Origin of the sequence: Oceanobacillus sp. FSL W8-0428, from assembly GCF_038004405.1 — a bacterium.
Lineage (GTDB): Bacteria > Bacillota > Bacilli > Bacillales > Amphibacillaceae > Oceanobacillus > Oceanobacillus sojae.
Genome location: NZ_JBBORB010000001.1, coordinates 3344942 through 3400988 on the forward strand (window position 1 = coordinate 3344942; position 56047 = coordinate 3400988).

Genomic DNA, 56047 nt, shown 5'->3' on the forward strand with positions numbered 1-56047 from the left:
AATTTCCAGTTCTTTCTTAACTGTTTTAAATGCAATTCTATAATCATCGTGAATAATTTTAAAAGTTGAGCTTTCTTTTTTTATTTTATCTTCTATATTTGGATAAATAGCAGTCGGAAGATAAGCATAATCCATACTTAAAATTTGATCGTTACGATATACTTTGCGGATAAGCTCAATAAACTCAGTATATTTATTCTCAAATATACTGTTTACTTTTTTATTGTTACTTATTTTTTTCATAGAAACAATCTCTTTTGATATCTTATCATTATCTGACGTCAGACCTTCAGAGAACCCTTGCAAATGCAGCAGATGTATTTCTTTACGCTTCTTGTTTACAAAGGTTCCTCTCCCATGAATAATCTTCAATACACCTTCATCTACAAGCTCTTTGATTGCTCGTCTAATAGAAATGCGACTGGCTTTAAATAACTTGCCTAATTCTTTTTCAGTAGGGATACGATCTCCGGGCTGGAGTTGATTTTCATTAATATATTCCTTAATTCCTGTCATAATTTCTTCGTACAAATAGTTTTGCCCGCCGTTCAAATTATCTTCCTTCATAAAATTAGCTCCTATAATGTAAGTATTCTCTTACATTATACATCAAACTAGGGTATTCGTTAACTAATCAATCAAAGGTTGAGGATAACCAAAGCCACCATAGACTTGACACGTATTTTCAGCTGATTTCGTACCTTGTTCGATTGCTGATAAGATATTTTTATTCTCTATATATGACGTTAAAAAACCCGCTATAAAACTATCTCCTGCTCCCATTGTATCAATCACATTAATTTTATTCAGCTTTTGATAGAACCGACCCTGCTTGGAAATAACGATAGCTGGATTGCCGCCTCTGGTAATAACAATCACTTCAAACTGAAATGCTTGTATAGAAGAAATGAAAGTTTCCAAATTATCTTCTGACAACTCTGCAGCTGAAAAGAATGCATAGGAAATATATGGAGCAATAGATTTAATATAATCTAACGCTTTATTATCAGAGAAGTCATAAGCAATTTTAATCACTTCAGCTAATTTTGGAAGCTCGCTTTCCATTGATGAATAACAGCTCACATGGCATAAATCAAATTGCCGAATATAATCCAATTCCTCTAGGGTGAGCTGAATTTTAAAACGATGCTGTACTGTGTTTTTTGGACCGCCTACAATAATACGATCTCCATCAGGAGACAGATTTACTTTTGGTTGCCCTGTAATACCAGCAGCAATTCGGGAATAATGATAATCAATTCCTTCTTGCTTTAACGCAAATTGCAGATGCTTGGCAGGAGCATCATTTGCAAAAATACCGATATAGGCAACTTCTTCAGCCCTATTGCGTTTGGCATTTACGGCTACATTGACACAATTTCCGCCCGGGAAGTACTCTTTTCGGTCTAAATAACAGTCCACTACATTATCTCCAATAGTAATTAATTTCATTTTTCACTATCCTTTCACAGAACCTTCTGCAAGCCCTCTTACTAAGTATTTTTGTAAAAAAATTAATAGAATAATCATTGGTATGGAAGCAATAACCATACCTGACAACAGCACACCCCAGTCGGTTCTTAATGCGTCACGAAAAACCATTAAGCCGGATGGAATTGTTTTTAAATCACTGGAGTTGATAAATACTGTAGCAAATAAAAACTCATTCCAGGCAAAGAATGCATTTAAAATAACTGTTGTAACAACTACAGGAATGGATAAAGGCAGATAAATTCTCCGATAGATACCAAATTCACTGCATCCATCCAATAAAGCTGACTCAGAAAGTTCTTTTGGAACAGTTAAGAAAAACGCCCGAATAAGAATGATAGTTAAAGGTAATCGATATGCGACATAAGTTAAAATTAATGCCCAGCGTGTATCGATTAAATTAAAAAATGTTAATATCTCAAACAATGGAATTAACGCTACTTGCGGATTCATCATTAGACCACCGATGATAAACAACAGTGCTATGTCAATCCAGCGATTGTGGTAACGGGATAAAGTAAATGCTGCCATCGAACCGATTGTGACGGTAATTAGGATAGCAAAACCTGTTACATAAAGACTATTTATAAAGTAATTTTGTATACCTTGCTCCCAGGCTAATGTGTAGTTTGAAAAATTCCAGGTGCCTGGCAGATTCCATACATCAGAGTAAATTTCTTCATAGCTCTTAAATGAAGAAATCAACATCCAAAACAGCGGGTAAAGAATGATTAATGCAAAAATCCCGAGGCCAATTAATGTACTGTATTTAAATATTCTTGTTTGGATTTTTGCAGATTTAGGCTCTTTCTGACGGGAATTGGAATATTGCTTTGAATTTATATTCTCTTTCATTATCAATCTTCCTTTCCGGTCTTAGACACTTTAATTTGAATTAATGCAAAAATGGCAGATAAAAGAAAGGTAAGTGTTGCGATTGTTGACGCGTACCCCATATTGTCTCTGGAGAATCCTGTTTGATACATATGCACTGCGAGTGTCATGGAGCTGTTTCCAGGACCGCCATTTGTTAAAATAAATGGTTCATTGAAAACTAGTATGGATCCAGTAACGGTAATTAATAAATTTACAAACATCGTTTCTTTTACCTGGGGAAGTGTAACACTGAAAAATTTTCGAATCCGTCCGGCACCGTCTATATCAGCAGCTTCATATAATTCGTTAGGAATCTTTTGGATAGCTACAATAAAAAGCATGGTGATCAGACCGATGCTTTGCCATTGAGACATCGCAATAACACTATAAATAGCTGAAGTCGAGTCACCAAGCCACGGACGCGCCCATGTATCCAAACCCACCAGCTCAAGAAAACTATTTAATAATCCCATTTGCGGATTATAAATAAAACTGAATAGCAGAGCAATTACGGAAATAGATATCATTACCGGAATAAAATAGATTACTCTTAGCGTAGGAGCGACTTTCCGAAATAGTTTATCTTCTAAAATACTTGCTAAAATTAATGCAAAGAAAATTTGGAAAATCACTGATATAATCGCATACTTAAAGTTATTCATGATAGAAACCATAACTATGTCATCTTGAAAGAGCTTTTTTATTTGTGCTAGCCCAACGAATTCCTTCGAATTGGAAAATACATTAAAATCAAAAAAGCTGTTATAAAAATTTTGTACTAATGGTATATAAATGAAAACAGCTAAAAAGAAAACAGAAGGTAGTAAAAATAAAATAGGTGTTAAAGGAAATTTTTTCTTCATAAATTAAACCTACTTTCCTTTTCAAAATAAGTGGAAAGCCCCGACATTCAGATGTCAGGGCAAGCTATTTAATTGTTGTTTCCTTTTAATTTGCAACTTGACTTTGAACTTCTTCTATTATTTGCTCTGGTGTTGTTTGACCAATCGCTAAATCTTGTCCTCCGCGCATAAAGATATCAGCGGTGGTAATATCGACAGCATTATCAAACCAAGGGGCTGTTTCGGAGGAATCTAAAACAATTTGGTATGCCTCGTAGCTCGTTGGGTTTGCATTTTCTTCCGTTACCCCGCCTTCAATCGCATTTAACTGTCCGTCTACTTCTGTAAATTCAGCAGCTGTTTCTTCAGAAGTTAAGAATTTTAAAAATTCCTCAGCTTCTTTTGGAGCATTTTCGCTTAACATCCAGCCTTCTGGAGCACCAGTTAAGGAATCAGCACTGCCATTTCCATCGGTTACTTCTGGAAAATTAAAGAACCCAAAATCCACATCTCCTGCATCTTCTACCATTAAAATTTCTGCAAATTGCATGTAAAGGACAGGTACTTCACCGGCGGAAAACATATTACGTGCAGCTTCATGATCGATCGCTGTGGAAACTTCGCCCATATAGGTAGTCAGTTCTTGAAAGATTTCCAACCCTTTAATATAACTTTCATCTGTAAATGCCGCAGTTTCTGGATTATAGTCTTGTGCTAAGATTTCCGGTTCTACTACACGGTGAAAAATAGTTCCCATATAATGTGAGATTGCCCAAGCATCTGTTAAACCTTCCACAAGCGGTGTCTCATAGCCTGCTGCTTGCAGTTCATCAAGAACTTCAATGAATTCATCATAGGTTTCAGGCGCATCGACGCCTACTTCTTCAAAAATTTCCTTATTGTAGAAAAAGGCTTTTCCATCAATGGTAAATGGTATACCATACGTTGTGTCATCAAAGGTGAACCCTTCGTATTGCGATTCAATAATTTTACCGCTCCAATCCGAGTCACTTTCAATCAGGTCAGTTAATGGTTTGATTCTGCCCGAACTAACAAGGTTTTCAGCAAAAGTATCAGACCAGGAAGAAAAGATGTCTGGCAGGTCATCGTTTGAAACAAGAACACGTACTTTCTCTTTGTAGGAATCGTTCAGAACTGAATCAACGTTAATTTTTACGTTTGGATTGGCTTCTTCAAATTCTTTAATTTTTTGATCATAGAAAGATTTTCTTGGTTCATTTGGCCAACGATGAAAGAAGTCAATAACTACTTCATCCCCACTTGATTCCGCCTCATTGGAAGAGTTAGAACCACAAGCAGCCAGGATGCCAGTGAGTAGCAATACGACTATTAGACAACCAATTCTTTTTTTCATTCTCTCGCCCCATTTTTATACTAGATTTTTAATAGATAGTGTTTAGAGAAAAGATAAAAATAATATATTTTTATCTTTTCTCAAACATTTTATTCTTAATAATCCATTTTCCACATATAACGTCTCACAGATAGAGGGTGACCGGTGTGTTCAGCTAATCCGTCTGCATAAAGGCGTAGAACAGAGCCTGATAAAGCGCTTCCAAAATACTCTTTTAAGTCCGGATCAATACCATCGTAATCTAACTCACGAATATCAACAACTTCTACTTTATCACTGAACTTCTCAGCAAAATCTAATGCCCTTAAATCAAGTGGAGTACTTGGCCCTTCACCAACAACCAGCAAGAAAGGAACATCATAGTCTGTTACTTCAAATGGACCATGGAAGAATTCTCCAGCATGTATTGCATTTGAATTAATCCAAAGCATTTCCATTAGTAGACAACTAGTGAATGAATATGCCTGATGATAGTAAACCCCGCTCGCCATTGTATAAATTAATTTCTCACGTTTATTCTTTCTTCCAAATTGATCAGCAGCTTTTTTGAATTTTTCCTGATTTTTTTCAATTAAAGAGCCAAGGTTTTCAAGCTGCTTTTCTGCCCGCTTATATTTTTCATTATCTGTAATTAATTTAAGTATTCTGAAAAGTAAAGTGTAAAAAATACCAAGTTCGCCATCAATCGCATCTGAGCCATCTTTATAATTGTAATGAAGGATGTACTCTGCATTCTGGCAAAGTGGGGATTCTACTTCCATAGAAATCGCAATGGTTAATGCACCTTTTTTACGGGCGAATGATGAAGCTTCAACAGTTTCGGGAGTTTCCCCGGAATGTGAACGTAAGATAACTAAGCTATTTTCACCCAATGCACTTGGTGAACGATGAATAAATTCGTTTGATGTATAGACAAATGCCGGTACAGCAGTATCTTTGGAAATAAAGTATTCACCAGTTGATAATGATGCCATCGATCCGCCACATGCTACAAAGAATATATTGTCGATTTGTCGTTCTTCAATTGCTTTAATTGCTTTTTGAATCTGTTCCACATGTTCTTTTTTCATAAATAAAATTCCTCCTCTTTTTTTACACACCTATAATGTAACCGTTTACCAAAAACCGTAAATTACACCTCCTTAATTTTATGATGTAATATAACATCATGTTATTTGTATATTACATCATATGACGTTATATGTAAATAGATAAATTTAAATTTTCTTAAAAATTATTTTTTGAGAGTAATAAAAGTAAAAAATATTCATTGAAAGCTGCTATATAGGAGATGATGCCAGTCAAAAAATACAAAAGGAATTGAAGTTAAACCAAATAAAGCTTTAGCAGTTATTTTTATAATATAGAAGAGAAAATGCTATAATTTAAAAGAGGATCAAAAGCTGAAATGTAGAAAAGAAACAGGAGGAAATAGAAATGACACAAGCATGGCATCAGCATAAAATGCGCGTACAATACAAGGACACCGATCAAATGGGAGTAGTTCATCACGGAAATTATATTACCTGGTTTGAGGTTGGGCGAACAGAGTGGATGAGACACTTTGAAATGTCCTATCACGCTCTTGAAGAAAAGGGCCTGCTTTTACCGGTATTGGATGCAAGTGCTGTTTATAAAAGTTCTGCAAGATTTGATGATTTGGTTGTATTGTTTACACGTATTGAGCAGTATTCACCAATTCGTCTTGCTTTTGAATATGAGGCCAGAAGAATTACGGAAGAGGATTGGAAAGCAAATGGAGCAATGAGCGCTACAGCAGATGACCCTTACGGTGAGTTGCTGACAACAGGAAAAACAACGCATATGTGGGTGAATGAAGCATGGAAGCCTGTAAAGCTTCGCAAGAATCATCCAGAGATTTACGAACAAATTAAAAGAATTGCTGAGTAGAAAAAACCGCAGAGATGAGTGAAGGGAGATGGTAAAGATGATATATGACGTTATTATTATTGGTGCCGGATCCATGGGGATGTCAGCCGGCTGTTATTTAACGGAATCCGGTCAGACGGTGGCATTGATTGATTCTTATGAACCTCCTCATAATGAAGGTTCGCATCATGGAGGAACAAGACTGATTCGGCATGCCTATGGAGAAGGCGGTAATTATGTTCCTTTGGCTTTATATTCACAAAAACTATGGGAAGAGTTGGAAGAAAAAACGGAAGAAAGGATATTTTCAAAGACAGGCATTCTTAACTTTGGCTCAAAAGGAAATGAATTTTTAGAAACAGTACGAAAATCAGCAGAGGAATATAATCTTTCTTTAGAAGTGATGACAGCAGAAGAAATTAATAGACGCTGGCCGGGGTTCCAATTAAAGGATGGAATGATTGGTTATTTTGAGGAAAATTCTGGTGTACTGTTCAGTGAAAATATTGTTCGGGCTTATCGGGTATTGGCAGAAAAAAATGGTGCAGATTTATATACAAACAGTTATGTACAAGGTGTCGAAATGACAGCTGATCAAGTTACAGTGAAATTAACAAATAGTGAAGTCAAAGGGAAGAAGCTGCTTATCTCCGCCGGTAAGGGTACTAATCAAGTAACGCGTATGCTCGGTATTAATTTGCCTCTTACTCCAGTTCGTAAGACGTTTTCCTGGTTCAAGGCAGAGGAATCAAATTATAAAGAAGGATTGTTTCCCGGCTGGGGATATATTGATGAGGAAAGTACATATTATGGTTTTCCAAGTATTGATGGAGCTGGTATAAAAATCGGCAGGCATGACGGGGGTCATCTCTTAAAGAATCATGAAGAACTGGAGCCATTTAGCACATTTCCAGAAGATGAACAAGAAACACTTTCTTTTGCACATAAGTATTTTTCTGAGGATATCGAGCTGAAGGAGGGAAGAGTGTGTACGTATACACTTACTCCAGATGAAGATTTTATTATTGATTATTTACCAGGATATGATAATGTTCTTGTTGCTTGCGGGTTCTCCGGTCATGGTTTTAAATTCAGCAGCGGTATTGGGGAAAGCTTAGCAAAAATGCTGATGGATAAAGAGCCTGCTGTAAGTTTAGAGAGCTTTCGTTTAAATCGATTTGATTATCAATAATAGCATAGTAGAAAAGGTATAGCCTCATAGATTGTGTGTATACCTTTTCTGTGTGTTTATATATGTTCATAGAATTAATCCCTTTTTATTATTTGTTAAATAGATAGGATTGAGACGGGAATAATAGAATTTAAAGGAGAAGAAAGATGCTAGAGCTCGAATTACTGGATTGGCTGATAATCGGTTTATGTGCTTTACTGATTGGTTTCTCAAAATCCGGGCTGCCAAACATGATTATTTTAGTTGTTACGTTAATTATGTTTGTTCTTCCGGCAAGAGAATCAGTCGGGTTTTTACTGCCGATGCTTTTGATTGGTGATTTATTTGCAGTTACATACTACAGAAGAAATGTTGTATGGAAATATTTAATAAGTCTCATTCCATGGGTGCTAATAGGAATTATCAGCGGCTTTTTCGTTTTGCAAAATATTGGAGATGGATGGTTGAAGCCGATGATTGGTGTGATTGTATTAGTGATGATTGCACTAAATTTAATTCGGCAAAAGCTTGGAGCCCGTTTTAACGAGATACTGCCAAATTCGTTTCTATTTATTGTTTTTATTGGGGTGCTTGGCGGTTTTACGACGATGGTCGGAAATGCTGCTGGTGCAATTATGACCATTTATTTGTTAGTAAAAGGGCTGCCGAAGAAAGAGCTGATTGGAACAGGAGCCTGGTTCTTTTTAACAGTGAATTTGATTAAGTTTCCTTTTTATGTTCACTTGGAAATTATTACACTGAATACACTTTCTGTTAATATGATGCTGATACCAATTATATTAATTGGAGCGTTTACAGGAGCAAGAGTACTGAAATATATTCCACAGCGCGTATTTACTATTTTAATTTTGGTTCTCGCCACTCTTGGTGGGTTGAATCTTATTTTTAATTAAAAAAATTTTAACAGCTGTTTTCAAGCATTTTTAACATAAATAGACTGTTGGATAATATTATATAAATGTAAAAATATTTCAATTTAATATAGACATAATTATCAGAGTTTTGGTATGATATAGAACATCTCTTATTTTTAAAAGGATAGAAATTAAAAGCGAATTCTATTGATTTCGTCCTTCTGTAATATTAGATTGAATTGTTTTGATTTTTCTGACAATAAAGCTGTCAGAAAAATTACTTTAGGAGGATTTGGAAGTGAAGGTTTTAGAAAGAATCAGTAGTATTGCAGGAAATACATTTGCTGCTTGGGTAATTCTATTTGCGGTTGTCAGTTTCCTGTTTCCAGGCGGGTTTACCTGGATTGCACCACATGTAAGTATTTTATTAGGAATTATTATGTTTGGAATGGGGTTAACGCTTACGCCCAAAGATTTTAAGGAAGTATTAAAAGCTCCCAAAAGTGTATTTATCACTGTGCTTGCGCAATATATTATTATGCCGCTGTTGGCATATGGATTATCTATTGCTTTTCAATTGCCCCCGGAGGTCGCAGTAGGTGTGATTCTGGTAGGGTGTGCACCAGGCGGAACGGCATCTAATGTAATTACTTACTTAGCAAAAGGGAATACAGCTTTGTCTGTATCAGCAACAACCGTTTCTACGTTACTTGCGCCAGTTTTAACGCCTGCTTTAACACTTTTATTAGCGAATCAATGGATGCCGGTTTCTTTTAAGGAAATGTTTATTCAGATATTGCAGGTTGTACTTCTTCCAATTATTTTAGGTTTTGTCATCCGCTTATTATTCAGCAAACAGGTAGAAAAAAGTATTTCTGTACTTCCGCTTGTTTCCGTTATTGGTATTGTTGCAGTTGCCGCAGCAGTAGTATCCGTAAATAAGGGTGCAGTTGCAACATCAGGGTTACTCATTTTTGGTGTTGTTGTGCTGCATAATATACTAGGCTTGTTACTTGGGTTTGTTACAGCAAGACTCTTTAAACTAAACTTTTCAGATCAAAAGGCGGTATCCATCGAGGTTGGTATGCAGAACTCTGGACTGGCCTCTACATTGGCTTTGACATTCTTTTCAGCTACACCAATTGCTGCCGTACCAAGTGTTATCTTCAGCATATGGCATAATATTTCAGGGCCAATCCTTGCAACGTACTGGTCAAAATATGACGAGAAAAAGAATAATACTTAACAAGAAAGTCTCTGGAGATAGAAAAAGCTATCTGCCAGAGACTTTTTTAATGTATTGATTGATTTAATTCATCTATTTCCTGGTTGGATAAACTTTTCCCATAAAGCGTTACATTCCCATCTGATATAGCTTTTACAGGGATTTGTCCATCTATTAATGCGCTGCCAGGAATAATAGAGGGGATTGGATCCGTTATTTGCTCACCCTCTATATCATAAAAAAGAAAACCTTCCTTTTCATCAATTATAAAAGAATTGACCTTGATATTTGGAGAGATAATCAATGTTAATTTATCTGTATCACTCCAGATTAATTTCACTAACATTTTCTTCTTACGTTTCTTTTCAACAAATACTTTCCATTCCAGAATAGAGATATTATCCTGCATATTGATACAACGCCCCCTGTAATCTTGATTTATCTGTAATTGAAATCCATAGAAACAGTTTAACAGATTTCATTTATTTTTACTTTAAAACCTAACTTTTGCCATAACTATGTGAAAAGGAAAGAATTTTTGAAGATTTCCGAGTTTAAAGACAGTAAGTGATGGGTAAAGACTTAAAATCACAGAATTCCCCTATATTTTCAGAAATATGGGTTAAAAGTGAATTTTTAATAAAAATGGAATTTTGTTATACTTAGAGTTATCCACAGAATTAAAATCAAATAACAGGGGGTAATTTTTGATGTTTAGAAAAAAGAAAAGTTGGATTTTTATGCTGGCACTTATTTCATTATTAGTTTTAGCTGCATGTGGCAGTAGTGATGATTCTGCAGGGGATGACGCAGATTCAGACAATGGTGATTATGATTTAAATGATGCGTACACTGTTGTAAGCGATAACTCTTTCGTACCATTTGAATTTATGGAGGATGGAGAGCTGGTAGGCTTTGATATTGAATTAATTACTGCAATCGCAGAAGAGGCTGGATTTGAAATTGATGGCGAGATTCAAACAACGAATTTTGATGGTATTATTCCAGGTTTGCAGACTGGCCAATTTGAAATTGCGGTTGCTGGAATAAGTATTACGGAAGAAAGAAAAGGTACAGTTGATTTTAGTGATCCTTATTATGAATCAGGGATTACTATAGCTGTACCAGAGGATAATGAGGATATTAATAGTTTGGAAGATTTAGAAGGTAAAACGATTGCAACCAGGTTAGGATCTACCAGTGCACAATTTTTGGAGGAAAATTTAGAGGAGAAGCAAATTGACCCTTATGAACAGCTGGATCAGGTATATATGTCTGTTGAAAATGGTAATGCCGATGCGGCAGTATATGACCTGCCTAATGTAGAGTACTATATTGCCACAACGGGTGATGGGCTAAAAGCAGTTGGTGAAACATATCAGGCAGAAGATTATGGGATTGCAATTGCAAAAGGGAATGAAGATTTAGTAGCTGCGATTAATGATGCTTTAGCTACATTACATGAAAATGGGACATATGATGAGATTTATGATAAGTGGTTTGGTTCTTCAGAGTAATATCAAAGATAACTATCTGGTTATTAAAAGAATGAAAGGTAGCTTTTCTATAGGAGTTAATTGCTTCTTCACACATAATAAAAAATTTAATTTAAAATTGTGATGTGATGACAGTTAAATAAAATTTTTTTAGAAATATTTTCTAACCGAAAATTATTGATACATTTGACTTTGCAGGATGGGATAAGGAGCTGGCAATCCATGCACGGCTCCTTATTTTATTGACTAGAGAGGTGAGAGAATGTTTGATTTTGGTCAAGTAATTGATTTTTTACCGCAGTTAGGTAAAGGTTTATATTATACTTTATTAATTTCAATTGTTGGTTTGTTAATTGGATTTATATTGGGGGCTATATTTGGTCTGGGAAGAATATCTAAAAATAAATTCTTTTTTATTATCGCATCTATTTATGTAGAAGTTATTCGAGGCACACCAGTACTTGTTCAGGCTATTTGGCTTTACTTCGCACTACCAATTATTCTGCAATTCCAAATGGCTTCGATTACTGCGGGGATTGTTGTTATCGCAATAAACTCTGGAGCGTATATTGCGGAGATTGTACGCGGATCTGTTGATTCCATTAATAAGGGCCAGATGGAGGCGGGACGTTCTCTGGGATTGAATAAGCACCAGACTATGCGCTATATTATTTGGCCGCAGGCTTTTAAGCGGATGATACCGCCGCTTGGTAACCAATTTATTATTAGTATTAAGGATACCTCCTTATTGTCCGTTATTTTAGTTCCAGAATTAATGTTCCAGGGCAGATATATTGCATCGAATCATTTTAATGCAGTCGAGATTTATACAACAGTAGCTTTGTTTTACTTAGTAATTAATTTTAGCCTGTCCTTATTACTGCGTTATATAGAAAGAAGGTTGAATTACTAATGATAACTGTACAGGATTTACACAAAAGCTTTGGAGATAATGAAGTTTTAAAGGGAATTAACTGTGAGGTAGAAGAAAAAGAAGTAGTATGTGTTATTGGTCCAAGTGGATCAGGTAAAAGTACTTTTTTACGTTGTTTAAATTTATTAGAGGATATTACAAGCGGAAATGTTATTGTTGATGGCTATAATTTAAAGGATAAGACAACAGATATTAATATGATTCGCACCGAAGTGGGGATGGTATTCCAGCAATTTAATTTATTTCCACATAAAACTGTGATTGAAAATGTAATGCTTGCTCCTCGGAAAGTCCGTAAGATTTCTGTACAAGAGGCAAGGGAGCGTGGAGAAGCGTTGCTGAAAAAGGTAGGTCTCGCAGAGAAGGCGGATCAGTATCCGGCACAATTATCAGGGGGACAGCAGCAGCGTGTAGCAATAGCGCGTGCACTTGCGATGGAACCGAAACTGATGCTTTTCGATGAACCGACTTCAGCACTTGACCCGGAGCTTGTTGGAGAAGTTCTGGAGGTAATGAAACAATTGGCAAAAGAGGGAATGACCATGGTTGTGGTGACACACGAAATGGGATTTGCCAGAGAGGTTGCTGACAGGGTAATGTTTATGGATGAGGGTATTATTATGGAAGAAGATACACCGGAAATTATCTTTACAAATCCAGCTTCGGAACGGACGAAGAACTTTTTAAATAAAGTTTTATAATATAGGGTAAGGCAGGTTTATGGAATAGATAGATTCTATAAGCCTGCTTTTATCATTGGAATATACTTTTTTAAAGATAAGGGGAGCCCTCTTTTTATTTGCTGTGAAAAAGCGTATAATTGAATCAGTTTCCATAAGGTTGTCTCATTGTGGGGAGAAGATTATAAATTTTATCATAGAAATATTTCGACATAGTGAAAATTTTAAGTACTAAATATAAGTGTAACTAAGGTAATCCAAGCCTGGAAATGGCCTGAATTACAAAGTTTTCTATAGAAAGAAGGTTCTTGGCTTTGGCTAAATCATTTCGATGGTTATTTTTTTTGCTCGGATTATTGGTTTTTAGCGCTGGAATATCACTGACCATTAATATGCAGCATTTAGGTGTGCATCCATGGGACGTTTTAAATGTTGCTATGTTTGATAAAATTGGATTTACGGTTGGAACATGGAATATTATTATTTCTTTTATACTGATTGGTGTATGCTTAATTTTAGACCGAAGATACATAAAAATAGGTACTTTTTTTAATGCTGTGCTTATAGGATCTTTTGTTGATTTCTATCATTGGACAGGAATCCTTCCGACAGCAACGAATACATGGCTGGATGTTATTTTCATGTTAATTGGTATTTGTATTATGGGTTTTGGCGGGGGAATGTACAATGCCGCCGGTGTCGGTTCTGGGCCACGTGACGGCTTTATGCTTTCTATTGCAGATAAATTAGGAGCACCTATTGGCAGAGTGAGAATTATAACAGAATGCAGCGTACTGGTGTTAGGATTAATTATTGGCGGGCCGGTATTTATCTTTACATTTGTGTTTACCTTCATTCAAAGTCCTATATTTCAGGCTACATATCTAAAACTGGGGGATTTTGTATTAAAGATAGAATATAAACAAAATGAGAATAGAAAGAAAAGGGATGTCTCATAAAAGCTGAGATAAACATAAGCAAATTAAATGCAGTAGACAGTATGAAAATTTAACCTGGATAAGAAAAAGGGCCGATTCTCAGGAGTATGAGTGAACCGGCCCTTTTTCTGCAGGATAAACCAAACTATTGAATAATGCAGCTATACTTTCTTGGTTGCCTTCAAAACCCTGTAGCCATAACCAGACAAAGAAGGCAGTCAGGATAATTAGAAGAAGGATGATGATAACGATATATGATCCCTTCATATGGGATTCACCTCTTTTCATCATTTATCATAATGTTAAGCTTCGTTTGTTATTAATGCAGATGTTACATCATAATGATTTAAATCGATATCAAGTTTTTCATTTAAGGCTAATTTTGCAAGCTGCTGTCCAAGATATGGTCCCATGGTCAGCCCGGATGAACCAAGTCCGTTCGCAAGCAGTACATCTTGATACCCGGGCAGTTCTCCGATAACGGGTAAGAACCCGGGGGTGTATGGTCGGAAACCTACACGAGTCTCTAAAATTGTTGCTTCTGCTAAATCTGGCGCAATCGCAAGTCCCTGATCTAAAATTTCATGTACAGCAGCAGCGGTAACACGGTAATCAAAATCGATTTTGTCTTCATGGGTTGAACCAATCACAAAGCGGTTGTCATCCTGTGAAAGTAAGTATTTGCTTCCAGGCGGCATTACAACGGGCCAATCTGCTGTTTGCAAAGCTGGGATTTCCAGGTGCATAATTTGTGCACGTTGAAAGGAGACATCCAATCTGATTCCCAAAGGCTCAATGGTTTCCTTCATCCAGGCACCACTTGCTAAAATAACCTTTTCAGCATCTATTATTTCACCATTATATTTCACACCTGTTATGGTATTTTCTGATGCGTACAGCTCTGCATTGCCGGATAAAAGAACAGCTCCGTTAGCCTCGGCTGCGTTCTTTAGGGCTTTTAATAATTTTCTTCCATCAACCCGTGCGGCACCGCTGATAAAGACAGCTTGATAATCCTTGTCCAGAATAGGGAAACGGCTGTGTGTTTCTTCAGCGTTAAGCCTGGTAATATCACCAATTTCTGGAGCGTCTTCCCGTCTTTTATGTGCTCTTTCCTCCATACCATCTAACTTTTTAGAATCAGTATGTAAGCTTAATGCTCCAACTTGCCGATAACCGGTATCTTTCTCGCCTAGACTCTCTAAATCAGCTATCAGAGATGGATATATTGCTGCACCATTTTTGGCAATGTGATACCATTTTTTATTACGGCGCTGAGAAATCCATGGACAGATAATTCCAGCAGCAGCATCCGTTGCCTGACCTTTATCATGCCGGTCAATAAGAATGACCTCTGTACCTTGTTTAGAAAGGTAAAAGGCGGTACTGGCACCTAAAATGCCACCGCCAATAATAACATAGGGTTTACTCATTTTTATCCTTTGCAACAACCTGATGCATTGCTTTGATTTTACCAAGATGCTCTGCTTCATGGAAGGAAAGCATAATCAGCAGATCGCCTTGTGTTTCGACACTGCCGAATGGGACTTTAAATTGCACATTTGATTTCCAGAATAACTCATTAAATTCATTAATGCGCTGTTGCTGTACTTCTAACGCTTCTAATAACACTTCTAAGCTTGGCGGTTCCTCCTGCCAATCCTTAGGGCTTGTTCCAGAACTGAACAGCTGGGCATAGCTCGCAGGTATATTTTCTGATTTCTTAGGATAGCGGAATAAGAATTTTTCCATTGTTACAAGCGCATGACCTAAATGCCAGCGGATTGTATTATTAAAATAATCTGCTTGTACATCAATAACAGAATCGTCCAATTCTGAAGCGTAGGTGAGTAAAGCAGTACGCGTTAAGTTAAATTGTTTTCTTGTCATTTCATAAATCCCTCCAATGAGATTAATTATAATCTAATAATGATTACTTTTACAGTATTTTGAGGCAGAATGAAAATATTTCCGGTATTTTTTAAAGAAAAAAGATTAGGGCTGGAGCATTAGAGGTTAAATATGATAATCTATATATATGCGTTCAAAAAGTACGATGAAAAGGATCAAGAAGTTCAAGGCGACGAGCTTTTTTCGAACGGACTATCATAGGATGTGATGACTTCAGTGTTGCCCACACGACGTGGGCGTTCTTAGTAGAAGTTCCTTTTATCGCCATGTCATTTTTATTGGACTTTATGAACATCTTCTATATGGAAAGTTTGTCGAGGGAGGAAATAAAAGATGTCAAAAACACTCATTTTCGGACATAAAAATCCAGATACGGATACAATTTGTTCCGCTTTAGCTTATGCTGATTTAAAAACAAAACTTGGGGCAGAGGTAAGCCCGGCCCGTTTAGGTGAAGTAAATGGAGAAACACAATTTGCTTTAGACCAATTTGATGTAGAGGCGCCCCCGCTTGTTCAAGGACTTGAAGATGGTGTCGAGGTTATTTTAGTAGATCATAATGAATTCCAGCAAAGTGCTGATAACATTGAGAATGCTGTTATCCGTGAAGTCATTGACCATCATCGCGTATCTAATTTTCAAACAAAGGAGCCGCTGTATTTCCGTGCAGAGCCAGTCGGCTGTACAGCAACCATCCTGAACAAGATGTACAAAGAAAATAATGTTGCATTAGACAAAAATATTGCTGGGTTATTATTATCCGCCATTATTTCTGATTCTCTATTATTAAAATCACCAACCTGTACAGAGGAAGATGTGAAAGCAGCACATGAACTAGCTGAAAAAGCGGGTGTGGATTTAAAAGAGTACGGTTTAGAAATGCTGAAAGCCGGCGCAGATATCAGTGATAAAACTGTGAAAGATTTGATTACAATGGATGCCAAGGAATTTGCGATGGGTGATGCAAAGGTGGAAATTGCTCAAGTAAATGCAGTGGATGTCAGCGAAATCTATCAGCTTCATGATGAGCTAGTAAGTGAAATTACAGCAACAGTTAATGAAAAAGGATTAGACTTATTCCTGTTTGTTGCAACAGATATCCTGAATAATGATTCAGAGGTTCTGGCAGTCGGCCCTGCGAAGGATAAAGTAGAAACAGCCTTTCGTGCTGCTTTAGATGGAAATGACCGTGCTTTATTAAAAGGTGTTGTTTCCCGTAAAAAACAAATTGTTACAGCCTTAACAGAGCAGTTTTAAGGAAGATATAATGCTTAAGTAAAACATACAGAGAAACCCTTCTATATCACATGAGTAGAAGGGTTTTTTATACCCTGTAGAAATAGAATAGAAGCATTAATTTTTACAGATAGAAACATCTGCTTGTCTGACTCGTGAGAGAATTTTGCTTGGTTTGTCATCAATAGAATTATTTTTGCGCAATTGAGAAGAAGTTTATTGCATTCCTGTTTGTTAAACTTTAAAAAGGAAGGGGGGTCTCTATCATGGCAAAGGAATCAAGTAACAGAAGGATAGATTCTGCATCAAGGTTGATTATGGCATCACCGCAAACCATATATCAGGCATTCGTAAGTCCGAAAGCATTAATTTCATGGCTGCCGCCAAGTGGAATGTCGGGTCATATTGAAAACTTTGATCCTAAAAAAGGCGGAGAGTACAGGATAATTCTAATGTACGAAATGGATAACTTACATCAGGGCAAAACTACAGAAAACACAGATGTAACACAAGGAAGGTTCCTGGAGTTGGTTCCAAATGAACGAATTGTACAAACCGTAAACTTCGATTCTGAGGATCCGGCATTCTCGGGAGAAATGATACAAAAATGGTTTTTTGAAGCTGTTTCAGAAGGGACAAAGGTTACTATCGTCTGTGAGAATGTGCCTGAAGGGATACGAAAAGAGGATCATGATACAGGGTTAAGGTCTACACTAAAGAACCTTGCTATCTTTACGGAATAAAGAAAGGTAAAAATCCATATTGATTTTTTAGTGTTATTTCATGATGAAAGAGAATAGCAATCCTGTTTGCCTGAGAAGTCTGTGAAGTCCAAATATAGGTTCACTGGTATTGGAGAGCAGTTGTTGGAGGATAATGAAGTTTTAATTCTAAAGCGATAAAAACAGGTTCTATGTCAAATGTGGTGGTGGAATATCATTCCTCCACCTCTTTATTTATAAGCTTGCTTTAAGACAAGCTTTACCTCTTGTTGCCATAGAATTTTCTTTCTCATTCGATCAAACTGTTTAATCCCATAAGATAATCTTTTTAATACTTTAATCGTATTATTAACGCCTTCTATGTAGCCATTATTAAAGGGATACATAAAAGAATGCAGAATTTCTTGTTGCCATCTTTTAAATGTACGTGCGACACGATGAAATCCCTCTAACGCGGATGCATTCAACTTCTCCAGGCACGCTTCTAATCCAGCAGTTGCGTTGTGCGCATCACTTTCCTTAAACCACGTATCCAATTCATGCTTTAAACCATAAGCTTCCTTTAAGCGGGGATCTATCCTTAATAATTGCTCGACTTTCTTCTTCTGATCATCTGAACAGGTTGTCCATGATTTCCACAGAAGTTTTTTGGAACGTTTCATTCGAATTCGATCTTTCTTGGGCAGCTCCTTTTGAACTTCACGGCGGACCTCATCTAGAGCCCAATAGGCCTGACGCATAAAGTGAAAACGGTCAGCGATAATCAGAGGATTTCCCAGTGCTTTTCGAATTGCTTGTTTAAACGCTTGAGATAAATCCATTACTACCATTTCTACTTTACCTGTATCACAGGACTTTAAGTACGCTTCAATGGTTTCCACTTTTCGATTTGGCAAGATATCGATAATTCTTCGGTTCTCCACATCGACCACATTCAATTGAAACCTCTCTCCATCCGCGTCACCTTTAAACTCATCGATCGCAATGACTCGCGGCAACACTTTGCTGGTAGTTAACTCCTTCTGATCAAACCACCGTAAGACACGATTCACTGTTACTCCGGTTACTAGCGCCGCTGTACGAAAGGAACTCACCGCTGCATGCATCATCGCTGTCGTTTGCACACTCGCCATACAACGTTGATACCGATGAATCATTTGTAGACGCTCATAAAATGTGTGATGACACGACGTGCAAATATAACGTCGTTTTCGCAGGGAAAGATGAACTTCCTTGGTTGTAAACGCTGGTCCTTGAATGCTTTGCCAACGATAGCCATGTATCCGCTTGGTTCTTTTACGGCAAAAAGGACATTTCTGCATACGCTGTTTCGTGAATAATTCTGCAATAAAATAACTTTCTTCTTCTCTGATATCCCACACATCTACATGCGTATCTTTAATTCCTAACAACTCTGTGATAAAATGATGATGCACTCTTTTCCTCTCCCATTCCTTTTGTCTCGACAACTCAAGGTTACCAGAGAGAGGAAATAGAGTGTATTTTTTTGTCTCCGTTCCATCTGGCGATGGAACGGAGGGCACCACCACATTCAGTATAGAGCCTAAAAACACGAGTTTTAAATCAATTTAATATAAATAAAAAAGCTGACCAATATTGATCAGCTTTTTTTCTATCTGCTTATTAGCCTTTTACAACGTTAGCAGCTTGTGGTCCACGGTTTCCTTCTTCGATGTCGAAAGTAACTGTTTGACCTTCTTCTAAAGTTTTGAAACCATCGCCTTGGATTGCTGAGAAATGTACGAATACATCGTCTCCACCTTCTACTTCGATGAAACCGAAGCCTTTTTCAGCGTTAAACCATTTTACAGAACCTGTGTTCATTCTTTTACCTCCACGTGCAATTGTTGCACTGTTTATTACTATTTAGTTCAAAGTTGAATCTCAAGACGAAAGATCAATTCTTTTATTGTATCTCATCCTGTGTTTCTAACGAACTTAAATAATTATCTATAGTATATCACACACCTATAATAAAATGCCAACTTTTTTCGAAAAAAAGTTGCTAAAAGATTATTTTAATGTGTTTTTGGAACTATTTCGCTATTTGTTATTGATCTTAAAAAACCGTAGAAACAGGTTTCTACTGCTGATTTAAAATTATAAAAGAAATTGGGTATCTGTCTTATTCGACCTGTACGTTTATAACATACATTGAAAGAGAGAAGAAAAAGGAGGCAGAGCGTATGCAAGGTAGAGGACAATTTAATCAGCAGCGTCCTAATGAAAAGACCATTGTTCATCCGACAAAGCATCAATATGTTCATACGTCATCAGAAGCCGTTGTTAATCATATTCATCCCATGCACACAACCTATGTGAATCATCATTCTATAAAAAATCAATATCGCCAGCCGTATGGGAAAGAAGTATTTATGGGCAGGCAGCATTCAGGACCGCGACCGCCATTCCTCTCTCCGCCAATGGGGTTACCGGGACAAATACCCCCTGGACTCAATGGAGAAATGGGAAGGCATCCGGGTGCTCCTCCATGGAGAAGACCGGGAATGTGGTAACAATAAGGCAGCAAAGGACTGCCTTATTGTGATGGGGTGGACTGGCTTTCAAAACAAGTATTCCTGCGTTAGAATGGTATGTAGCATATAATACTAATAAATGAATAAAGAATTAAAACCATATAAGAGCTATAATGTTTTATCAGGAAAGGATAGTAAAGTGAAAATATTACATGTAACAGGCTATAAACCAACAGAATTGGGTATCTTCAAAGAAAATGATCCAAGGATTGTTTTTATTAAGGCGGCTTTGGAAAAAAGACTGCGTACATTTATAGAAGAAGGATTAGAATGGGTTATTATTTCTGGACAAATGGGTATTGAGCAATGGACAGCGGATGTAATTATGGATTTAAAAGAGGAGTATGATGTGCAAATAGGTGTTTTCCCTCCATTTGAAAACCAGGATCAGCGTTGGCCTGATCCTATCAAGGAAAAATACGAAGAGTTAATGATGACTGCCGATTTTTTTAAGCCTCTCTATAAAGGGGAGTATCAGGGAGCTTATCAATTTCGGGCGAAGGATCTGTGGCTGATTGATAAAAGTGATGCCGCCTTGCTTCTTGTCGATGATGAATATCCCGGCAGCGTCAAATTTTTTTATGATGCTACCAAGCGGACATCTAAAGAGTACCCCATTTTTACGATTACTCCTCAGGATTTAGATGATATTGTGCAGGAGCTGCAAATGCAGGATCCGAATTATTGGGATTAGCCGGAGAATTCTTGAATGGTACGACCCTTATACAACATAGGATGGTATGAGGGGAGGGACGTTTGCAATGTATTATACTTATGGACCGCCTAATTATGGGCATAGAATGCCGGAGCGCCAGAATAATCAGCAGCAAGGTACGATTACAGTGACTGGTGTCGGTACCGTTATTGTTTCACCAAGTATTGCTCGTATTCAATTAGCTGTTTCAACAACCAATATTTCTTTGCAGGAAGCGCAGGAAGAAAATGCAAGACGAATGAACCAGGTTCTGGAGGTTTTGCAGCAAATCGGTATTCCAAGAGAGCGAATCCAGACAACCAGCTTTTCCGCAAGACCTGTTTATAGTTATCAAGATGGTAATCAGACATTGCAGGGGTATGAGGTACGGAATGAAATAACGGTTGTTACAGAAGATATGGACCGGATAGGAGAGATTATTGATCGTGTTACTGAGAATGGAGTGAATGAGGTTGTTTCGATTGAATTTTCCGTAGACAATCCGGAAAACTTTTATATGGAAGCATTAAGCTTTGCACTTTCAGATGCAAAAAAGAAGGCGGAAAGCTTAGCAGAACAGTTGGGTGCAAATTTAAGCCCAGTTCCATTAAAGATAAACGAACAGACCTCATCACCTGGTGTCGGACCGGCACAGGTATTTAAAATGGTATCTACACCAATTGAGCCGGGAAATCAATCGGTAGAAGCAAGATTGGAAGTGGTTTATCAGGTGCAGTAGAGAGAATGTTTCATCTGTTTATCGCAGTGTAACGGACTTTATGACGCCCGCTCCAAGGATGGAGAAAAATCAAGACTTCTAAGTGGGAGATCAAACAGCCAGTAATAGCCTGACTGGCCCAGGGATCTTAAGGAAGGTCGCTTTTTGTTCATACCTTAAGGTGCATGCCTTTTGGTACTAACAATCAGTGAGGAAAAGAGAACACCTCCTGATTGAAATTTCACTTTATATAAAAAGAAATACAAATCAAGTCAGCTAAAATGCTTGGTTTGTATTTCTTTTATAAATGGACTGGCCCTGCTTACATATAAAAATAAGAGTAAACAATGTATAAAATAATTGCAGCAATAATCAGCAGCCCGTTAACATTAAAAATAAGCCGTAATATTTTAAAATCCCTTCCTTATTTTGTCACTGAAATACCCAATCATAGTGAATATTGTAACATTATTACCATTACCTTGTTTTACAGATTTTTTTGAACGGAAAATTCCTTCTTCTGTAGCGATAGAGACAAGTAGAGCATAATAACAAAACTATCACTAAGTGGAAATGAGTTTTATAATATAAGTATAAAAAGAAAAAGGAGATGGTATTTTGGATTTCTTATTAAGCTTTATCGCATTTATTCTTCCGTTTATTATTTTATTTTTTGTTGTAGCTGCAGGAGTTAAACGAGGTATTGACAGTTCCGAGACAGGTAAAGCAATTTTAAGAGGTATGGTAGAGCAGGAGAATGCCAAGAAGAAAAAATAAATAGGGAACCTTGGGATATTTTTAAATTGTATTGAAAGGGGAGATGGGATTGGATTATAAAGTGAGATCGGCGAAGAAAGAGGACTTTACTGCAATTCAAGATGTTGTTTACACAAGCTGGCACGATACATATGAGGGGATTATACCAAGAGATATCCAGGATGAATTTTTAAACTCATCCTACAGTAATAAAACAATGCAGCAGCGAATCGAGTATTCTCATCTTTACGTGGTGGAATCTGATAAACGAATTGAGGGATTTGCCAATTTCAGCCCTGTGTCAGAAGAGGGCGTCAGTATATTGTATGCGATTTATTTGTACCCGGATACGCAGGGAAAGGGAATGGGGACAAAGCTGCTGGAATATGCGATTGATGAATTATCACCAGCATTCATCCATTTGAATGTGGAAAAAGATAATAAAAAAGGGATGTCATTTTACCAGACAAAAGGATTTCAAATTATTTCTGAATTCACAGAAAATATTAGCGGACATACCTTGTATACCTGCAAGATGGAATTAGATGTGAACCGTTACAATACAGGAAGGGCGTCATAAAGTGAAGAGGAGAAACAAATGATGGAATTACGAAAAATAACCGAGGATAACATAGACGAAGTAATAGCGCTTGAAGTGGGGGAAACCCAAAAGGATTTTATCATGGCTACTAACCTACGATACATTGCAGATGCTTATGTGTTGAATGCAGAGGGGGAACCAACTATTCCATTCGCCATTTATGCTGATGATGTTGTGGTAGGGTTTTTGATGTATTCTTATGATACATTGGATCATGAATCATTTGAAAATGAAGCATTTTACAGAAAGAAGAGTTATTTTATTCACCATATTATGATTGACAAGCATTATCAGGGGAAACGGTACGGCAAGCTTGCCTTTGAAAAAATGTTGGTGGATATTGAAGCAATGCCTTATGGAGAAGCAGAGTATATAGCACTCTTTTACCATACAGATAATATCAAAGCTAAAACATTATACGCTTCATTTGGTTTTTCAGAACCAGGAATTATTCAGGATAATTCGATCATGGCGGTAAAAACTCTGTAAAACCTGAACACATTTTCTTTTAATCAAAAAATAAATAAAAAAAAGATTGACAACCAATCATTAAGTTCATAAAATAAACTTAATGATTGGTTTTTTATTTTTAAACTAATATAAAAGCCCTTACAAATTTAAAAAGTAATTTTATTTACAATTTAAGTTTATAATATAAACAAGGAGAAGGATTATGTCTGTAAATATGCCAAGTACGATCAGAAAAATGAATAAAGAAATTGTATTGAATACGATTCGCGAGGAGGGACCGCTTACAAGGGCTCAAATTTCAAAGGAGTCCGGGATAACGAAGGCGACGGTTTCAGAAATAGTCTCTGAGCTGATAGATGAACAGCTGGTTACTGATGAAAAAGAAGATGATGATACTAGTCGGAGAGGAACCAAACTCAGCTTTGCAAAAGATTCGTTTTATGGAGTTGCGGTTGATCTTGGAGGAACAAAAATTAATATCTGCCTGTTTAACCTGGAGGCAGAAATATTAGGACAGTATCAGACGCCAACCTATAAAACAGACAGCAGTGAAGCATTTATCGATTCACTTACAGAAGATATTGAAGCGTTTATAGCAGAAAAACAAGTTCCTAAGGAAAAAATGAAAGTTATCAGCATAGCAACTCCAGGGATTGTTGATTACAAAGCTGGCGTCGTCCTTGAAGGTTCGCCGAATTTACCTGAATGGTCTAACCTTCCTTTAAAAGAAATGCTGTATAAAAGAACAGGAATCGAGATTGTTATAGAAAATGATATTCGGGCAGCTTTAATCGGTGAGCTGTATAAGGAAGAAGCACAAACTTCATCCAGTGCCGTATTAATAGGCCTTGGAACAGGAGCTGGTTCAGCATTATTTATGGATGGGAAAATCATACGCGGGGCGAATAATGCAGCTGGAGAAGTTGGCTATATGCTCTTTAATCGTGAACATCTGTATGCCCCTACGGATAAAGGTTATTTTGAGATATTATGTGCAGGTTCCGGCATTGAAGAGAGCTACCATAAGTTAAAGGGAGAGAAGGTCACTCCTGAAGCTATTTTTAAGCTAGCTTCACAGGGCGATCTCACAGCAAAATATATTGTTGATAAATTTAGTGACTATTTAGCAATAGGAATTTTAAATATTAATGCTGTGATTAACCCGGAAAAGGTTTTACTTATGGGAGGTGTTACGAAATCTGCAGGGCTTTTCCTGGAGGATGTAAATCAAAAAATCGCAAATCAGACCTTCTCTAATACAAAGGTCCAAGTAGAACTCTCGAGCTTAAAGGAACAGGCTCCACTATATGGTGCAGCTGTTTTAGGATTGAGCACTGTATTTCCATCTATTAATTTCATCAAGGATGCACAGCTATATTAATAAGGAGGCAGAAAAACATGGCAGGAATTCATATTCATCCACATGATGTTTTAGACGAAGGTGTGACGCAAATAAAGGATTTAATAGGAGAAATGACAGACATCAATTATATTTTTCCGCAAATGAATACCATTTTTGAAAGGAATCCTTATCCTATTGGAGTTCTTCCACATAATCCGAAGCATAAATTTGTGCAGGGAAAAGGAGAAATGCATGTCATTTTGCCTTCCTATAAGGGAGAGGCGATTGATCAAAAGCGAAATACTGGGTTGACATCTGATGCAGATCCATTAATGATTTTGAAAAATGAAATGACAGATACGGATATTCAAATTATTCCATGGGCAAATATTTTAAATGGTGATTTTACAGGAACAGCAATTCAAGATAATTTGGTGGTTGATGATCAAGGAATAGCAGTAGAAAAATGGTTGTGTCCTAATGCACCAGATGTTATTGATTTTTGGGAAAAAGTATTTACAGATACTTATCAGCGTTATGGTTATACCACCTATATGATTGACCGCATTCGTTATCCTGATTGGGCAGGGGAGAAGGTTGATCCGCGGGGACTTTTAACTTGCTTTTGCCCTCATTGTGAAAAGAAAATGTCTGCTAGAAATCTGAATATAGATGATATAAAAGAAAAATTAGCTGAAATAAGAGCTTTATTGAAAGATAAACAATTTAATCAGGTTGTAGATATATTAACTCAAGATCAAAGCTTAAAGGATTGGCATCGTTTTAGACAAAATAGTGTTACAACATTTATTGCAAATCTTACGCAGCGCTTGAAGCAGGTAGATAATCGTTTTGCATTTTTGCTTGATTTGTGGCCGCCGGCATACAGCTGGATCTTAGGGCAGGATTATTCCCAATTAACAAGATATTCCTCGAGCCTCAAGCATTTTCCATATCACAAATTAGGAGGCGGTGCAGATGTACAAGGAATGATAGACTATTTTGCTGATGACTCAAATGAATCAGAAAATGCTTTTAAAGCATTTAACAGACTATTTGGTTTATATGACGACTTATCTTACAGCCAGTTTAAAAAAGAGGGATTTCCAATTCGCTTTGTTGCTGAGCAAAATAAGCTGGCACGCAAAAAATCACAGCCCGACACGCAAATATTCAGCGGTATTCAAATGTGGAATATTGAATCCGAAAAGCTGGTCGAGGCAGTGAAAGCAGCAGATGAAAGTGAAGCAGATGAATTGATTTATTATTGTTATGGCTGGGCAGACCGAGAATTATTTCATGCCATTGGCCAATACCGGAGAGGAGATAACAGCTAATGAGTAACAGCAGACAACGCGTGAAAGCATTTATTCTCATATTTACAACAATGTTTATTCTTGGAGGAATTCAAAATACGAAAGGGATTGTATTAGAAAAGGTTCAGTCAGATATCAATCTGGATATTGGTCAGGTAGGAACAATGGTATCTATCTTTCAAATCGGCTTTTTGTTAGCCAGTTTAATAGCAGGGTTTGTTGTAGATAAAAAAGGCATCAAATTTATGATGTTAGCAGGTACAATTAGTATGATTATAGGACTTGCGGGTACAAGCTTTGCTTTCTCTGTTGCATTTTTCTTAGGCTTTTATCTGGTGGTGGGTGTCGGAATTGGTGCTATGACCGTTTCTGTTGCTACGATTATACCTACCTTTTTCCAGAGTAAAGCGGGGGCCATTTTTAATCTGGCGAATGCTTTGTTTGGAATGGGGATGATTTTTACACCACTTATTCTTAATGCGATGTTTGCAAATAATATCAGCTGGCGCTTCTTCTATGCTGGGGTTGCAGTTTTAGTGGCATTGATTATTCTTGTCCTATTATCATTGGAAAACGAAAAGGTGGAGCAGGGAGAAGAGATAAACCTAAAAAGCTTTATGAGTCTCTTTGCAGATAGACAGGTTATGCTTGTTATTTTATTCATTCTTTTCTATGTAGCAGCGGAAGCAGGATTTCTTAATTTCTTCCCGATTTTCTATACTTCTCTGGATATTGGCGGAATGGACGTTGTGCAAAAAGCGGAAATTGCTGCTTATGTTATCGCCAGCTTTTCCATCCTGTTTACTTTAGGACGTTTTGCAGGAGGGTATATCAGTTACAAATTTGGAGAAAAACGTACCTTGGTTACTTTTTCATTGATGGCGTTAATTGCGATTATTATTACACGTTTATTTATCACCGAGTTTGCTTATATAGCAATGATATTTGGACTTGCTTTATCAGTTCTCTTCCCGACGGCACAAGGAATTGGAGCGAAAATCACAGATAAAATCGGTTCGTTGCAAGGTTTGATTTATGTAGCTTCCGGCCTTGGAGGAGCACTTATCGGCTGGGTAGTTGGAACTGTGTCGCAATCTTTTGGTATACAAAACGGTTTTAACTTGCTTATCGTGTTTGTGGGACTTGTTTTTATAATATCTTTATTTATAAAAACACCACAAAAGACTGCTTAACAGACAGAAATGATGTTGTATGCCATTAAAAGAAGTTATTTTATAGATGATGACGTGAAACAAGCAGAAGAAATCCTTCTGCTTGTTTTTTTGAATTGAAAAGAAAATAATATAGCTGATGAAATTCTATATTCCCCTCTTCAGAAAATTATGGAATAATAAAGGTAGGCTAAAGGGAAAGTGGGGATGCTTAATGGATATACATATTGCTCGAATGACACAAAAATATGCAGTTGAGGCACTTTGCTGGAAGTACGAAAAGCCATATGATTTTTATAACAATGTATTAACAACTAGCGCCATTGTTGAACTGCTTGGCGGCAGCTATTATGCAATAGTAGACTCATCATATAAATTAATTGGTTTCTTTTGTACCGGCCGTTCAGCAAAAATCCCAGCCGGAGAAAGAAACGCTGTATATATAGAAGACTGTGTGGATTTGGGCTTGGGAATGAATCCTGTTTTGACGGGAAAAGGACATGGAGATCAGTTTCTAAAACGGATCCTTCACTTTATTGAGCTGGAGTACAATGGAAAGCCAATCAGGCTTACTGTCGCTTCTTTTAATAAAAGGGCAATCCGCTTATATGAAAAGAATAATTTTATCAAAGAGCACCAATTTCAATATAAAGATATGGAATTTATAACGATGAAGCGGAACGGTACAATAATATAGAAAAAACGTACATTTATTGTTTTAATAGTTATTTGTGTAGGACAAATCCACTTCTTTTCATAAGATGTATTATGCATTGGAAAGGAGGGAGTTCAAATGAGCCAAAATAACTGTCAATGCAGCCGTTGCCGTAATTCTAACAGGGATGAGGAAGTCCGTGTTCATCCAACAAGACATGAGGTACGTCACAGCAAAAGTGTAAAGACTGTAAAAAACATTCATCCAACTGAAATTAAAAATGTGCACCGCACTATTATTCGAAATGAAAACTATTATCCAGTTAGAGAATCCAATGTGAACGAAACGGTTGTTGAGAATTACGATTGTGGCAGTGATGTAAACAATTCAAGCAATTGTCGCAGAGTAGATGGTTCTAACAATGGCGGGAATGGAAACAATTGTGGAAACCACTCTAACCATTGTCGGAAAGAAAATAACAGAGGTTCCAGAGACTGTTCATGTGAAAGAAAGCGTCCTTGCTGTTCTAACCGGAAACGTAATTGGTTCTTTTAAACAATGTAATTTCACTTAGTAGGAGGATACACTATTCTTCTATTATTAATAATGTGATAAAATAACTCTTATTGAGAAAGCATTCCAAGGGGATAGAAGCATCCTCTCTTGAAGGATTTCTTGATAGGAGTCTTTTTTATACAAGAATATATAAAAATGCTGGAGAGGAAATCTTTTTGGCAAGAATACCAGTATTTTAAAGACCAAGTCATTTCCTTAGTTTTTCTTATTGAAATATGGAAGCTTTTAATGAAATACTCTTAGTAATTGCTGATGAAGAAGCGCGATTTGCTTAAAGTTGTTTGTGCCTTTTGGTAAAGATTTATTATTTATCCTGCATATATGCTGGAAATTCCTGAGCAGATTTCTTGAGGTAGATAAATCATTATGGTAATAATATTAATTGTGTTTAAAATCAATCGATAAGTATTTGTGATAAACATAACATAATTACAGCAGACATATTGGAGGTATACAGATGAAAGTTACAGCAATGATTGGAAGTAATCGCGCAGAATCTTATAACAAACAACTTGTTAAATATATGAAGGATCGTTATCAGGATAAAATTGAAATTAATATTTTACCGATAGAAAAGCTGCCTTTTTATAATCAGGATGAAGAATTAAATCCGCCTGAGATTGTAAAAGAATTAAGGGAGCGTATTAAAGAAAGTGATGCAGTTTTATTTGCTACACCTGAATATAATGGTTCTATTTCGGGAATGTTAAAAAATGCAATTGACTGGTTCTCACGTGTTGATTTAGTACTGGTAAACAAACCCGGAATGATTGTTGGAGCTTCTATGGGAGCTCTTGGTACAGTGAAAGCTCAATTACAGCTTCGTCAAATTTTAAACTCTCGCGGAGTTGGGGTATTAACCCTGCCGGGAAACGAAGTATTAATTGGTTCCGTTCAGAACAAGGTAGATGAGCAAGGGAATCTGACTGATGAACAAACAATTGATTTTCTTGATTCTGTTGTTCACAACTTTGTCAGTTGGTGTGATACTTTACAGAAATAATTTTACGCCGGTGATTTTACAGTCACCGGTTTTGTCTGTTTTTATACTCGTAAAATAATTTTTTAAAAGAATAAGAAAGAATATAATAATGTTGGAGCGGATATCTCCTTTGCAAGAACACTAAAGTCTTATAGACTAAGCAATTTTCTTAAAAACTGATTTACGATGAGGTGAAAATGGGAAAGAACTATATATAAGAAAATCGACGATTCACCGATTGATGGATGAATATAGATTTTTTCAGAATATATGCTTAACGAAAGAGGGGTTGTAAATGGATGAGAATAATGGTTCACTGCCGGAAACGAAAAGTACAAGCCGTGTGCCGATTCTAGTTGTTTTATTATCTGGAGCGTTTGTAGCCATTTTGAATCAGACCTTATTAGGAACAGCATTGCCGCATATTATGTCCGATTTAGATCTTGATGCGAATACTGTCCAATGGCTGCAATCCGCATTTATGCTCGTAAATGGTATTATGATTCCGATAACTGCTTTTTTAATCGGTACATTTACGACACGCACTTTATTTTTAACTGCTATGTCTCTGTTTACGGCAGGTACACTTATTTGTGGGATTGCACCAGAATTTTTATCACTTTTAACAGGGCGTGTTTTGCAGGCAGCCGGGGCGGGCATTACATAAACACAACCTGTAATTCAAAAAAGTAATATTGTGGCTCTACACCCCATTAAACCTTATTTAATTAACTAACACATATTCTCAGAATTAGATTGAATTAATGGCATTATGTGCTCCTCTATTTAGTCTCATGCCGAATAAACAATATTTTTATTTTATATACTTAGGAGTTTATTGTTCTAATCACCAACAAAAAAAGAAATATCAACATGATTTTGCATTTACAATAAACTGATTACAATGATATTATAAGGTTACGATACTATAGTTCAATTCTTAATGCTGTTTTTCAGGTCTTAAACAAGTAATTATTAAAAATATTTAGGAAATAAGGGGGCGTAAATACATATTAATTGCAATGCTATAACATCTATTTATTTCTCTAGTTTCCCCTTGGATGTATTATAATACTGAATAATAGGGAATGAAGATTAAAAATATTCATAAAAACTAGAGAAGTGCTGGTATCGAATATTGCATCAAAAATATCTTTGAATTGAACTAAATGCATCAGAAGGAAGTGATATTTTTATTTATTCAAGGTAAAAGAGGGCTAATAATGAAAAGATTAATATTTTTGTTGATTTTGTTACCACTTCTTCTAGGAGGTTGCAGTACTTCTTCAAAGCAAGAAACTGTAGAATGTACACATAGTTGGTCTGTATGCATGTTAAATCCTGACTTTAACACTGTGTCTACAGATTCAGATCAAATAAAAGTTGCAATATTAGACAGTGGCATTAACTCAAATTTAGAACAACTTCAAGATTATGTTGTAAAGAGTTTTAATACATTTGATAACTCTTCTACGACCACACCGATAGATGGACATGGAACTATGATTGCAAGCATTGTGGCTTCAACATCGCATGAGGGCAAATTAATTGGGTTAAATAATCATGTTGAACTTTATGATGTCCAGGTATTGGATGAGGAAGGTACAGGTAGTATCGAGAATACAGTAGCAGGAATTGAGTGGGCAATTGACCAAGAAGTAGACTTAATTAATATTAGCTTTGGTTTTTCAAATGATGACGAATCAATCAGAGAAGCAATTAAAAAAGCTTACGATAATGATATTATTATTGTTGCCGCAGCTGGGAATACGTTTGGATTAACAACAGAATATCCTGCTAATTACCCTGAAGTTTTATCGATATCTGCTATTGACAACGAAATGAAGATATTCGCTTATTCAGGGAAAGGAAAAGTTGATTATGTTGCACCAGGAGTTAATGTATCGGTTTTAAATATAAATGGTGAACTAGAACACCAAAGTGGTACTTCTTTGGCGACTGCATACGCTACAGGATCTATATCGTTATTAAAATTAGAAATGGAAAATGAGGATATTTTGAAGCACTTAAAAAAGAATTCAATAGAATTAGGATCAGATGATACATATGGCGAAGGCTTAATACAAATAGGGGGAGAAGAATAAATGAAGAAATTTTTTGTAATTATGTTAACTTTAACTATGTTTATCTCATATGGTGGTGTGGCTTACGCGGCTGAGCAAATTCAAGAAATTGATGCTTTATCAGCAGAGAAAGACTTGAATGAGGCTGGGTATTCAGAAACAGATGTTGAAGATGTTGTCTACTCGGAAGAAGAACTAAACTATGTTGATTCAACTATAGAAAATGAAGATATGCATATGAATAGTTTATTAGAATTCAATGAAGAAACTGGCAAGATTTCAGTAACTGCAACTCTGCAAGATGAGTATGGTAATGATTTAGAGAAATCATTTGATGTAGAAATATTAGAGCTTTATGATGAAGAGAATTTTAAAGCTACTTTTACCGATCAGGAATCTGGAGAAGAGTATACTTATGATAGTACAGAGCTAAAAGCATCCGTATGGCCTGCAGTTGGTGTTGTTATAGGTTTTATCGCAAAATCGGGTCTGAAACAAGCTATAAAAAAGTGGTCTAAGTCAATTGTTAGTTCTATGATTAGAGCAACTCCAGCCCTTGCTAAAGAAGCTGCTAAAGACTTGGGATATAGCGCTACAAATTATACTTCCCATGGACAAAAAGTATTTAAAAGAGGCAAAAAAGGTAAAGGGCCAAAGTATATAACGGTAGACAAAGATGGACATAATGGAGGAGTTTGGAAAGGGGCAGACACGGTTAAAAAATTAGGAAGCAAAAAAACTAGATCTGGTACTTATGATGCTGAACTAAAAAGAATTGGAGGCTAATTGAGTTGGTCAAATTAGATAAATTAAATATAGATTTCGATTGTAATAAAGAGACTCCTTACTTTCAAGTAAATCCTAATCAGAGAATTAGATTTGGAATGGAAGACTTAACCCCTTCCTTAATAAGAAAGGTTGTTGAAGAAGTATTAAGCGAAAAGGATAATATAAATGTTGTGTTTATATCAGAGTATATTATCAATAATAAACGTTTCACTTCAAAATCCAGAATTGGAAAGTTTATAAATATAAATAATTGGAAAGAAAGCATTGAGATTGACGAATGTGGTGATGAAGGAGTAGTTTATGCTACAATTAGAGATGTCGATAGAAATGATGTATTAAAATATTGTTTAAAAGTTTTTAATGGACACAACGAAGCGTTTATTAGTTTTTTTACAGAAGAAGTTTTGTTGTACTTAAATAGCGACGTTATTGACATTGTTTCAAACAACCGCAGTAAAATTGATTCTTTGAAACAAAATTATGCTGGGATATTTAATAAATACTATGAAGAATAAACCTTATTAAAGCCATCAGGTTTCATTATTTGGTGATTTAATATTGAGTATGTGAGAAACCAAACAGTATAAGCACCTCCTTTAATGATTAAATTGATCTTAACTGGAGGTGCTTTTTCTGTCCCCAAATTATACCAAATAACGCACAGAAAAAGAGAGTGTACTCTTTTTCTGATGAGTTTACACTCTCTTTTTATATGTGTTAATATTTGGACCATTAAATAGCTTATGAATTAGATTGAATCAATTGACTTCTATAATGATTCAATTTTTTTTGTGCAATTTCGTCTGTAACATAAAATTTATTTTTGATAATACGAATACCTTCATTAATATTATTGATACTGTATTTTTGTAACATAAATGTCGGAACACAAAAATGTAATGCAAAATTATTTGCTTTCCACTCTTGATACTCAATATAAAGATTATTTAGATTTATAATTTGATTTCCGTATTGCAATAAAACATGACAAAGTTCATGAGCGAAATCTAACCATTGTTCTTCTGGTGATAATCGAGAATCAATTATAATTTCACCTTTATATGTTCTACTTGAAATATTTAAGAAAGTTAATTTGATGTTTAACTTTTTTGCAATTTCTCTCATATTTAATTGGTTAGGATGATGAATACCTAATTTTTTATAAAATTCTTTTATTGAATCTTCTAATAGTGTAGTTTGATATTTCATCTTTTATCACCTCAAGGAACGTTAGTTCTATTGTTGAGTATAAAAAAAGCTCTAATAACAGAGCTTATTTATTTTTGTCTCTTTCTTGAATGAAATCCCAAAAGAGAATTAATTCTTCTATTTTATCTTCTGGAGCATCTTGTAAGTTTTTAAAAAATATTTGTGTTTTAGGGTCAAGAAATTTATTGTACATTTCATCTGATGAATTAGTAAATTCGTTCCCTCTGATTAAAAAATCTAATGAAACATTAAAATAATTAGCAATTTTCTTTAGTGTTTCGTAATCGGGTTGCCTTTTATTTACTTCATAATGTGCATAGGCTCCTCTTGATATTTCTAACTTTTTTGATAGTTCTTTTTGAGATAGACTATGCTGTTTTCTTAACTTTTTAAGTCTTTCCCCTAACATTAAATAACCTCATTTCTTATTCTTCCCTATGTTTAAGATATTCCCAAAAGCGAATTAATTCTTCTATTTTATCTTCTGGAGCGTCTTGTAAATCTTTAAAAAATATTTGTGTTTTAGGGTCAAGAAATTCTTTCCACATTTCGTCTGGGGAATTACTAAATTCATTTCCAGTAATTATATAATCAATTGAAACATTATACAAATTTGCTAACTTTTTTAAATTATCATAATCGGGTTGTCTTATAGATTTTTCATAACTGGATAAAGTGTTATTCTTTATTCCAATTTTATTGGCGACATCTATTTGTTTATAACCTTTTTCTATGCGAATCTTTTTTAATCGTTCACCATAATTCATTTTTTTCACTTCCTTATATACAAGTATAATAACATTATTTCGCTAAACGAGAAACTTTATTCACAAAATGAGAAAAAAATTATAAAAAACCCTTTACATTCTCATAACGAGAATGTATAATAAAATTAAATTCACATAATGAGAACTTGAAAGGGGGATAATGATGGTAAAGAGTTTAGGATTTCGTATACAACAATTAAGAAAAGAAAAAGGTTTTACACAATCTTTTGTAGCAAAAAAATTAGGTTATAAATATTCTTCAATAATTTCAGAAATTGAATCTGATAAAAAAAAGATTAGTGCTGAAAATTTATATTTACTATCAGAAATCTTTGATGTAGATATCAATGAATTTTACAAAGATGAAAAATCACAAAATGAGAATATTCTTATTTGAATTAACAATTAGATTATATTACTTCGAGGGGGTGAAACACAAATGGACTTTAGTTTAATGCAAGCATCAATGAAAAAAGCAGTTGCATTAGCCAAAACTTACGAGGGTGATTGGCAAGCATGTATGAAGTTAGCGTTTAGATCAATAAAAGTTGAACATTACATGAAAGAGCCTATATCAAAAGAAATCATTGAAAAGCTGTTATTGCATAACGTTTCATATCGTAGGATTGCAAAAAATTATGATATGACAAGGAAAGCAGTTAAGACATTCGACAATATATAAAAGGTGTGACTTCTTACCACCTCATAAGATGTTGGAGAATGTAAAGGAAGGAAGTTGAACATTGAAAATTACATATAGAAAGATAGCGCATATGATTAATCGTAACTAATCATACACGCCACAAATAAAAACTCGACACTTTTATTATAGCGTGTAATTTACGATTTGTCATTAAGCGAAATCTAAGTGATGATACCTAACACTTTTAAATATGGTATAGCAGTCCATAGCGAGGGTGCTAATGGTTGTAAAAACAACCTACTATATGTCGCCATGATTAGGAAAAAAAGCGACTGATAAGCGCCGTAATGGTTCTTATGATAGTTGAAAAAGAGCCTAGCGAATTTCTTTTTTCTTTTTTTTATAAAAAATAAAAAGATGGTGATTTCATGGATATAAAAAACCAAAAATCAAAAAGTTTGATTTAGGAAATGTAGAATGGGGTTCACCGGAATTTAATAAGATTGTTCGTGAAATGGAGCAACAAGAAAAAGAATTGAAGGAATATAAAAAAGCAGTAAAGGCAGTTAAAACTATTCAAGGCGATTATTAGGAAGGTAGGTGAATTCATGAAGTTAAATGATTTATTAAGGGAAAATAAAATAGTCGCATTTGGCTTTGATGCTGTAAAAGATTTAGTCAGATTCGATAATAAAGATTCGGAAAACACTGTAATTGTATCTACAATTTCACCAAGTCTTTTAGCCAGACATGGAGTAAATGAATATTATGGATTGGAATTGTCCAGAGATACTATATATAAAACAGGATTAGATATTATCAAGGCAGATATAAATGTTTCAAAATATCGTTTAATTGCTCTTGAAATATATCCGTTGGAAAAGAAACATGATTTTGTTATTGCCAGTAGGCATAAAGGTACGATTGATATTTTAAAAAATGAATTTCCTTTTTTGATAGATGCGCCTGTATTTGAGCGTGTTGAAGCTACCGATATTAAAGGAAAACATGTTTTTGGAACACTTCCACATCACTTAATACCAGAATGTGATTTGTATACTTCTGTCAGCATTAGAGGATTTGATTATGCAAAAGACAATGATTTAACAGGTGCAGAGTTATTAGAACGTATTCAGATTGCAGAAACACCGATAATGCTAGAAAAAATAGATTGAGGTGATTGAGTGAGTTCAACGTATTCTAAATTATATGAAAAATTATTATTGATTTCAGTTGAACAAGGAAGCTTATCAGTTAGTTTAGAGGATTTAGTAAATATTTTAAATGAACATCGTTGGATGACAGAATATATTGACCAGATGTATGTTCTTAACTTGTATTATCGAGAACGTTTAGATAATTATATTCAGATTTATTCTGATGAAGGAAGATATTTAACTGAAAAACAGGCTTTTAAAGATGTTTTAGAATTATACAATAATCCATATTCAGATATAGAAGAAATTCTAATCCCATCTGTTAGAAAAGAGTGGATTCTAACAAAATCATCTGAATTAGGATTAACATCTATAGAATTACAAAATTTATATAAGGAAATTAAAGGAGAGGTTTAAATGTTAAATTTTATTATCCCAGAAACTGAAGAAACGTTTGGTGTGATTGAGTTTGCATCTTATGACAAGGAGAATGGAGAGGTAACAGAAGGTTTTGGAAGAAATCAGAAGGTAATTGGTAGAAGGTTTAATCTCTTTTCTGCAAAACATAAAGAAGGAATTGAAGTAATTTTACCGCCAAGTGTAGGTGTTAAACAAGATTTAAAGTATGGTGATACTGTTAAATTGGTGAATCCTAAATTAAAATTACAGGCTAACCGTACTAATACAGGTGGATTTGTTAATTGGCTTTGCTATGCTGACGATATTGTTCCAGCATAATATTTGATTTTATTCTATTGATAATAAATTAATTAAAAAAGGAGATTGAATGATAAATGAAATTAAAAGAAGGAATTAAAGTAAATGTTGATGCAACTTTTGGAGAATTGAAATTTATGGGGGATGATGGAGTTAGATATGACCCAAATGATCCAGATAGACAAAAAGTTATAAATCGTAGGTATAATTTAAAAAGTAGAGCGCAAGAACAGGCAGTAACGGTATATTTGGATGCAGAATTACCAGAAAAAGATTTTGAATACAATACGCCTGTTGAATTGAAAGATGTTACTATTGACCAATTTTCAGCGAATGGTAGGGATGCAGTGATTATGATTTTTGCAAGTGATATTGTGCCAGCTGGTGGTAATAATGAGCCTAAAAAATCAAATACTAATTTTGGGAAAGACCAGAAAGATACAAAAGAGCCTTTGAAGCCAGAGGAAAATAAAAAGCCACAATAAATAATTGATAATAGCGTGCTAGTTATTTAAACTAATTAGTACGCTATTGCTATAAAAAAATAAGGTGGAATTTTATGATTGATTTTCTTCTTGATGGTTGGTATTGGTCATCTTTTAATATTATTTTTATGATTGGATTAGTTATTTTACCAGTGATACTTTTTATTCTTTATATTGTTAAGTTTATTTTTGTTATCATTGGTTATTTTGATATGAAAAAAGCTAGGAAAAAGTGGAGAAATCTTTATTAAATTAGAAAAGAAAAAAGGTGATAAAGATTGAATTTTTAAGAAAACGATTATGGACATATAGAGGTATAAGGATTAATCCAAAAATGGAACATGGGGTGTTAAGAACAGGTATGGGAATCTTTATACCTGTTTTTTTATTGTCTTTATTTTTCTGTTATAAAACAGGAATAAGTAATATTAGTGAGTGGTTTCAATGGGATTATTTAAAAGACATACTCGGCTGGAATTGGTTTTACATTGGGAAGGGAATAGTAATTTCCTTTGTAATTGGTGCTCTTATTGTAGGTTTAATGTACATTGTCTTTTTTGAACAATATATGCGCATCTATCACAGGCAGAAAATTGCCAGAATGTTCATTTCTAATCGTTTTATTGAAATGCAGACTTATTCTACTGAAAGTCAATGGTCTGAAAAAACTGTAACTAAATCAAAAATATCTTATTTTCCAAAAGCCTATTATAAGATTCGTAAAGGGTATATTGAATTTCGTATAAATCTGGATATGTCAAGATTTCAAGATAGATTCAAACAGTTGGATGAACAACTAGAAGATGGATTGTTTTGTGCTTTGATGGAGAAAGAGATTGAAGAAAATTATATTTGTTATAAATTACTTTATGATGTTAAAAGGAAGCGTATATCAATCAATGATGTTGAAGTAAATAATGGCAGTATGAAATTAATGGATCATATAAGTTGGAATTTTGATAGTTTACCACATATGCTTATTGCTGGTGGTACTGGCGGTGGTAAAACATATTTTATTTTAACTATGATTGATGCTTTATTGAAGTCGGGGGCTAACTTGAAAATACTTGACCCAAAAAATGCAGATTTGGCAGACTTGGAACATGTTATGCCAGAAGGTACAGTATTTAGTAAAAAATCTGGAATTGAAATGACTTTACGTAAATCAGTAGAGGAAATGCACAAACGGTCAGAAGAAATGAAGGAAATGCCAGGATATAAAACAGGTGGAAATTACAGGGATGTTGGATTACCACCTGTTTTTGTTGTGTTTGATGAATATGTTGCCTTTATGGAAATGTTAAATATGTCAGAAAAGCAATCTGTTCTCGAAAATATGAAACAATTAATTATGATGGGAAGGCAAGCTGGATATTTTATAATTCTTGCTAATCAAAGGCCAGATGCCAAATATCTTGCTGATGGTATTCGTGACCAATTTAATTTTAGAGTTGCGCTTGGTAAAAATAGTGATGTGGGATATGGCATGATGTTTGGAGATGTCGATAATAAATTTATAAACAAGAGCATAAAAGGTCGAGGTTATGCTGATACAGGTTCGTCTATCATAACAGAGTTTTTTACGCCATTAGTTCCTAAAGATTATGATTTTTTACAGCAAATATCAAACCATAGTTAACACAACACGTCGTAGGCTGGTGCTACGCTAGCGACGGCAGTCGCGCGTGGCAACGCAAAGTAGCACCAGTGCGAAGACGTGTTGTGTGTATACCGGGCTTGCCCCGGTATACGTAAACCCCCTTTATCTAACAGGGGGGTACAAATGTTAAGACCAATCCCTAGCAACGGGGCAGAAACCTTGATATATCAACAAAATTTAGAGTGTGAATTTGGTCAACTTACTTTTTTGTAAATGCCGAATTTTTGACCAATTCAGTTGAAAGGAGAAAAAAATGGGTGATATTGGCGCAACTATTAAAACGACAAGAGAACGTTTGGGAATTAAAGGAGTTGAATTTGCGAAGCAAATCGGGGTAAGTAGTTCATATCTTTCAAAGTTAGAAAGTGGAAAGAAAAAGATTCCAGATAATTTGTTAGAAGATATACTTGATACTTTAGCTTATTATGATGCAAATGAAAAAAGTTTAAACTGTATTTATGATTACGTTCGTATAAGTTTTCCTACACATGATGTTGATGTGATTTTGAAGGAGATACTTCATATTAAAAAAAAGTTTATGTATGAAACAGCAACTAGCCAATATGGTTATGTCGGAATGTTTAAATTAGATTTAATAAAATGTTTATACTCGGAAAAAGGGGATGATAGAGGAACGCTTATTGAAATGTCGGGAAAAGGTTGTAGACAATTTGAAAGCTATTTAAAAGCAAGGGGTAAAACATGGTTTGATTTCTTTCAAGATTGCGAAAAACATAAAGGAAGATGCACACGTATTGATATTGCGATAAATGATTTTAAAGAATATGTTTCTATACCAACCTTGTTAAATAAAATATTTGCTGGCGAATGCGTTTCAAGATTCAAAACGTTTGATTTTATGGGTTCTGGATTAATAGAAACAGGAGAAAAACATGGTGTTTCGGTCTATTTGGGTTCTAAATCAAGTAATTTCTATCTTTGCCTTTACCAAAAAGACTATGAACAGGCAAAGAAGTTAAACATTCCAGTAGAAGATGTGGAAATTAAAAATCGTTATGAATTGCGATTAAAAAATGAAAGGGCGCAAGAATTGATTCGAAAGATACAAGATACAGGTACGGTTAGTGAAAATATCATGTCAGTTTTAAATTATTATGTAAGGTTTGTTGATAAGGGAGCGCAAAAGCAAAAAAGATACTGGCAAACAAATAAAAAATGGGAAAATTTGATTGGTGATATGGGCAAGAAATTAAAGTTAACGACAGAGCCGACAGAAGATTTCTATGAAAAAAGTGAAGCGTGGGTTGAAAAATCGGTTGCACCGACTTTAAAGATGATTCAAACAGCAGATGAAGAATTGAATCGAGATAAATTGAATGAAATGATAGATAAGGCTGAAATGTCAGAAGAACAGGAACACAAAATGATGATTTATGTTTCAAAAGTGGAAGATATGATAGCTTAGCGGCTAAAAATTATAAGATAGTGTTTTGACTTTTCCAACCTTTTGGGGTTGTGATATTGGCTGGCAGTGTGGTTGCCAAAAACCACGAATTTAACGTCACTATTTTATAATGGATCAGTATATTTTGGCACGATAGGACTTAACGTTTTTGACGCTATAATTGCTAGTGACAAGTCAATTTAATTAAATAACCTTTTGGGTATAGTTGACTTGGCAAACGCAAAACAGCGTCAAAAAATCGGAAAGCAAGGGGGAAAGGTGGAGATTTTTCAGTGAAACGTTTTGAAAAATACTACCGTACCTTGCTTGCAGATTAGTTCTGTTGAAAGGAAATGATTCTATGGATTATGTATTAGCATCAATACTATTTTTAACATATTTTTTAATAATTCTTGTTGTAATTTTTGGAGTGCTTAGAGTAAGTTTTAAAATGGTGGAAGGAAAAGGTCGAAAAAAAATTATTTTATTACCAGTTTTGAGTAGTGCATTGTTATTTATTGCACTTTTTTTATTAACGAAATTTATCTTATAACTGAAAAGGAAGGTGGTTATTATTGGTATTTTTCATCTGATTTGGATTATTCCTTTATTATTAGTTGTGTATACTCGTATAAAACTAAGTAATATTAAAAAAATAATAGAAAAGCGAAAGCAGATTCTTAGTCATATTAGTTGGCTTACTAAAATAAAGACGGTTGAAGAAAGGGATGCCAGAAACTTTGACAGGAAAGTGCATGATTTATTAAGTGCAGATGCGGGTGAATCAATAAAATTGGTAGATATATTTCCCGAAAATGTTGGTTTAAAAAGGAATGTTAGAATATCAAATTTGGATGCTTCTATGGAATATAAAGCAACAATAAAATATGAAGAGTTGTCCGTGTTAGATATATCTGTTGTGGAACTGAATGAGATGATACAAGATTTAAATAACTATATAAAAGAGAAAAATATAAGAAAGATTGATATATTCTTGATTTCGCTTTCGAATGTTTATGGTTTATTAGGATTGGATGAAATTAACGAGTTGGAAATAATAGAACAAATACAACCATTATACAATGTTAGGAGTTGATTAAAATTGCCATATACAGATGAAGTAAGAAATAAAAAATTATTGGAAGTAATCCGGGAAGGTATTCTTGTTTTAAGGTCGGTTGAATTTGAAATGAAAAATGACTATAAAAGTAATAAAAAAACTTTTTTAAAAAATATTCATTTTGATGATGTTGTAATAATAAACAATGTTAGTATTCTAATTTTAGATATGTTACACAATTTACCAGAAATAATTCAAAAACGTAATTATATTGATGCTTATAATGAATTAGTTCTTGTGAATGGGTTAGAAAATGCGTTGTTCCAATTGAAAGGAAATTTTAGATTTGAAGGAAGTATTAAGCGTTATGTAAATTTTGTGAATGAAGTGATACAGAGTTCTTTTCCTTAAAGTAAAACCAATTAAGGAGTGAATTTCGGATGGATGATGAAGTGAAAGTGGCTATGTGGTTATTGATAGTCTTATGGGTTTTTATAATCGGACTTTTTATTTTGCTTGGCAATGTTCATGGTTGGGATGTGGTTTTAAAATCTAGCTTTCGATAATTGATTGAATTAATGACTTCTGATTTAACTAATTAGATTTGTTGAATATATATTTTATCCAGAGTAGCCAAAGCTACTCTATTTTTATGGTTAGGAGTTGAATTTAATTGTCTTATACTATAATAGATCAGATAGAAAAATTAGCAAAAGTATCAGAAATAGGAATTTTAACTTTAAGGAAAATTGAATATGAGATAGAGGAAATTTTTGAAAGTAAAAATATCTTATTAATTAGTAAGTTAGTTAATAATGGCTTTGCAATAAGTAGAATACGTATTTTATTGTTAGATATTTTGCTTAATCTGCCAGTTGTTAATTTTGATAAAAAATTTATCAATGTTTCTTCTTCGTTACAGAAAGTTAATGAATTAGAAAGTATATTGGAAAACTTGGAAGAGGGTTTTGAGTTCGAGCACCTTGTTTGTGATTATATAAATTTTGTGAATGAAGTGAATGACATTTACTTTAAGGAGTGAATTAAATGTTAAATGAGAAGAAAAATTTGATGCTGGTATATGAGGAAGAAATAATTCGACGAATGATGCAAGGTTATGGAAAACCATTTCTTGAAAATTTTAAAAAATACAAGCGAAGTAATAAGAATATTGTTGTCATTAGTAGTGCTGGTGAAGGTAGAAAACTAATTATTAGGAAAGAAGATTTGCTATGAAACTTTTACCAGCATTGTTGTCATCTATTATTATTGTCTTGCTAACTGATTTTGTTGGAGTATTTATAATTAAAGTTTCATCTAATTTATTGTTTGATGAAGTAGTTACTTTTAAAGAAGTTTTAACTGACCCTATGGTGTACTTGTCGTTAATTATTGCAAGTATTCTTATGATTCCATTTTGTACATGGGGTTTTATGAATGAAGAAGAATAATAGAAATATGTGTGAGGTGAGATTATAAAAATGTTTCTTTTATCTAGTAGGATGGATGGAGTTATTTGTTCAAAATGTCAAGTTACAGCTATAACTTTGAGACAGTATGAATGGGAAAATAATAAAGATGATGAAGAATGGTTTTGGGAACCTTCTTCTCCAGAAGATGATTATTTGTATGTATGTCCGAAGTGTAAAAATACTGATTTTATAAGTGATTATGAATGATTATTTTGATTATGGTTGCAATTGAAGAAGTATTAAAGGAGTTGGATAGGATGAATAAATATGCCATTGATTATGGTACTGGAATTGTAGACAAAGTGGAAGCTAGAGATATATATGAGGTGCAAGAATTAGTAAAAGAGCGTATGACATATACAGGTGAAAATATTAATATTCGTGGATTAGAAGGGGCAGACGGTGAGTATGCTGTGTCTCGCTGGTATCCCATTCAGCCGAAAACGCAAGAAGAATTAGATGATGTTTTAGTACAATTTGGTGCTTTTGGTTACTACTCAAAATGGGTTTAAAGGGTGGTTAAAAATGGCTCAATTAGAAGTAGTGAATAGTGCTAGTTTAGTAAATGCTTTGGAATATCATGGAATAGTGAATGTTTATAATGAATTGCGGGAGGTATTATTTGAAAGTATTTTAGATGCTGGAATCAATGAGACTATGGAAGGGCAAGTTTCAATAGAATGTAATTTTGCACATTTATATGAACGTAGGGATGCTGATACGGTTGGATTACAATTTAATCTTAATCGTGAAGATATTTATGGATATGCGGAGGATGATTGGCTTATTTACGCTGAATGGACTGGATATATTAATCTTTTATGAAGGGAGTTTTTAAATGATTCCACTTATAACAAATGATGGTGAATTTGTTGAAGTGTTGGAAAGTAACAACTTGATTAATGATAAGTTAGTCATTTTAGAAAAATTACAGGAAGAAATACAATTTATTAGTAATTCGGTATATACAGAAATAGGGATATTTTATTATGCGAGAAATGAAAGGGATGAAAACAAAACCTTTCATTTTTTATTTGGAATTGATCCGTCTATACAAAATCATGTAAAAAGCAATTCAAGAAATGCAATTGTTGCTCTGGAATTTTTAGATATAGTGGCAGTATTTTAATATATTTATTTTTAGGAAGGGGATAGTTATTAATGGGTACTAAGGTAGTAAGAGGGATTCAAAATTTAGCTGGGTTAGAGGATGATTAGGAGTTAGGTAAATTTGATGATTATGATTTTTTTATCGAATGTGCTAAAGAAGTTGCTACTCTGCCAGAAGTTCAACAACAAGGTGGCGTGAAAGTACGTAAGGATTATGAGGAAGATTATATTGCACCAATTTTTGAGATTGTTGAAAATGAGGGTGAAGAAATACCTTCTTGTGACCTCGTATATATGGCTATCCATCATTTTAAATATTAATTTTAAAGGATGTGAAAATATGAGAATTGTTTTTAAAAACCCGGGAACGCTGGAAAATTATTTAATTAAAATTGGGAAAATAGATTTATGGAATACAATCTATGAATCAATGGTAGATTTCTATCAGCACCAATTCTATATGTCTGATGAAATTTTTCAATATAGAATACGTATTTCACTTTATGAGGAAAGTAAAATCGTTCTTGTTTTTGAAAATTTACTCAATGATGATATTGATAGAGAAAATATAGATGTTGAATTTATTACGGTGGAAGATGATAACTGATGCAAAGTTTATCAAAACGATTAAAAAATTTAGGATTTGTCGCTGATTTGCCAGAAACGGTGAAAGGTAAAAAACATTATTATTATCAAGCGTATATTAAAGATTTATCGAATAATACGTCTTTAATTATTGAAGGTTATCGGAAGAAAGGTTATCCGACATACCGTTTTACATTTTATAAAAGGACATATTTTAAAGGGGGTGGTAAGGTCAGCGAAAAAATCTATCTAAATAACGCATCACCTATTAAGATGATGCAAAAGGTTACGTCATTTATAAATTATTTAGAAAGGAGTAAATAATGGGTTTTAAAGAGAAAATTCGTAAAAGTAAAGTTGTAGGTAAAGTCAAACAAGTTCATAGGCCAAAAAAAGAGAAAAGCAATGTTCGCAAAGATAATTCTAAGCGCATTGCTTTTTTTGTTTGGACTTTAATTTTGGGGATGCTGTTCATTGCAACCCTATCCATTCTTTTGTCTGTAAATACACGTTCTAATCTGAATGAAACGAATAGAAATTTGTTAGCTGCGGAAGATGAAGAAGTGCAAGAAGAAATTTCACAGGAGCAAGCAAACGAATTTCTATCTTCTTTTATTCGAGTATATATGAATGTACCAAAAGACAGTGATGCTCGAACGGAACGAACAAGTAATTTAAAAGAATATATGGTATTCAATGATACTTTTAATGATGATAATAATGCTATGTATCGACCAGAAGGCGAAGGTACAAGAATCTTAGAATCTTTTACTCTATTTAATATAGAAGAAAATGAATCAAATATGATGTACCAGTATAAAGTTACTTTTACAAACAAATTAGAAACAGAAGTGGAGACTGGGAAGGGAAAAAATAAAAAAATAGAAACGGAAGTAGAGGAAGAACAACAAACATTATTATTAAATATTCCACTTGTTGTAGAGAATGGCTTATTTAGCATCCCTTCTGTTCCATACTTTACAGATGTTCCTTCGCTTGCTGGAAACATTGAGTATGAGACAGATTCAATCGAATTGGAAGAATATAACGGAAATGAAAAAGAAAATATCATAATATTTTTGAATAATTTCTTTGAGAAATATACGACAGAGCCAGTAGAAGAATTAGCTTATTTGATGGAAGAACCAGAAACATTAAATGGTTCTTTTTTGTTTGAAGAAATTCAAGATGTAGTGATCTATCAAGATGAAGAAAGTTATAAAGCGCTATTGAAAGTTAACTTCCAAGATGAAATATCTGGCATTCAACAAGTAAATGATGTCGAAATGGATATTTCGAAAAATGGAAGTAACTTTTATGTTGATGAATTTAAATATAAATAATTGGAGGAATATAAATGCATTTCTTAAATGAATTATTAATTGCTACGGCTAATCTACCGAATCCAAATCAAGGTTTCGATTGGATTAAAGATGTAATTGAACAGGTAATCTTTGTGGGAGTAGCTTTTGTACTACTGAAATTTGTATTTAAGTTAAAAATCGGTCAAATTGTTATTTCAATATTAATTGGCGGTGTAGTTTACTATTCAATCCGAAATACAGAAAAAGTATTTGGTTGGATTGAAGCATTTTTAAATACGTTTTAAAAAGGATGAAGTTCATGAGAGTTGTATTTAATTATCGCAAAGCGTTAAGAGAGCCAAAACAACTTAGGGAGATAGCACCTGGTGTCTATCTTCCTTTTGCTATTGAATTATTATTTGCAGTCAATTTTTTAATGTTTTTTGCAATAACATTATTTGTTGGGAATAAAATTAGAGATTATTTTCCTCATGCTTTTGAAAATACGTGGGTAATGTTTCTTTTAGGTATTCCTTTATTAATGGCAACTTTATTTAAAAAAATTGAGCCAGAAGGTAAAAATATTTATATCTATATTTACGATTTAATTAAGTTCTTTATCACGATTAAAATGCCGAAAAAGCAGTTTGTAAATGACAGGCGTGTAGCTTTTGCGGATGATAAAAAAATTACTTTTAAAAAATGCGTACAGGTGGTGACAGATAAATATGGTGAAAGTGAAACCAGCGGTAAAAACAATAAGAAAAAATATGCTGTTAACGAGAGAGGGCGACGTGTGGGCATACTATCGAATCAAGAGTAAATCACTATCCATACAAAATAAAAAAGTCGTTGAAAAGTATAAGAAGGACTGGAAACGATTCTTTGAAGAAATTGTGAAATATGAGGATTATCATCTGAAAATGTATCCTCAAGATTTACGGTTGAAAGACCGTTTAAAAGATTTGAGTTATCAACTGTCTAGCGATAGTGAAGATGTTGGCTTATATTATCTGGATGAAACACAAAATATACTAAATGCTCGTTTAGGTAATTTAACCAAAAATGATTTTATAGTGGGTGTTAAATTAAAAAATGAATTGATAAGGCTGGATGCAGATATAAAAGAAAATGCCTTTAGTGTATTTGCAACGGTGACAGATAAAGTCGTAAATGTATTGGGATGGGAACAAAATGTTCCTGTCTCTTTTTTTAACCAGTTTAAAGAATTGGAAGAAACCATATTTACAAGTGTTTCTAATGTAGATGGTAGCAGATTAGAAGAACATGAATTGATTTATTTAAATCGGTATGACTTTGTTCGTGGTTTGAATCATGATGTAGCAGAAGAAATGGAAAATAGCACAGTAGGTGCGATTACAAATACTAAAATTAATCCTAGTTATACAGCAACATTGAAATTAGAATCAGAACAAGATGAAGGCTTTGTTTCATTTGTGGTTGTAGATGAATTTCCACACAACATGGCAGAAAGTGATTTATTTTTTGAAGCGCAATCACTTCCATTTGAAGTTGAAGTAAATATAAAAGGGCAAGTAGAAAGTAAATCAAAAACGAAAATGAATACGAATTTTAAAGGTAAGGAATTAAATCAATCGGCAGATGAACAGGCTATGAGTGAAGGAGATGTAGACGATAGTGTTTCAGATAGTAGTAAGGTTATAAGAAATCTACAAAATGATTTGAAAGATAATGATACGTATTTGAATAATTGGCTGGCTGGTATTACGGTTACTGGAAAAAGTAAAAAAGAATGTTTAGTGAAAGCAAGACAAGTAAAGCGTTTCTTTAAACAATTAAATATTAAATGCCATGTTCCTGTTGCAGATCAATTAGATTTATTTTATCGGTTTCTCCCGGGTGAAAAGTTAGACATTACTTCTCGTTCATGGTTACAGAAAACGACACAAAACGGTGTAGCAGAAAATTTGTTTGGTGTGAACAGTGATTTAGGAAATAAGATTGGCTTTTTCATTGGCTGGGTGGATAGATTCAACGAACATGATTCCTTAGAAAGTGCGAAAAGAACAAGTAGGCATCCTATTTTGCATCATCCATTTCTTGCTAATCAAAATATTAAAGGCTCTAAAAAGCGTTCGCCACATGTTTTAATAACTGGTGAAACAGGTAATGGGAAATCGTATTTAGCAAAACTATTATTTAACTTTATGACATTTTTAAATGTCAGTTCTATTTATATAGACCCGAAAAAAGAGTATCGGAAATGGATTAACAAGACAATAAACGATAGCATTGTAAAACGTGATTATCCTTTGTATGTAGAGCATTTGAAAAAATTCAAATTTATCACCTTAGACCATGAAAAAGAGGAAAATTGGGGAACGATAGACCCGATAACATTTTTACCAAAATCACAGGCCAAAGATTTATTAGAAGATATTTTTTCCCAACTGTATGATTTCAGCGGTAAAGATGATGTGCATACCGTCTTTTTACAAGCTATAAATGAAGTTTGTGAACGTAGGCAAAGAGGGGAACAAGTTGGCTCAATGCACGTTATAAAAATTATGCAAGAACATAATGAGCCATTAGTAAAGAAAGCTGGAAATTTATTATATGAAAAAGTTGCTGACAGTATTTTAAAATTGATTGTTCATGATGGCTCGAACGAATCTTTATCTTTAGAAGATAGAATATCTATCATTGAAATTGAAAATATTGATTTGCCAAAAGCAACTGACCCGATTGAAACGTATACCAGTAGCCAGCTAAAATCAAATGCTATTATGATGGCTTTAGGAAAGTTTTGTGAGTTGTTTGGAAAAAGAGATAAAGAGGAAAATACAGCAGTATTTATTGATGAAGCTTGGGTAATTACAGCATCACAACAAGGTAAGAAAATTGAAAAATCAATGAAGCGTATCGGTAGAAGTTATAACAATGCTTTATATTTTATTTCACAATCTACGAAAGATGCGATACGAGAAGAAGAAAATGAGACAGGAAACTTTGGTGTCGCCTTTGCTTTTGATGAAGAAAATGAACGGTCAGACATATTGAAGTGGATGAACATGGAAGATACAGAAGAAAATCAAGAAATGCTCGATAGTATGTATCAAGGTCAGTGTCTCATGAAAGATATGTATGGGCGTTCTGGAAAAATTACTATTGAAAACTTGTTTGAAGAATGGGATGGCGCATTAGAGACTGTCAATAAGTCAGAAGTAGCCTATGCGGAAGAAAAATATTTATAAGTATTGTGGGTGATGGAATGAATAAAAAAGATAAAACATTTTTATTGTTAAATACAATGATGATTAATTTATTAAGTTTATTCTTTATAATGATTTCTTTTACTATTTTTGCTGGGAATTATTTAGGATTGCTAGCTGGTGGTTTCGTAGAAGGAATTATTACTTTTTTTGTTTGGTTGTCTCTATTAATTTTACAGTGCAAATATACAGTTAAATTAATAGAAAAATATGGAACAAACAATGTGTGAAGAATGGCTATCAATAATTGGTAGTCATTTTTTGTATGGATAGGAGTGAATTATCATGCTGAAAGTAATTGTTAGTTTCATTTTATTGATGTTTATCTTTGGGGGAATATATTATGTTCTCCTTAACTTGTCGGAAAAGAAAGTATGGCGTGTTGTGAATGCGGTTTGGGTACTTGGCTTATCATATCTTGGTTTATGTTACCCAGCTATCTATGGATTTCAAGTTAGTTCTTCTTTGGGATTCAAGTATATCTTAGTTGGTTCAATTATTTTTATTGGCGCTTTAGTCTTTATGAAAGGTATATCTTGGATGGGGGAAAAAGGTATCGTGAAGATAGCAGAAATAATAGAAAAGAAAAAAATGCAAAAAGAATGATTATCAATAATTGGTAGTCATTTTTAATTTTATAAAGGAGTTGTTTTAGATGAATGAAAGTATTGTAGATGTTGATAATTGGATGAAGTTTGAGGAAGAATTAGTGGAATTAAATGCTTTTCATCTAAACGAGGGGGTGAGATTAGAAGCGATAGAAAGAGCAAATGCGGGGGAAACTGAAAGTTTCTATGTGATTGCTTTAGATGAAAGAAATAATGATAAAAAGTATTGGTTTCACTTCTCTTTCTGGGATTCAGAAGATGACGAGGGAGAAAAGATTTTGAAATATGATGGCTATACAACGGATGAATAGCAAAAAAATAGTGGCTGCTGAAAAAAAGCAGTCACTTTTTACTTTATAAAAGGGGTTGTTATATATGAAAAATATTGAAGTAGTAAATTATCGCAATACAGCAAAATTAGAAGGAAGATTTAAATGGGTTAGGTAAAGGTAATGATTATTCCATGATTGAGGAAGAAGCAAGGGAATTAGCACAGATGCCAGAAAGTTTAGAATCTGGGTTAGTCAATGTACGGAAAGACTACGAAAAAGATTCCATAGTTTGCATCTTTCATGTAGTCGAATTGGAAGATAGTGTGGAAGAAGAAAAAGCATTGGTAGAAGTATCTTATTATACAACGAATCATTATTCATAAAAATCGTGGTGACTGCTGAATAAAAAGGTAGTCACTTTTTTATTTTATCTGAAAGGTTGGTGAAAGAATGCCAAATGAAATTTTTCTAAGGTCTTATATCTCAACTGTGGAAGGGAATTTTCAGATACTAAAAAGACTAGAAGAAGGCAAAGGCAGAAGGAAAATAGATAAAGAAAAATTATCTTATTATAAAGGCTGTATTGAAACCTGTGAATTGATATTAGATTTCGAGAAGGAATTGAATGCCAATGAGAAATAAAAAATGGTTGTTTGCAATACTTTCAGTATTCATATTATGCCTAACTCTTACGACATCAACAAATGTGTATGCAGAAGAAGATGAAGAAGAAGGCAATAAAAGTGAGAATATGAGTTCTTTTCTCGGTGGAGGATTTAGTGATGAAGAATGGGAAGGATTTACAATTCTATACCGATTTATTTTAGGTAAAGATTTTGACTTTGATCCTTCAGAATTTATGGGTGAAGAAAAAGAACAAAATACAGATGAAACAGGCGGTATTGAATTAGATAAAAAAAGATGGCCAATTGAGAGTTATTCCGTTAATACGGAAGATTTATCTGGAATGATAAACGGAAATTTAAATGATGTAAGTAATGCGTTAATGTCTTTCAATCATACCATTGTAGATATAACAGATACCGCATTTGCTGTATTATTTTCAAATAATACATTAAATAAATTTGCGGATGATGTACAAACAGTAACTTCTAGTATATACGATGAATTAAAAGACCGTTTTGCTGAAGTCTTGTTTCTTATATTAGTAGCTTATTTGGCATATTTATTCTTTGCAAAAGGTAACTTGCAAGCTGTACTAAAAAAATCACTTGTGTTTGTATTAGTTGTAATTGTTGCTGGTTACTGGGTTGCGAATAGTGCTTTTCTTCTTAAAACATTAAATTATTGGGCGGATGAAGGGCAAGGATATTTAGTAGATGCTGGGAATAGTATGCTTGAATTTACAGGAGAAAAAGAGGGTGTTTTTTCTGATATTGATAATATTGATGAAGATAATACGTTAAATGGTACGGTTGCAGTACTTCGTAACTTGTATTTTGATTTAGCAGTAAAAAGACCATATTTGATGATTAATTACGGTGAAACAAGTGAGAAAGAAATAAATAAAAAAGATAATATAGGTGATGAATATGGTTGGGGATTTGATAATTATAGTAGAGTAGATAGAATGTTGTCTTTTGAATTATCATCAAAAGGGATGGCTTATCGGTCTATGTATGCGCAAGCTGAAGTGTTGCATGAAAAGAATAATAGTATGGGTGCTGGTGGTGAATGGAAACAGTTTGGATTGGTGCTATTAACACTCATTTCGACTATTTTTCTAAGTGTTCCATTTATTATTCTTGGTGCATTAAACTTTATATTACAATTACTACTTTTAGCCATAGCTTTTATTATTCCATTTATGGCAATAATAAGCTATATTCCCCAATTCGCTAATTCACTATTTAAGACTTTTGGGAAAATGGGAAGTGTACTTGTATTAAAAATTCTTTTAGGTGTTTTCATGCTTTTTGTATATTTAATTGCATTTGTAGTGAATAATTATTTACCTCCTGATTCGATAGGTATGTATTATTTAAATGTACTTGCGATTGCTGGGTTAATATACTTTATGTTTATTAAACGTGATGCAGTAATTAGTTTGATTACAGCTGGATATGTTACTTCATTAGATAAAAATATGATGACAAATATTAACAAAGGGATGAACAACGCTAAAAATAATGTACAAGAGCATGGCAAAGATTTTAAAACTAAATTTATGCCTACAAGAAAACCGAATAAACCTGTTAAATCTGGTAGCGGTAAAGATGATACTTCTTATGATAGAAAGGAAGAAACGAATCCTAAAACGAAAACTGGCAAAGAAACTGATTCAAAACAGTACGAACGTACTCCGCAATTATCCAAAACGGATAAAGAAAATAGTCGAGTAGCGAAAAATAGAAAATTAACACCAATAGAACGTACAAAACAGATGTTTTCAAGAAAGAAGAAAGGTCAGCCAGATAAAAAGGAACAAAAGAAGAATCAAATAGAAGAAAAGAGTAAGAAAGAAACCAGTGATGATAAGAAAAAACCATTGAATAAGAAACCTATGAAATTAAATAAAGACTATAAGGCAAAAAGAAACAATCAGTCTTTAAAATTGGGGGAAACAACTAAAAAAAATAATCGAAATAAAATAAGTTATGGTGTTCATAACGTTGGGGAAGGGGAAGATATTGACCCGAAACAAAAATTAAAGCCAATTCGTAATCCTCAAAATTTAGATATAAAGAAGAGTCGAAAAGCCAATAAGGATGAAAATATAGATATAAAGGAAGGTGTTAATAAAAAGAATTATAAAAACTATAAAAATACGTTGTATGATGCGTATGATGTAGAACGGAATAAAGAAGTTGAATCCGTTGAACAAAAAAAGAAAGATAGAAAAATAGATAATGAACTGTCTTAAATAGGCAGTTCATTTTTTTATTTTAGGTGGTGATTAGATCAGTGAAGAAACTTAAAAAAAGTCGTTTATATAAAATGATACCTATACAATACAGATTAATTATTACATTGGGTATCGTTTTCTTTTTCTTCATTATAGGTTTAGTTGTTTTATTATTTCTATTATTGATGGGCTCTTTCCTTGAAGATAATCCAGCGATACAAAAATATTTTGAAGGACAAATGGAAGAAGAACAAGAGCAAGAAGAAAGAGAGCCAGTGTCTGGTGCTTATATAGTGTCTGGAATTGCACCAGAAGTGACACGTTATGAAGATATTTTTAGAAAATATGCGAAAGAAAATGGGATTGAGGAACATACAGAAGTTATTATGGCAATGACAATGCAAGAATCGGGCGGTAGGTTGGCTGACGTAATGCAATCTTCCGAATCATTAGGATTACCAGTAAACACATTAACAGACCCAGAAAAGAGTATTGAACAAGGTGTGAAATATTTTGCCCAAACGTTGGATGAAGCTGGTGGTGATTTAGAATTGGCATTACAGGCATATAATATGGGCAATGGTTTTATTGGTTATGCTAAAAAGCATAATGATGGTAAATATAGTAAAGAATTAGCCATACAATTTAGTAATGAAATGGCTTCAAAGATGGGATGGTCTAGGTACGGTGACGTAAACTATGTAGATAATGTTATGCGTTATGTTGAAGAAGATGATTCTGTTCCAGTAGATAGTAGTGGTGATTGGGCGTTGCCATTGAAAATAGATATTCGTATTACGAGTGAATTTGGAGTAAGAACGCATCCTGTAACTGGTGAAGCAGAATCATTTCATGGTGGAACTGATTTTGCCTGTACACCAGAAGATAATATTTACTCCGTAAAAGATGGAGAAGTGGTTGAAGCAATTCATAGTAATGTAGGTTATGGCAATTACATTACTGTACAGCATGGAAAGAATGAATTTAGTCGATACGGTCATATGACATCCTTATCTGTATCAGTTGGGGATAGTGTCAATCAAGGTGATTCTTTGGGGAAATGTGGCACGACAGGCACAAGTACAGGAAATCACTTACATTTGGAACATATGACAGAGTTAGGTCAAGCGCATGAAGATAAAAAAGACCCTAGAAAAACACTAGGCTTATAGATAAGTATTGTTTGCTTTTTAGTTAAAATTTCAGATCCTGGCAAATGATAACGTTCGGATTTTGGAGGGGGTAAAAAGATGAATGTCGGTTGGGGTTGGAAGATAACTATTTTTATAATTTTGCTTATTATCATATTAATTTTGTTGTTTCCAAATATATTAGACTTGATACCTTATATACAACCTGGATTAGATTTTGGAAATTAGTAAAGAGGTGAAATGATGAAAAGATATATATTAATTGCTTTGTTATTTATCGTATTGATTGGTTTTAATGTATTTCAATATATTGAAAAATCGAACTTGCAAAATGCGTTAAATTATTATGAACAAAAATTTGAAGATATGATAGCAGAAAACGAAACAATCTATTTTGAAGCGACTGAAACAGCAGAAAAATTTATTTTAGGGTATTTTAATTATGAACAGCATCCAAAACAAGATGATGTAGAAGAATATTTATCGCCAGCCATAATAAATGACTTGAATTTTTCTTCACCAGAAGAATATGAAGAAGAAATGTCTGATATAACATCATCTGTAAGTAATTTAAATATTTATTTAGGTGATGCAGTGGATGGAAAGCAAAAAGTTTTAGGTGTATTTGACAATGTTTTAAATGTATATGGTGGCGATAGCACTGTGCAGTCATTAATAGAAATGGACTTGGAAAATACAGAAAATGGCTGGCAAATTGTCGATTTTAATTTCTTTCAATATTAATTTTGTGTTACCCTTATAGTAATATAAATTTATCGGTGGGGTGATTATTATTTTAAAAAGTTTGAAGGTGATAAGTTTAATATTGTTTATTATGTTACTTGGTGCATGTAGTATTGGTGGTAATGATGATAATGAAGAAGTAATGGGAGTTCTTTCGGAAATGAAAGAAATAGATGATAAGATAGGCAAAGATGAAGAAGATGAAATAGATTATGATGATACAGCGGAAAATGAAGTTTTGATAGATTTAGCGTTGAAAGAGTTTGAAAAGGAATCAGAAGATATGAGGGAATTTACTGATACAAATCATGAAAATTTAACTATTGAAGATTTACAAAACGCAACGGATGTCAAAATTTGGAAAAACAAATATATTTACATTAAAGTAAATGCTGATATTGAGAATCAAGCATTTAGTTCTGGTTTTGAAAAGTATTATAAGTATGAAGAAGGAGAATTGATTGATAGTGAATATTATGACGATAGTTCTTCTGCCTTTAATCCTATATTAAAATCGGAAGAAACAAATTTGCTAAATGATACTCCAGATTATGAGGAAAAAAGTGACAATGTTTTAGACTTATCACATGTATATGAATGAAACATTTTTTGTTATAATTTAAATGATTAAGGAGTGATATTGGATGTCACAATTCGAAGAAAATGTATTGAAAATGTTAGAAGAAATAAAAGAAAATCAAGAGAATTTTCAACAAGAAACGGTTAACTTTCAAAAGAAAGTGTCTGACAGTTTTAATAAGGTGTATGAACGATTTAATAAACTTGAATCAGATTTAGAAACGATAAAAGAAGAAACAAATAAAATACCAGATATTGAAAAGACAACTGGAATAACTTATAGGCATGTAAGCAAGTTAAATGAAGATTTTAAAACATCACAACAAAAATCAGAGGAAATTGAGAAAGAGCAAGAATATCAAATAGCTAAATGGCTGGAACATGATAGACGAATTGATAAATTAGAACGAAAATTACTATCTTAAAAAAGATATAAATAATAGTAGATAAGAGCAGACAGATAATGTCTGTTCTTTTTTTATGCACAAAAAAAAGGAGTGCTGCATGATGTCAGAGAAAATAAAGGATTATGAATTTGTGGATGATACAACAATTAGAAGGTTTAACGAAAAAAATACAATGTGGGTCTACTTGAAATTTAGTGATGATAATAATAATGATGG

Annotated in this window: 76 protein-coding genes and 1 pseudogene (2 of these 77 cut by a window edge); 63 read left to right on the top strand and 14 right to left on the bottom strand. The window is 33.9% G+C overall.

From position 1 onward, the window contains the following. The 6 genes from MKY30_RS15915 to MKY30_RS15940 form a co-directional block, all read right to left on the bottom strand. Positions 1 to 567, bottom strand: the 5' portion of a protein-coding gene (locus MKY30_RS15915; protein WP_147208366.1) for a GntR family transcriptional regulator. 168 nt of this gene lie to the left of the window's left edge; only the first 567 of its 735 coding nucleotides appear in the window; it begins with the start codon at positions 565 to 567; its stop codon lies off the left edge, out of view. A 63-nt stretch (positions 568 to 630) separates the two neighbouring features. After that, complete coding sequence (locus MKY30_RS15920; RefSeq protein WP_341084723.1) at positions 631 to 1452, bottom strand: PfkB family carbohydrate kinase; 822 nt, start codon at positions 1450 to 1452, stop codon at positions 631 to 633. 6 nt (positions 1453 to 1458) lie between these two features. Further along, complete coding sequence (locus tag MKY30_RS15925; protein ID WP_147208362.1) at positions 1459 to 2346, bottom strand: carbohydrate ABC transporter permease; 888 nt, start codon at positions 2344 to 2346, stop codon at positions 1459 to 1461. 2 nt (positions 2347 to 2348) lie between these two features. Beyond that, positions 2349 to 3230 carry a carbohydrate ABC transporter permease gene (locus MKY30_RS15930; RefSeq protein WP_147208360.1) on the bottom strand — a complete coding sequence of 294 codons (882 nt, stop codon included), beginning with the start codon at positions 3228 to 3230 and terminating at the stop codon, positions 2349 to 2351. Positions 3231 to 3315: 85 nt separating this feature from the next. Then, positions 3316 to 4584, bottom strand: coding sequence for an ABC transporter substrate-binding protein (locus tag MKY30_RS15935; RefSeq protein WP_147208358.1), 1269 nt, complete (start codon positions 4582 to 4584; stop codon positions 3316 to 3318). A 95-nt stretch (positions 4585 to 4679) separates the two neighbouring features. Then, entirely contained in the window at positions 4680 to 5654 is a 975-nt protein-coding gene (locus MKY30_RS15940; protein ID WP_147208356.1) for an SIS domain-containing protein, read from the bottom strand. Positions 5655 to 6021: 367 nt separating this feature from the next. Between MKY30_RS15940 and MKY30_RS15945 the strand changes: the two genes are divergently transcribed. The 4 genes from MKY30_RS15945 to MKY30_RS15960 all read left to right on the top strand — a co-directional run bounded on the left by MKY30_RS15945 (position 6022) and on the right by MKY30_RS15960 (position 9766). Continuing rightward, entirely contained in the window at positions 6022 to 6495 is a 474-nt protein-coding gene (locus MKY30_RS15945) for a YbgC/FadM family acyl-CoA thioesterase (protein WP_156985491.1), read from the top strand. Positions 6496 to 6532: 37 nt separating this feature from the next. Beyond that, the gene (solA, locus tag MKY30_RS15950) at positions 6533 to 7666 is read left to right on the top strand and encodes an N-methyl-L-tryptophan oxidase (RefSeq protein ID WP_198048578.1); all 1134 of its coding nucleotides are present in this window, start codon (positions 6533 to 6535) and stop codon (positions 7664 to 7666) included. Positions 7667 to 7812: 146 nt separating this feature from the next. Continuing rightward, entirely contained in the window at positions 7813 to 8559 is a 747-nt protein-coding gene (locus tag MKY30_RS15955; RefSeq protein WP_147208336.1) for a sulfite exporter TauE/SafE family protein, read from the top strand. Positions 8560 to 8818: 259 nt separating this feature from the next. Next, positions 8819 to 9766, top strand: a complete 948-nt coding sequence (locus MKY30_RS15960) for a bile acid:sodium symporter family protein (RefSeq protein ID WP_341084728.1) — start codon at positions 8819 to 8821, stop codon at positions 9764 to 9766. 46 nt (positions 9767 to 9812) lie between these two features. On the opposite strand, the gene MKY30_RS15965 is transcribed toward MKY30_RS15960, so the two are convergent. Further along, on the bottom strand, positions 9813 to 10154 hold the full coding sequence (locus MKY30_RS15965) for a hypothetical protein (protein WP_341084731.1): 342 nt from the start codon (positions 10152 to 10154) through the stop codon (positions 9813 to 9815). 301 nt (positions 10155 to 10455) lie between these two features. Here MKY30_RS15965 and MKY30_RS15970 point away from each other — a divergent pair, with 301 nt between their 5' ends. From MKY30_RS15970 to MKY30_RS15985, 4 genes are all read left to right on the top strand, one after another. Then, the gene (locus MKY30_RS15970) at positions 10456 to 11262 is read left to right on the top strand and encodes a transporter substrate-binding domain-containing protein (RefSeq protein WP_341084732.1); all 807 of its coding nucleotides are present in this window, start codon (positions 10456 to 10458) and stop codon (positions 11260 to 11262) included. 241 nt (positions 11263 to 11503) lie between these two features. Beyond that, positions 11504 to 12154 (top strand): amino acid ABC transporter permease, encoded by a 651-nt coding sequence (locus MKY30_RS15975; RefSeq protein WP_147208330.1) that lies wholly within the window; start codon positions 11504 to 11506, stop codon positions 12152 to 12154. Beyond that, complete coding sequence (locus tag MKY30_RS15980; protein WP_147208328.1) at positions 12154 to 12876, top strand: amino acid ABC transporter ATP-binding protein; 723 nt, start codon at positions 12154 to 12156, stop codon at positions 12874 to 12876. Before MKY30_RS15975 ends, MKY30_RS15980 begins: the two co-directional genes overlap by 1 nt. A gap of 293 nt (positions 12877 to 13169) precedes the next feature. Then, positions 13170 to 13814, top strand: coding sequence for a YczE/YyaS/YitT family protein (locus MKY30_RS15985; protein WP_147208326.1), 645 nt, complete (start codon positions 13170 to 13172; stop codon positions 13812 to 13814). Between the two features lie 281 nt (positions 13815 to 14095). Here MKY30_RS15985 and MKY30_RS15990 read toward each other — a convergent pair whose 3' ends face one another. Both MKY30_RS15990 and MKY30_RS15995 read right to left on the bottom strand, forming a co-directional pair. Further along, complete coding sequence (locus MKY30_RS15990) at positions 14096 to 15226, bottom strand: NAD(P)/FAD-dependent oxidoreductase (protein ID WP_147208324.1); 1131 nt, start codon at positions 15224 to 15226, stop codon at positions 14096 to 14098. Continuing rightward, positions 15219 to 15683, bottom strand: a complete 465-nt coding sequence (locus tag MKY30_RS15995) for a DinB family protein (protein ID WP_339285845.1) — start codon at positions 15681 to 15683, stop codon at positions 15219 to 15221. The genes MKY30_RS15990 and MKY30_RS15995 overlap by 8 nt, the downstream gene beginning before the upstream one ends. 354 nt (positions 15684 to 16037) lie before the next feature. Here MKY30_RS15995 and MKY30_RS16000 point away from each other — a divergent pair, with 354 nt between their 5' ends. After that, positions 16038 to 16961, top strand: coding sequence for a manganese-dependent inorganic pyrophosphatase (locus tag MKY30_RS16000; protein WP_341084734.1), 924 nt, complete (start codon positions 16038 to 16040; stop codon positions 16959 to 16961). Between the two features lie 245 nt (positions 16962 to 17206). Further along, positions 17207 to 17683, top strand: a complete 477-nt coding sequence (locus MKY30_RS16005; protein WP_147208318.1) for an SRPBCC domain-containing protein — start codon at positions 17207 to 17209, stop codon at positions 17681 to 17683. 209 nt (positions 17684 to 17892) lie between these two features. Here MKY30_RS16005 and MKY30_RS16010 read toward each other — a convergent pair whose 3' ends face one another. Both MKY30_RS16010 and cspD read right to left on the bottom strand, forming a co-directional pair. Next, positions 17893 to 19098, bottom strand: coding sequence for an ISL3 family transposase (locus MKY30_RS16010; protein WP_339233414.1), 1206 nt, complete (start codon positions 19096 to 19098; stop codon positions 17893 to 17895). A 208-nt stretch (positions 19099 to 19306) separates the two neighbouring features. Further along, positions 19307 to 19507, bottom strand: a complete 201-nt coding sequence (gene cspD, locus MKY30_RS16015; protein ID WP_077603415.1) for a cold-shock protein CspD — start codon at positions 19505 to 19507, stop codon at positions 19307 to 19309. A gap of 362 nt (positions 19508 to 19869) precedes the next feature. Here cspD and MKY30_RS16020 point away from each other — a divergent pair, with 362 nt between their 5' ends. The 16 genes and pseudogenes from MKY30_RS16020 to MKY30_RS16095 all read left to right on the top strand — a co-directional run bounded on the left by MKY30_RS16020 (position 19870) and on the right by MKY30_RS16095 (position 32891). Further along, on the top strand, positions 19870 to 20199 hold the full coding sequence (locus MKY30_RS16020; protein WP_147208316.1) for a CotD family spore coat protein: 330 nt from the start codon (positions 19870 to 19872) through the stop codon (positions 20197 to 20199). A 160-nt stretch (positions 20200 to 20359) separates the two neighbouring features. Continuing rightward, positions 20360 to 20914: an SLOG family protein gene (locus tag MKY30_RS16025; protein WP_156985485.1), complete on the top strand. Its 555-nt coding sequence runs from the start codon at positions 20360 to 20362 to the stop codon at positions 20912 to 20914. A 67-nt stretch (positions 20915 to 20981) separates the two neighbouring features. Then, a complete protein-coding gene (locus MKY30_RS16030) occupies positions 20982 to 21653 on the top strand; it encodes an SIMPL domain-containing protein (protein WP_186813523.1) in 672 nt (223 codons plus the stop codon). Between the two features lie 597 nt (positions 21654 to 22250). Continuing rightward, positions 22251 to 22409, top strand: coding sequence for a hypothetical protein (locus MKY30_RS16035; RefSeq protein ID WP_186813522.1), 159 nt, complete (start codon positions 22251 to 22253; stop codon positions 22407 to 22409). Between the two features lie 49 nt (positions 22410 to 22458). Further along, on the top strand, positions 22459 to 22968 hold the full coding sequence (locus tag MKY30_RS16040; RefSeq protein ID WP_339285857.1) for a GNAT family N-acetyltransferase: 510 nt from the start codon (positions 22459 to 22461) through the stop codon (positions 22966 to 22968). An 18-nt stretch (positions 22969 to 22986) separates the two neighbouring features. Then, on the top strand, positions 22987 to 23478 hold the full coding sequence (locus MKY30_RS16045) for a GNAT family N-acetyltransferase (RefSeq protein ID WP_147208312.1): 492 nt from the start codon (positions 22987 to 22989) through the stop codon (positions 23476 to 23478). 184 nt (positions 23479 to 23662) lie between these two features. Next, complete coding sequence (locus MKY30_RS16050) at positions 23663 to 24841, top strand: ROK family transcriptional regulator (RefSeq protein WP_341084736.1); 1179 nt, start codon at positions 23663 to 23665, stop codon at positions 24839 to 24841. A 17-nt stretch (positions 24842 to 24858) separates the two neighbouring features. Continuing rightward, positions 24859 to 26139 (top strand): hypothetical protein, encoded by a 1281-nt coding sequence (locus MKY30_RS16055; RefSeq protein ID WP_341084737.1) that lies wholly within the window; start codon positions 24859 to 24861, stop codon positions 26137 to 26139. Next, entirely contained in the window at positions 26139 to 27311 is a 1173-nt protein-coding gene (locus tag MKY30_RS16060; protein ID WP_341084739.1) for an MFS transporter, read from the top strand. Before MKY30_RS16055 ends, MKY30_RS16060 begins: the two co-directional genes overlap by 1 nt. Before the next feature lie 193 nt (positions 27312 to 27504). Next, positions 27505 to 27987 carry a GNAT family N-acetyltransferase gene (locus tag MKY30_RS16065; protein WP_147208305.1) on the top strand — a complete coding sequence of 161 codons (483 nt, stop codon included), beginning with the start codon at positions 27505 to 27507 and terminating at the stop codon, positions 27985 to 27987. Positions 27988 to 28083: 96 nt separating this feature from the next. Then, positions 28084 to 28500, top strand: a complete 417-nt coding sequence (locus tag MKY30_RS16070) for a spore coat protein (RefSeq protein ID WP_341084742.1) — start codon at positions 28084 to 28086, stop codon at positions 28498 to 28500. Between the two features lie 478 nt (positions 28501 to 28978). Next, positions 28979 to 29524, top strand: coding sequence for an NADPH-dependent FMN reductase (locus MKY30_RS16075; RefSeq protein ID WP_147208301.1), 546 nt, complete (start codon positions 28979 to 28981; stop codon positions 29522 to 29524). Between the two features lie 274 nt (positions 29525 to 29798). Beyond that, positions 29799 to 30164: pseudogene (locus MKY30_RS16080) on the top strand (MFS transporter); the annotation flags it as partial. 562 nt (positions 30165 to 30726) lie between these two features. Next, complete coding sequence (locus MKY30_RS16085) at positions 30727 to 31608, top strand: S8 family peptidase (RefSeq protein WP_341084746.1); 882 nt, start codon at positions 30727 to 30729, stop codon at positions 31606 to 31608. Continuing rightward, positions 31609 to 32373 (top strand): SAR2788 family putative toxin, encoded by a 765-nt coding sequence (locus MKY30_RS16090; protein ID WP_341084747.1) that lies wholly within the window; start codon positions 31609 to 31611, stop codon positions 32371 to 32373. Positions 32374 to 32378: 5 nt separating this feature from the next. After that, positions 32379 to 32891, top strand: a complete 513-nt coding sequence (locus tag MKY30_RS16095) for a hypothetical protein (RefSeq protein WP_341084748.1) — start codon at positions 32379 to 32381, stop codon at positions 32889 to 32891. Positions 32892 to 33117: 226 nt separating this feature from the next. Here the strand turns inward: MKY30_RS16095 and MKY30_RS16100 are convergent, their stop codons facing one another. The 3 genes from MKY30_RS16100 to MKY30_RS16110 form a co-directional block, all read right to left on the bottom strand. Next, positions 33118 to 33585, bottom strand: a complete 468-nt coding sequence (locus MKY30_RS16100; protein ID WP_341084749.1) for an ImmA/IrrE family metallo-endopeptidase — start codon at positions 33583 to 33585, stop codon at positions 33118 to 33120. Positions 33586 to 33649: 64 nt separating this feature from the next. Continuing rightward, a complete protein-coding gene (locus MKY30_RS16105; protein WP_341084751.1) occupies positions 33650 to 33994 on the bottom strand; it encodes a helix-turn-helix domain-containing protein in 345 nt (114 codons plus the stop codon). Positions 33995 to 34010: 16 nt separating this feature from the next. Beyond that, positions 34011 to 34352 carry a helix-turn-helix domain-containing protein gene (locus tag MKY30_RS16110; RefSeq protein WP_341084752.1) on the bottom strand — a complete coding sequence of 114 codons (342 nt, stop codon included), beginning with the start codon at positions 34350 to 34352 and terminating at the stop codon, positions 34011 to 34013. A 163-nt stretch (positions 34353 to 34515) separates the two neighbouring features. Between MKY30_RS16110 and MKY30_RS16115 the strand changes: the two genes are divergently transcribed. The 37 genes from MKY30_RS16115 to MKY30_RS16295 all read left to right on the top strand — a co-directional run. Further along, the gene (locus MKY30_RS16115; RefSeq protein WP_341084756.1) at positions 34516 to 34749 is read left to right on the top strand and encodes a helix-turn-helix domain-containing protein; all 234 of its coding nucleotides are present in this window, start codon (positions 34516 to 34518) and stop codon (positions 34747 to 34749) included. Positions 34750 to 34791: 42 nt separating this feature from the next. Further along, complete coding sequence (locus tag MKY30_RS16120) at positions 34792 to 35034, top strand: hypothetical protein (RefSeq protein WP_341084757.1); 243 nt, start codon at positions 34792 to 34794, stop codon at positions 35032 to 35034. A gap of 569 nt (positions 35035 to 35603) precedes the next feature. After that, on the top strand, positions 35604 to 36170 hold the full coding sequence (locus MKY30_RS16125; protein WP_341084759.1) for a hypothetical protein: 567 nt from the start codon (positions 35604 to 35606) through the stop codon (positions 36168 to 36170). Between the two features lie 9 nt (positions 36171 to 36179). After that, complete coding sequence (locus tag MKY30_RS16130) at positions 36180 to 36569, top strand: hypothetical protein (RefSeq protein WP_341084760.1); 390 nt, start codon at positions 36180 to 36182, stop codon at positions 36567 to 36569. Continuing rightward, on the top strand, positions 36570 to 36890 hold the full coding sequence (locus MKY30_RS16135) for a DUF961 family protein (RefSeq protein WP_341084761.1): 321 nt from the start codon (positions 36570 to 36572) through the stop codon (positions 36888 to 36890). 56 nt (positions 36891 to 36946) lie between these two features. After that, positions 36947 to 37354, top strand: a complete 408-nt coding sequence (locus MKY30_RS16140; RefSeq protein ID WP_341084762.1) for a DUF961 family protein — start codon at positions 36947 to 36949, stop codon at positions 37352 to 37354. A gap of 74 nt (positions 37355 to 37428) precedes the next feature. Further along, positions 37429 to 37605: a hypothetical protein gene (locus MKY30_RS16145; RefSeq protein ID WP_341084763.1), complete on the top strand. Its 177-nt coding sequence runs from the start codon at positions 37429 to 37431 to the stop codon at positions 37603 to 37605. Positions 37606 to 37688: 83 nt separating this feature from the next. Continuing rightward, the gene (locus MKY30_RS16150) at positions 37689 to 38993 is read left to right on the top strand and encodes an FtsK/SpoIIIE domain-containing protein (RefSeq protein WP_341084764.1); all 1305 of its coding nucleotides are present in this window, start codon (positions 37689 to 37691) and stop codon (positions 38991 to 38993) included. 274 nt (positions 38994 to 39267) lie between these two features. Further along, positions 39268 to 40440, top strand: coding sequence for an XRE family transcriptional regulator (locus MKY30_RS16155; protein WP_341084765.1), 1173 nt, complete (start codon positions 39268 to 39270; stop codon positions 40438 to 40440). A gap of 340 nt (positions 40441 to 40780) precedes the next feature. Beyond that, positions 40781 to 40972 carry a hypothetical protein gene (locus tag MKY30_RS16160; RefSeq protein ID WP_341084766.1) on the top strand — a complete coding sequence of 64 codons (192 nt, stop codon included), beginning with the start codon at positions 40781 to 40783 and terminating at the stop codon, positions 40970 to 40972. A gap of 12 nt (positions 40973 to 40984) precedes the next feature. Continuing rightward, entirely contained in the window at positions 40985 to 41515 is a 531-nt protein-coding gene (locus MKY30_RS16165; protein WP_341084768.1) for a hypothetical protein, read from the top strand. 6 nt (positions 41516 to 41521) lie between these two features. Continuing rightward, entirely contained in the window at positions 41522 to 41890 is a 369-nt protein-coding gene (locus MKY30_RS16170; RefSeq protein WP_341084769.1) for a hypothetical protein, read from the top strand. Positions 41891 to 41919: 29 nt separating this feature from the next. Beyond that, complete coding sequence (locus MKY30_RS16175; RefSeq protein ID WP_341084770.1) at positions 41920 to 42045, top strand: hypothetical protein; 126 nt, start codon at positions 41920 to 41922, stop codon at positions 42043 to 42045. Positions 42046 to 42152: 107 nt separating this feature from the next. Beyond that, positions 42153 to 42521, top strand: a complete 369-nt coding sequence (locus tag MKY30_RS16180) for a hypothetical protein (protein WP_341084771.1) — start codon at positions 42153 to 42155, stop codon at positions 42519 to 42521. A 5-nt stretch (positions 42522 to 42526) separates the two neighbouring features. Further along, complete coding sequence (locus MKY30_RS16185) at positions 42527 to 42715, top strand: hypothetical protein (RefSeq protein WP_341084772.1); 189 nt, start codon at positions 42527 to 42529, stop codon at positions 42713 to 42715. Continuing rightward, positions 42712 to 42930 (top strand): hypothetical protein, encoded by a 219-nt coding sequence (locus MKY30_RS16190; protein ID WP_341084773.1) that lies wholly within the window; start codon positions 42712 to 42714, stop codon positions 42928 to 42930. The genes MKY30_RS16185 and MKY30_RS16190 overlap by 4 nt, the downstream gene beginning before the upstream one ends. Positions 42931 to 43154: 224 nt before the next feature. Continuing rightward, positions 43155 to 43463 carry a hypothetical protein gene (locus MKY30_RS16195; RefSeq protein WP_341084774.1) on the top strand — a complete coding sequence of 103 codons (309 nt, stop codon included), beginning with the start codon at positions 43155 to 43157 and terminating at the stop codon, positions 43461 to 43463. A gap of 13 nt (positions 43464 to 43476) precedes the next feature. Next, positions 43477 to 43776 (top strand): hypothetical protein, encoded by a 300-nt coding sequence (locus MKY30_RS16200; protein WP_341084776.1) that lies wholly within the window; start codon positions 43477 to 43479, stop codon positions 43774 to 43776. Between the two features lie 13 nt (positions 43777 to 43789). Continuing rightward, complete coding sequence (locus tag MKY30_RS16205) at positions 43790 to 44080, top strand: hypothetical protein (RefSeq protein WP_341084779.1); 291 nt, start codon at positions 43790 to 43792, stop codon at positions 44078 to 44080. Positions 44081 to 44256: 176 nt separating this feature from the next. Further along, positions 44257 to 44382 (top strand): hypothetical protein, encoded by a 126-nt coding sequence (locus tag MKY30_RS16210; protein ID WP_341084782.1) that lies wholly within the window; start codon positions 44257 to 44259, stop codon positions 44380 to 44382. Positions 44383 to 44401: 19 nt separating this feature from the next. Continuing rightward, the gene (locus MKY30_RS16215) at positions 44402 to 44668 is read left to right on the top strand and encodes a hypothetical protein (protein ID WP_341084784.1); all 267 of its coding nucleotides are present in this window, start codon (positions 44402 to 44404) and stop codon (positions 44666 to 44668) included. Next, on the top strand, positions 44668 to 44970 hold the full coding sequence (locus MKY30_RS16220) for a hypothetical protein (protein ID WP_341084786.1): 303 nt from the start codon (positions 44668 to 44670) through the stop codon (positions 44968 to 44970). The genes MKY30_RS16215 and MKY30_RS16220 overlap by 1 nt, the downstream gene beginning before the upstream one ends. Continuing rightward, the gene (locus MKY30_RS16225) at positions 44970 to 45989 is read left to right on the top strand and encodes a conjugal transfer protein (RefSeq protein WP_341084788.1); all 1020 of its coding nucleotides are present in this window, start codon (positions 44970 to 44972) and stop codon (positions 45987 to 45989) included. Before MKY30_RS16220 ends, MKY30_RS16225 begins: the two co-directional genes overlap by 1 nt. 14 nt (positions 45990 to 46003) lie before the next feature. Next, positions 46004 to 46255, top strand: coding sequence for a hypothetical protein (locus MKY30_RS16230; RefSeq protein WP_341084790.1), 252 nt, complete (start codon positions 46004 to 46006; stop codon positions 46253 to 46255). Positions 46256 to 46269: 14 nt separating this feature from the next. Beyond that, a complete protein-coding gene (locus MKY30_RS16235; protein ID WP_341084792.1) occupies positions 46270 to 46773 on the top strand; it encodes a TcpE family conjugal transfer membrane protein in 504 nt (167 codons plus the stop codon). Next, a complete protein-coding gene (locus MKY30_RS16240) occupies positions 46679 to 49186 on the top strand; it encodes an ATP-binding protein (protein ID WP_445667722.1) in 2508 nt (835 codons plus the stop codon). Before MKY30_RS16235 ends, MKY30_RS16240 begins: the two co-directional genes overlap by 95 nt. Before the next feature lie 17 nt (positions 49187 to 49203). Then, complete coding sequence (locus MKY30_RS16245; RefSeq protein ID WP_341084796.1) at positions 49204 to 49434, top strand: hypothetical protein; 231 nt, start codon at positions 49204 to 49206, stop codon at positions 49432 to 49434. A 55-nt stretch (positions 49435 to 49489) separates the two neighbouring features. Then, positions 49490 to 49810 (top strand): hypothetical protein, encoded by a 321-nt coding sequence (locus MKY30_RS16250; RefSeq protein ID WP_341084798.1) that lies wholly within the window; start codon positions 49490 to 49492, stop codon positions 49808 to 49810. 49 nt (positions 49811 to 49859) lie between these two features. Continuing rightward, positions 49860 to 50123 (top strand): hypothetical protein, encoded by a 264-nt coding sequence (locus MKY30_RS16255; protein ID WP_341084799.1) that lies wholly within the window; start codon positions 49860 to 49862, stop codon positions 50121 to 50123. A gap of 152 nt (positions 50124 to 50275) precedes the next feature. After that, positions 50276 to 50467, top strand: coding sequence for a hypothetical protein (locus tag MKY30_RS16260; RefSeq protein ID WP_341084801.1), 192 nt, complete (start codon positions 50276 to 50278; stop codon positions 50465 to 50467). A gap of 67 nt (positions 50468 to 50534) precedes the next feature. Beyond that, entirely contained in the window at positions 50535 to 50726 is a 192-nt protein-coding gene (locus MKY30_RS16265) for a hypothetical protein (RefSeq protein ID WP_341084803.1), read from the top strand. Further along, positions 50710 to 52968, top strand: a complete 2259-nt coding sequence (locus tag MKY30_RS16270) for a CD3337/EF1877 family mobilome membrane protein (protein ID WP_341084805.1) — start codon at positions 50710 to 50712, stop codon at positions 52966 to 52968. The genes MKY30_RS16265 and MKY30_RS16270 overlap by 17 nt, the downstream gene beginning before the upstream one ends. Positions 52969 to 53009: 41 nt before the next feature. Further along, positions 53010 to 54122, top strand: coding sequence for a lysozyme family protein (locus MKY30_RS16275; RefSeq protein ID WP_341084808.1), 1113 nt, complete (start codon positions 53010 to 53012; stop codon positions 54120 to 54122). A gap of 222 nt (positions 54123 to 54344) precedes the next feature. Then, a complete protein-coding gene (locus tag MKY30_RS16280) occupies positions 54345 to 54845 on the top strand; it encodes a hypothetical protein (protein WP_341084810.1) in 501 nt (166 codons plus the stop codon). Between the two features lie 82 nt (positions 54846 to 54927). Next, positions 54928 to 55446: a hypothetical protein gene (locus tag MKY30_RS16285; protein WP_341084811.1), complete on the top strand. Its 519-nt coding sequence runs from the start codon at positions 54928 to 54930 to the stop codon at positions 55444 to 55446. Positions 55447 to 55489: 43 nt separating this feature from the next. Beyond that, a complete protein-coding gene (locus tag MKY30_RS16290) occupies positions 55490 to 55849 on the top strand; it encodes a hypothetical protein (RefSeq protein ID WP_341084812.1) in 360 nt (119 codons plus the stop codon). Positions 55850 to 55931: 82 nt separating this feature from the next. Then, positions 55932 to 56047, top strand: the 5' portion of a protein-coding gene (locus tag MKY30_RS16295; RefSeq protein WP_341084813.1) for a hypothetical protein. The gene runs 55 nt beyond the window's last position; 116 of the gene's 171 nt are visible here — the first part of the coding sequence; its start codon is at positions 55932 to 55934; its stop codon lies off the right edge, out of view.

Coding starts and splice junctions, on each gene's coding strand:
- MKY30_RS16135 (WP_341084761.1), top strand. CDS start 36,570: ATGTTAAATTTTATTATCCCAGAAACTGAAGAAACGTTTGGTGTGATT.
- MKY30_RS15990 (WP_147208324.1), bottom strand. CDS start 15,226: ATGAGTAAACCCTATGTTATTATTGGCGGTGGCATTTTAGGTGCCAGT.
- MKY30_RS15980 (WP_147208328.1), top strand. CDS start 12,154: ATGATAACTGTACAGGATTTACACAAAAGCTTTGGAGATAATGAAGTT.
- MKY30_RS16205 (WP_341084779.1), top strand. CDS start 43,790: ATGATTCCACTTATAACAAATGATGGTGAATTTGTTGAAGTGTTGGAA.
- MKY30_RS16160 (WP_341084766.1), top strand. CDS start 40,781: ATGGATTATGTATTAGCATCAATACTATTTTTAACATATTTTTTAATA.
- solA (WP_198048578.1), top strand. CDS start 6,533: ATGATATATGACGTTATTATTATTGGTGCCGGATCCATGGGGATGTCA.
- MKY30_RS16100 (WP_341084749.1), bottom strand. CDS start 33,585: ATGAAATATCAAACTACACTATTAGAAGATTCAATAAAAGAATTTTAT.
- MKY30_RS16290 (WP_341084812.1), top strand. CDS start 55,490: ATGTCACAATTCGAAGAAAATGTATTGAAAATGTTAGAAGAAATAAAA.
- MKY30_RS16075 (WP_147208301.1), top strand. CDS start 28,979: ATGAAAGTTACAGCAATGATTGGAAGTAATCGCGCAGAATCTTATAAC.
- MKY30_RS16020 (WP_147208316.1), top strand. CDS start 19,870: ATGCAAGGTAGAGGACAATTTAATCAGCAGCGTCCTAATGAAAAGACC.
- MKY30_RS16085 (WP_341084746.1), top strand. CDS start 30,727: ATGAAAAGATTAATATTTTTGTTGATTTTGTTACCACTTCTTCTAGGA.
- MKY30_RS16155 (WP_341084765.1), top strand. CDS start 39,268: ATGGGTGATATTGGCGCAACTATTAAAACGACAAGAGAACGTTTGGGA.
- MKY30_RS16270 (WP_341084805.1), top strand. CDS start 50,710: ATGCCAATGAGAAATAAAAAATGGTTGTTTGCAATACTTTCAGTATTC.
- MKY30_RS16125 (WP_341084759.1), top strand. CDS start 35,604: ATGAAGTTAAATGATTTATTAAGGGAAAATAAAATAGTCGCATTTGGC.
- MKY30_RS16120 (WP_341084757.1), top strand. CDS start 34,792: ATGGACTTTAGTTTAATGCAAGCATCAATGAAAAAAGCAGTTGCATTA.
- MKY30_RS16280 (WP_341084810.1), top strand. CDS start 54,345: ATGAAAAGATATATATTAATTGCTTTGTTATTTATCGTATTGATTGGT.
- MKY30_RS16030 (WP_186813523.1), top strand. CDS start 20,982: ATGTATTATACTTATGGACCGCCTAATTATGGGCATAGAATGCCGGAG.
- MKY30_RS16260 (WP_341084801.1), top strand. CDS start 50,276: ATGATTGAGGAAGAAGCAAGGGAATTAGCACAGATGCCAGAAAGTTTA.
- MKY30_RS16200 (WP_341084776.1), top strand. CDS start 43,477: ATGGCTCAATTAGAAGTAGTGAATAGTGCTAGTTTAGTAAATGCTTTG.
- MKY30_RS16230 (WP_341084790.1), top strand. CDS start 46,004: ATGCATTTCTTAAATGAATTATTAATTGCTACGGCTAATCTACCGAAT.
- MKY30_RS15955 (WP_147208336.1), top strand. CDS start 7,813: ATGCTAGAGCTCGAATTACTGGATTGGCTGATAATCGGTTTATGTGCT.
- MKY30_RS15935 (WP_147208358.1), bottom strand. CDS start 4,584: ATGAAAAAAAGAATTGGTTGTCTAATAGTCGTATTGCTACTCACTGGC.
- MKY30_RS16140 (WP_341084762.1), top strand. CDS start 36,947: ATGAAATTAAAAGAAGGAATTAAAGTAAATGTTGATGCAACTTTTGGA.
- MKY30_RS16050 (WP_341084736.1), top strand. CDS start 23,663: ATGTCTGTAAATATGCCAAGTACGATCAGAAAAATGAATAAAGAAATT.
- cspD (WP_077603415.1), bottom strand. CDS start 19,507: ATGAACACAGGTTCTGTAAAATGGTTTAACGCTGAAAAAGGCTTCGGT.
- MKY30_RS15945 (WP_156985491.1), top strand. CDS start 6,022: ATGACACAAGCATGGCATCAGCATAAAATGCGCGTACAATACAAGGAC.
- MKY30_RS16255 (WP_341084799.1), top strand. CDS start 49,860: ATGAATGAAAGTATTGTAGATGTTGATAATTGGATGAAGTTTGAGGAA.
- MKY30_RS15995 (WP_339285845.1), bottom strand. CDS start 15,683: ATGACAAGAAAACAATTTAACTTAACGCGTACTGCTTTACTCACCTAC.
- MKY30_RS16110 (WP_341084752.1), bottom strand. CDS start 34,352: ATGAATTATGGTGAACGATTAAAAAAGATTCGCATAGAAAAAGGTTAT.
- MKY30_RS16150 (WP_341084764.1), top strand. CDS start 37,689: ATGGAACATGGGGTGTTAAGAACAGGTATGGGAATCTTTATACCTGTT.
- MKY30_RS16235 (WP_341084792.1), top strand. CDS start 46,270: ATGAGAGTTGTATTTAATTATCGCAAAGCGTTAAGAGAGCCAAAACAA.
- MKY30_RS15940 (WP_147208356.1), bottom strand. CDS start 5,654: ATGAAAAAAGAACATGTGGAACAGATTCAAAAAGCAATTAAAGCAATT.
- MKY30_RS16240 (WP_445667722.1), top strand. CDS start 46,679: ATGGTGAAAGTGAAACCAGCGGTAAAAACAATAAGAAAAAATATGCTG.
- MKY30_RS16175 (WP_341084770.1), top strand. CDS start 41,920: ATGGATGATGAAGTGAAAGTGGCTATGTGGTTATTGATAGTCTTATGG.
- MKY30_RS15930 (WP_147208360.1), bottom strand. CDS start 3,230: ATGAAGAAAAAATTTCCTTTAACACCTATTTTATTTTTACTACCTTCT.
- MKY30_RS15925 (WP_147208362.1), bottom strand. CDS start 2,346: ATGAAAGAGAATATAAATTCAAAGCAATATTCCAATTCCCGTCAGAAA.
- MKY30_RS16115 (WP_341084756.1), top strand. CDS start 34,516: ATGGTAAAGAGTTTAGGATTTCGTATACAACAATTAAGAAAAGAAAAA.
- MKY30_RS16225 (WP_341084788.1), top strand. CDS start 44,970: ATGGGTTTTAAAGAGAAAATTCGTAAAAGTAAAGTTGTAGGTAAAGTC.
- MKY30_RS16060 (WP_341084739.1), top strand. CDS start 26,139: ATGAGTAACAGCAGACAACGCGTGAAAGCATTTATTCTCATATTTACA.
- MKY30_RS16215 (WP_341084784.1), top strand. CDS start 44,402: ATGAGAATTGTTTTTAAAAACCCGGGAACGCTGGAAAATTATTTAATT.
- MKY30_RS16055 (WP_341084737.1), top strand. CDS start 24,859: ATGGCAGGAATTCATATTCATCCACATGATGTTTTAGACGAAGGTGTG.
- MKY30_RS15975 (WP_147208330.1), top strand. CDS start 11,504: ATGTTTGATTTTGGTCAAGTAATTGATTTTTTACCGCAGTTAGGTAAA.
- MKY30_RS16245 (WP_341084796.1), top strand. CDS start 49,204: ATGAATAAAAAAGATAAAACATTTTTATTGTTAAATACAATGATGATT.
- MKY30_RS16065 (WP_147208305.1), top strand. CDS start 27,505: ATGGATATACATATTGCTCGAATGACACAAAAATATGCAGTTGAGGCA.
- MKY30_RS16195 (WP_341084774.1), top strand. CDS start 43,155: ATGATTATTTTGATTATGGTTGCAATTGAAGAAGTATTAAAGGAGTTG.
- MKY30_RS16250 (WP_341084798.1), top strand. CDS start 49,490: ATGCTGAAAGTAATTGTTAGTTTCATTTTATTGATGTTTATCTTTGGG.
- MKY30_RS16090 (WP_341084747.1), top strand. CDS start 31,609: ATGAAGAAATTTTTTGTAATTATGTTAACTTTAACTATGTTTATCTCA.
- MKY30_RS15965 (WP_341084731.1), bottom strand. CDS start 10,154: ATGCAGGATAATATCTCTATTCTGGAATGGAAAGTATTTGTTGAAAAG.
- MKY30_RS16220 (WP_341084786.1), top strand. CDS start 44,668: ATGCAAAGTTTATCAAAACGATTAAAAAATTTAGGATTTGTCGCTGAT.
- MKY30_RS16070 (WP_341084742.1), top strand. CDS start 28,084: ATGAGCCAAAATAACTGTCAATGCAGCCGTTGCCGTAATTCTAACAGG.
- MKY30_RS16045 (WP_147208312.1), top strand. CDS start 22,987: ATGATGGAATTACGAAAAATAACCGAGGATAACATAGACGAAGTAATA.
- MKY30_RS16145 (WP_341084763.1), top strand. CDS start 37,429: ATGATTGATTTTCTTCTTGATGGTTGGTATTGGTCATCTTTTAATATT.
- MKY30_RS16265 (WP_341084803.1), top strand. CDS start 50,535: ATGCCAAATGAAATTTTTCTAAGGTCTTATATCTCAACTGTGGAAGGG.
- MKY30_RS16000 (WP_341084734.1), top strand. CDS start 16,038: ATGTCAAAAACACTCATTTTCGGACATAAAAATCCAGATACGGATACA.
- MKY30_RS16185 (WP_341084772.1), top strand. CDS start 42,527: ATGTTAAATGAGAAGAAAAATTTGATGCTGGTATATGAGGAAGAAATA.
- MKY30_RS16190 (WP_341084773.1), top strand. CDS start 42,712: ATGAAACTTTTACCAGCATTGTTGTCATCTATTATTATTGTCTTGCTA.
- MKY30_RS16105 (WP_341084751.1), bottom strand. CDS start 33,994: ATGTTAGGGGAAAGACTTAAAAAGTTAAGAAAACAGCATAGTCTATCT.
- MKY30_RS16005 (WP_147208318.1), top strand. CDS start 17,207: ATGGCAAAGGAATCAAGTAACAGAAGGATAGATTCTGCATCAAGGTTG.
- MKY30_RS15970 (WP_341084732.1), top strand. CDS start 10,456: ATGTTTAGAAAAAAGAAAAGTTGGATTTTTATGCTGGCACTTATTTCA.
- MKY30_RS15920 (WP_341084723.1), bottom strand. CDS start 1,452: ATGAAATTAATTACTATTGGAGATAATGTAGTGGACTGTTATTTAGAC.